Origin of the sequence: Pandoraea horticolens, from assembly GCF_902459555.1 — a bacterium.
GTDB lineage: Bacteria > Pseudomonadota > Gammaproteobacteria > Burkholderiales > Burkholderiaceae > Pandoraea > Pandoraea horticolens.
Genome location: NZ_CABPSM010000010.1, coordinates 56,751 through 114,083, shown reverse-complemented (window position 1 = coordinate 114,083; position 57,333 = coordinate 56,751). Strand labels below are relative to the sequence as shown.

The following is a 57,333-nucleotide window of genomic DNA, read 5'->3' as shown; positions in this document are numbered from 1 at the left end:
GCGCCGATTTCCTGGTGGGCCATCTCACGACCGCGGAAACGCAGCGTGATCTTGGTCTTGTCACCGTCTTCGAGGAACCGCTTCAGATTGCGCAACTTGACGTTGTAGTCGCCGTCGTCGGTGCCAGGCCGGAATTTGACTTCCTTGATCTGAACAACCTTCTGCTTGAGCTTGTTCTCGTGCGCTTTCTTTTGTTCCTGATACTTGAACTTGCCATAGTCCATCAGGCGGCACACCGGTGGCTGCGCTTGCGGCGCGATTTCCACCAGATCAACGTCGGCCTCTTCGGACAAACGGAAAGCATCGGCAAGTTTCATGATGCCAAGCTGCTCACCGTCGACTCCGGTGAGACGCACTTCAGGCGCTGTAATTTCGCCGTTAATGCGATGCGACTTATCGGTAGCGATGTTGCATATCCTCGAAAAAAGTCAAAAATTTAGCCGCGCTGTCCGACAGGCGTTATTGGAACGTCGCGCAATCCTGCGCAAGGCGTTCGATGAGCGTGTCAACGGGCATCACACCCAGATCCACGCCGCCACGGGCACGCACGGCTACCGTATTCGCCTCCTGCTCCTTGTCCCCCACTACGACGAGATAGGGAACTTTCTGCATGGAGTGCTCGCGTATTTTATAGCTAATTTTCTCGTTGCGCAAATCGCTACGAGCCCTAAGCCCTTGTTCTTGCAACTTTTTCGTCACTTCTTGAGCGTAATCGGCCGTTTTTTCGGACACATTCATCACAATCACCTGCTCCGGCGCGAGCCAGACCGGCATTGCACCAGCATGGTGCTCGATCAGAATGCCGATGAAACGCTCGAGCGAACCCAGGATCGCGCGGTGAAGCATGACCGGGCGGCGGCGGCTATTATCTTCGGCCACATACTCGGCGTCCAGGCGCTCGGGCATCGAGAAATCGACCTGCATCGTGCCGCACTGCCACTGGCGGCCGAGCGCGTCCTTGAGCGTGTATTCGATCTTCGGACCGTAGAACGCCCCGTCGCCCTCGGCGATGACGAATTCGCAGTTCGAACGGCGCAGCGATTCCATCAGCGCAAATTCGGCCTTATCCCAATTCTCGTCCGACCCGACACGGTGCTCAGGACGCGTAGCGACCTTGTAAATCATGTCCGTGAAGCCAAAATCCTTGTACACGGCATGCAACAGTGCCGTGTAGTTCACGCACTCGTCGAGAATCTGGTCTTCCGTACAGAAAATATGACCGTCGTCCTGCGTGAAGCCGCGCACGCGCATCAAGCCGTGCAAACCGCCCGACGGCTCGTTGCGATGGCATTGACCGAATTCGCCGTAGCGAAGCGGCAGATCACGATAGCTATGCAGCGCCGAGTTGAAGATCAGCACATGCCCCGGACAGTTCATCGGCTTGAGCGCGTAGGCGCGGCTCTCCGATTCCGTCGTGAACATGTTGTCCTTGTAGTTATCCCAGTGCCCCGACTTCTCCCAGAGCGTGCGGTCGAGAATCTGGGGGGCCTTCACTTCCTGATAGCCGTTGTTACGATAGACGCGGCGCATGTACTGCTCTACCTGCTGCCAGAGCGTCCAGCCCTTCGGGTGCCAGAAGACGAGACCCGGCGCCTCTTCCTGCATATGGAAAAAGTCCAGCGCGCGGCCGAGCTTGCGGTGATCTCGCTTCTCCGCCTCTTCAAGCATGTGTAGATACGCGTCCTGATCTTCCTTCTTCGTCCAGGCCGTGCCGTAGATGCGCTGAAGTTGCTCGTTCTTGGCGTCGCCGCGCCAGTACGCACCGGCGACCTTCATCAGCTTGAAAACCTTGAGCTTGCCCGTCGACGGCACGTGGGGGCCACGGCAGAGGTCAACGAACTTGCCTTCGCGGTAGAGACCGATTTCGTCCGTTGCCGGAATCGACTCGATGATCTCGGCCTTGTACTTTTCGCCCATCGACATGAACAGACGCACGGCGTCGTCGCGCGAAAGCACTTCGCGCGTTACCGGCTCGTCCTTCTTGGCCAGTTCGTGCATCTTCTTCTCAATGGCGTCGAGGTCTTCCGGCGTGAAGGCACGGTTGAACGAGAAGTCGTAGTAAAAGCCATTCTCGATCACCGGGCCGATCGTGACCTGAGCCTCGGGGAACAGCTCCTTGACGGCGTACGCCAGCAAGTGGGCCGTCGAGTGGCGGATGATGTCCAGGCCGTCGGCGTCCTTGTCCGTCACGATAGCGAGACTCACGTCGTGATCGATCAGATAAGACGTATCGACGAGCTTGCCGTCAACACGGCCCGCCAGGGCAGCCTTGGCCAGACCCGTGCCGATCGAACCCGCGACTTGCGCCACCGTCAGAGGGGCTTCGTACTGGCGTTGCGAACCGTCAGGCAAACGTACCGAAATCATGTCGCACTCCCATGCGCAAAAACGTCACGCGCGGCAAACGCCACGCGGCAAACCACGAAAAAAAACGGCCTCGACTATCGTCGAGGCCGTCTCTTCATTCCTTACATCCAGACGAAAAACACCCTCGACTTAACGTCGCACCTTCACCACTGTGAAAGTTCGGGCGATCATGAACATGAGTGTTTTTTCCAGCGTCTGTGTCTGCGGGGTCTCGCGGACTGTCATGCATCAAATTCGTTGGTAGGCTCGATTGGACTCGAACCAACGACCCCCACCATGTCAAGGTGGTGCTCTAACCAGCTGAGCTACGAGCCTACTGCAAGAGAACGAGATTCTAGCAAGGTTTCCGAAGACCGCCAAGCGATTATTGTGCCTGCCGAAGAAAAAACGCATCAGGCAAGGCGTTTGCGCATATTCCCTCGCACAATCCCCTTCCCTCACCCACTCGTTCTTTCGCCTGGCTGACCAGGTATTGGCCCGCCGTCAATCCTGCCAAAATCCGTTTACCGTCGACGCGACGACACCACGCCCGCCACTCCGGCGAGTTGCGCAAGCGCCCGCTGCAACTGTCCGCCATCACGCACTTCCACGGTGAACTGCATGAACGCCTGAGCCCCTCGCGACTGCGTACTGACGCCAGTGACGTTGAGTTTCTCGCGTGAGAACACTTCCGAGATATCACGCAGCAGCCCTTGACGGTCCGATGCCTCGATCTGGATGTCCACCGGATACGCCGCCACGCCGCGCCCTTCGAGCACATCGGCCGACCAGGCGGTCTGAATCACTCGCTCGGGCGCGCGCGCCTTCATGGACTGAAAACTCGCGCAATCCTGACGGTGGATCGATACGCCCTTGCCTCGCGTGACGAACCCCACGATCGGGTCGGGTGGTGCCGGCCGGCAGCATTTGGCCAATTGCGTGAGCAACGCGCCGACGCCGACCACCAGCACCCCGCTCTTGGCGCCCTGGGTGACGCTCGTATCGAGACTCTTCTTCGCGACGAGCGTGTCCTCATCACGAGGCTCCGGCCCCGGCAGATTGCCCGAAAGCGCCTGCTCGACGTGCCTCAGGCTGAATTCATCCTTGGCGATGGACGCATAGAGATCGTCCGGCGTCCGGAATCCCAGGCGAGTCGCCAACTCCTCCAGATTGACCGACGTCTTGCCTTCGCGCTGCAACGTCTTGTCGATGAGCGCCCGCCCCTGAGCAATCGTCTCCTCGAGGTCGATGGTATTGAACCACTGGCGCACCTTCTGACGTGCCCGATGGCTCTGCAAATACCCCAACTGCGAATTGAGCCAGTCGCGCGACGGACCACCTTGTTTAACGGTCACGATCTCGACCGTCTGCCCGTTCTGCAGCGGCGTATTGAGCGGCACCATCGCACCGTCGACACGTGCGCCACGGCAGCGATGCCCCAGCTCCGAGTGCAGGTGATAGGCGAAATCGATCGGCGTCGAACCTTGCGGCAGCGAGATCACGCGCGCCTGCGGTGTCAGCACGTAGATGTGGTCGTCGATCGTCGCACGCTTGAGTTGCTCCCAAGGCTGTACGGCACCTTCCGCGCCGACCGTATCGGCCACGTCGTCCTTCCATGCCAGCAACTGGCGCAGCCACGCGATCTTCTCGTCGTAGGCCTCGTTCGCCGAAAATGCACCGCCGTAACCACGCTGCCCCGCTTCCTTGTAACGCCAATGGGCCGCAATGCCGTACTCGGCAAAGTGGTGCATTTCGTGCGTGCGGATCTGCACTTCGAATGCCCGCCCGTCGTCACCGATCACCACGGTATGCAGCGACTTGTAACCGTTAGGCTTCGGACGCGAGATGTAGTCGTCGAACTCTTTCGGAATCGGCTGCCACAGGTTATGGACGATGCCCAACACCGTGTAGCAATCCTTGATGTCATCGACGATCACGCGAAACGCTCTCACGTCGTACAGCTCGGCAAAATCGACCGCTTTGCCGCGCATCTTCTTCCAGATGCTGTAGATATGCTTCGGGCGACCGGACACCTCGGCCTTCACGCCCGCGCGCGCCAATTCGTCCTGAAGACGCTGGATTGCCCCTTCAATGAACGTCTGGCGCTCGACCCGCTTTTCTTCGAGCAGTTTGGCGATCTGCTTGTATGTGACCGGCTCGAGAAAGCGGAACGCGAGATCTTCGAGTTCCCACTTCAGTTGCCAGATACCCAGGCGGTTCGCGAGCGGCGCGTAGATCTCGAGCACCTCGTGCGGCATGTCCTCGGGCGGCGCCTTCTTCTGCGCCGCATACCAGCGCAGCGATTGCAGACGCGACGCTAGGCGGATCATCACAACGCGGATGTCCTGCGCGAACGCGAGCAACATCTTGCGCAACCCTTCGACCTGCGACTTGCGCTCGGCCGAGGCGTCGCGATCACGCCCGTCGGAGGGCATGGCCTGTGCAGCGCGCGAACCCGCGCCGGAGAGCCGTTGCAGCTTGCGTACGTCGATCACGAGCGCGGTGACTTCTGCACCGAAGGTCTGGGTCAACGTGATTTGCGCATCCCGCAGAAACTCGGCGGCCGAGAACAATGCCGCCGCCTGATGTGTCGCCTCGTCCACGCGAAGCGTGTCGAGAATCGCGAGCATGCCGCGCGCATGCGCCATGATCGGCTCTCCCGACGAGAGGACGTGCGCCGCGCATAGCTTCTCGGCAAACGCGAGCGCATCGGCCAGCGTGGCGGGCAGTTGTGCCTCGCCCCCACCCGTTACCGGACTCGTAGCACCGGGCGCCGTTGTCGAATGAGTGCCTGCGGATGTCGGTGCTTGATGTTGGTTCATGTCGGAGCACGGGGCGACAAGCGCCCCTGATGATGCGGGCCGAGCACTCAGCTTTCGCGCTGAGCCGCCACGACCACGATTTCAACGAGCATGGCAGGGTCGGCGAGCAACGCCTGCACCGTGGCACGCGGAGGTGCATTGCCGGCCGGCACCCACTCATCCCACACCTGATTCATTTCACCAAAGTACTTCATGTCCGAAATGAAGATCTGGCAGGAGAGAATCAATGACTTGTCGCTGCTCGCTTCCGCAAGCAGACGATCGATATGCGTGAGCACCTGACGCGTCTGACCCGCCATGTCCTGCGAACGGTCATCGGGCGTCTGCCCGGCCAGATAAACGGTGCCGTTATGCACGGCCATGTCCGACCAGCGCTTTTCGACGTAGAAACGTTGTACTGCCATGATGTAAAACTCCTCGTATTCTTCTAACTTCGGACCGCTCCTGCACCGCACCATCGGCGCGAGCGTCAGTCCGCGTATCCGTCAAAAAATCGGCGTGCGATCTGGATCTGATCCGCATGCACAAACGTCGGCGCGTGTCCCACACCGGCGATTTCCACGGCGCGCGCGTGTTGCGCGTGCGCCAGCATTTGTTCGAGCGTTGTGCGGGAGAGCAAATCCGACTGCTCGCCGCGCACGACCAGCGTACGCCCCGAAAACGCCGCAAGCGACGCCCAGAGGATCGCTTCGCCCGCCGCGATGGCGTCCGGCGGAACCCCCGAAAATGCGGCCCCGATCGACGGATCGTAGCGCAATACATAGCCGTTACCCTCGGCCTTGAGCAGCGGCTCGCACAGCGCAAGCCACTCTTCGCGCGTGTGCGGCCCGAATGCCGAAGAGATCGACCAGAGGTAATCCGCGCCCTCGTCCAACGAAGCGAATCGCTTCGGTATCCCGACATACTGACCGATGCGGGCTAGCGCAGGGGCGTCGATATGCGGCCCCACATCGTTGAGCAACAAACTGCGAATCGGCGTATCCGGCATGCCCGCAAGCCCCAAGCCGATCAAGCCGCCCATCGACGTGCCGAACCAGTCCACCGAAGACACACCGAGCCGCGCAATCAACGTCACCATGTCGGAGACATACTGCGGCACGACGTAACCGGCCGGATTCACCAGCCACGACGACTGCCCGCGCCCGACCACATCCGGACATACGACACGGTAGTCGCTCGCGAATGCCTTCGCCAGCGTGTCAAAATCGCGACCGCATCGCGTGAGTCCGTGCACGCACACGAGCACGCGTGAATTTTCAGGGTCACCCCATTCCGTGTAGGCCATCCGATGCAATCCAGACGGACTCAGACACTGAACGTTCGACAGACGCGGCACGTGGCTCGACATGGCAGACTCATCGGATAGGTTTCCAGACCTGAATTCTACCGCGCCTGCCAGGAAGCGTGAGCTAGAATGAGGCGACTCATGAGACGCATCCAACCGCAGTCTGCGGACACGCTCATCGACATCGGATAAATCCCTCACCCTTCATCCGCACGGAGACGATGCAATGCTGAAAGGAAAAATCGCCCTCGTAACCGGCTCGACCAGTGGCATCGGTCTGGGCATGGCTCAGGCGCTCGCGGCACAGGGAGCCAACGTCATCACGAACGGTTTCGGCGACGCCGACGCCGCGCGCAGAGCCATTGCCGACGCGGCGGCGAGGGCTGGCCACACCGGCACCCAGGTCGGGTATCACGGTGCCGACATGAGCCGTGCCGGCGAGATCGAAACGATGATGCAATATGCCGAGTCGGATTTCGGCGGCGTCGACATTCTGGTCAACAACGCGGGGATTCAGCACGTTGCGGAGATTCAGGATTTTCCGACGGACAAATGGGACGCGATCATCGCGATCAACCTCACGTCGGCATTTCACACCACTCGACTTGCCCTGCCCGGCATGCGACAGCGCAACTGGGGACGGATCATCAACATCGCCTCGGTACACGGACTCGTGGGTTCGGCTGGAAAATCGGCGTACGTCGCGGCCAAACACGGCATCGTCGGGCTGACGAAAGTCACCGCACTGGAAAACGCGCAGTCGGGTGTGACGGCCAACGCCATCTGCCCAGGCTTCGTGCTCACACCGCTTGTGCAAAAGCAAATCGACGATCGCGCAGCGCGCGAGCGTCTTTCCGGCGACGAAGCGAAACGCTCGCTGTTGGGCGAAAAACAGCCTTCCGGAGAGTTCGTGACGCCCGAACAACTTGGCGCGTTGGCCGTTTTTCTGTGCAGCGACGCCGGCTCGCAAGTGCGAGGCGTGGCATGGAACATGGATGGCGGCTGGGTCGCACAGTAATCACGGCAAGTGCCTGCGACCCGCGGCAAGAGCCGGGGCGCAGGCACTTCAGCAGGCTTGCTGACGACATAAAAACAAAACGGGCGGGAAATTTCCCCGCCCGTTTTGCCTCCCACTGATCACCGGGCTCAACGGCTACGGTAACCCTCAGCAAAGCTGCGTGTCAAAAGCGCCACGCCCGAATGCGACGGGCACAACCGGCACATCGCCAAAGCATCAGACAGCGCTCGTGTCGAGCGGCGCCCCGGTCTTCTGCGAAATTTCTTCCTTCGTCACGCCAGGCGCCAGTTCGACAATTTTCAGGCCATCCGGCGTCACGTCGATCACACCGAGGTCGGTGATGATGCGGTTGACCACGCCAACGCCGGTGAGTGGCAGATCGCAGGCCTTGAGGATCTTGTGGGCGTCGCCTTTGGCGACATGCTCCATGAGCACGACCACACGACCGACACCGGCAACGAGATCCATCGCGCCGCCCATGCCCTTGATCATCTTGCCCGGAATCATCCAGTTTGCAAGATCGCCCTTTTCGCTGACCTGCATTGCGCCGAGGATCGCAAGATTGATGTGGCCGCCGCGGATCATCGCGAACGAGTCTGCCGACGAGAAAATCGACGAACCCGGCAGCGTCGTAACCGTCTGCTTGCCCGCGTTGATCATATCGGCGTCGACTTCGTCTTCCGTCGGGAACGGTCCGATACCGAGCAGGCCATTCTCCGATTGCAGCCAGACCTCCATGCCTTCGGGTACATGGTTCGCCACCAGTGTGGGCAAACCGATTCCGAGGTTCACGTAAAAGCCGTCTTCCAGCTCGCGCGCCGCACGCGCAGCCATTTCTTCACGATTCCATGCCATGGTTATCTCCTTGATCTCGGCGCTTACTTGGCACGTACCGTGCGTTGTTCGATACGTTTTTCCGGGTGTGCATTCAGCACGATGCGCTGAACGAAGATACCGGGCAGGTGCACGTCGTCCGGGTCGATCGAACCGGTATCGACCAGTTCTTCGACTTCAACGATCGTGATCTTGCCTGCCATGGCGGCCATCGGATTGAAGTTGCGGGCGGTGCGATTGAACACGAGGTTACCGGCGCGATCGGCCTTGGCAGCCTTCACGAGCGCGACATCGGCACGCAGCGAGCGCTCCATGACGTATGTCTCGCCGTCGAATTCGCGCGTTTCCTTGCCTTCGGCAACCACGGTACCCACACCGGTCTTCGTGAAGAATGCCGGAATACCTGCGCCGCCCGCGCGCAGCTTTTCAGCCAGCGTGCCCTGCGGCGTGAATTCGAGTTCGAGTTCTCCGGCCAGATACTGGCGCTCGAACTCCTTGTTCTCTCCAACGTATGAGGAAATCATTTTCTTGATCTGACGCGTTTCGAGCAGCAGGCCCAGACCAAAACCGTCCACCCCAGCGTTGTTGCTGATGCAGGTGAGCCCCTTCACACCCGAGTCGCGCAGCGCGGCGATCAGGGCCTCGGGAATGCCACACAGGCCGAAGCCACCGACGGCGAGCGTTTGCCCGTCCGCGACGACACCGGCAAGCGCCTCCTTGGCGCTGGCGTATACCTTGTTCATCGTTTGTCCCTTTCCCTCGGTTGAGAATTGAAATTATGTCGCGCTCTTACGCGTTGCGAGGCTTGCGCCACCTCGCGAATCGCCGGGGCAACGCACCTCATGCAACCATAGAGCTTACGGTGGCGTGCAAATGGGGCACAATACGTGAAATTACATATCTTTCCGCGTACCGAGCCGCAGCCGTACTCGTGTTGCACCGGCACGCGGGCCGACCGGACTTGCACCGCCCCCATGCCGACGTTCGACTATCAGACAGCTTTTCACATCGCGCCAGTCGGCTTGGTCATTTCTCGCCAGCGCATCATCGAGGACTGCAATCGCCAACTCGGCAAGATCTTCGGCTACGATCACGAAACCCTCATCGGTCAGTCGTTCCAGGTGCTTTATCCGTCACCGAAGGAATTCGAGCGCATTGGCGAGCGTATTCCACCGATCATGAGCACGCAAGGCGTCTACGCCGACGAGCGCATCATGCGTCGCGCCAACGGCGAGCTGTTCTGGTGCCACGTGACGGGCCGATCGCTCGACGTGCAAGATCCCCACGCCGCCGGCCTCTGGACCTTCGAAGACATGTCAGCCACACGCCGCGTCGCCGTAGCGCTGACGGCCCGCGAGCGCGAAATCGCGGCGCAACTCGTACAAGGCAAGACCAGCAAACAAATCGGCAAGATTCTCGACATCAGCCCACGTACCGTCGACATCTATCGTGCGCGTCTGATGCAGAAATACGGTGCCGGCACGGCGACGGAACTCGTTCAGCGTCTGCTTGGAAACTGACCTGAGTGAGAGCGTGCGAGGTGACGTATACCGCACCTCGTCACGCCCTCCCGGAACGATCTCACGTCATCAGCCCCCGCACCGCTTCCGGCAGCGGCACCGATTTCTCCTCCTTGTAGTTCACCCAGACGATCTTCGCACCGCCCTCGGCAACCACCACGTCAGGCGTATCGGCGCGGCGCAACTCGAAACGCGTGTCGACACTGCTTCGCCCCGGAGCGCCCACAAACATGCGGCAATCGATATCGCCCGGATAACGCAACTGGCGCAAGAACGTCATATTCGCATTGATGATGACCGGCCCTTCCCCCGTCGAACTTTCTTCAGACGCGATATTCAGGGTTTCCAGCCACGAGATACGTACCTGCTCCATGTACCGGAAGTACACGGTATTGTTGACGTGCCCGAAGGCATCCATATCGCCCCAGCGAATGGGCATGCGCATACGAAAGACTTCTTTGTATTCTGATGACACTGCAAATTCCCCATATTGAAAATCAACGCCCTGCCGTGCGATGACAGGGCGTCATGAGGATAAAGTGTAGCGCTTCGGATGGATGGGCGTGCAGCACGACGCCGCGATTTGCCGGAAACGGCGGTCATTTCGGAATGACGTGAGAGCGCTGCCTCGGAGGTTTTCGAAGCAACGCACAACTACTTGCGCACGCCAATATCGTGCGGCTTGTTGACTGTCGAATCGTCTTTGACCGCAGCCTCCGCCTTCTCGACCAAATCACGCCCGACAAGCGCCTTCCATTTCGTATAGACGGCGCGCGTCGCATCGACGAAGCGCTGACGCTGATCCGGCGTGAGTCGCGTGACCTTCACGCCACGCGCCTCCAGGTCTTCCCATGTGCCGCGCCCGGTGCTCAGAAGGTCTTCTCGTGCCAACGTCACCTCGAAGCGTGCGGCCTCCATTGCCGCATCGCGAACGATGTCGCGATCCTGCGGCGACCAGCTATCCCAGACCTGCCGATTGACCACAAATACGATGGGATCAGCCACGTAATCCCATACCGTGATGTAGCGTTGTCCCAACGTATCGAGTCGCACATTGTTGTAGATCGTCAGCGGGTTTTCCTGACCATCGATCTTGCGCGCGCGTATCGCTCGAATGGCCTCGCTCCACGTCATCTGGGTCGGCACCGCCCCCAACGCCGTGAAAATGTCGTTGAACAGCAATGACCCGACCACGCGGAAGCGCAAACCGCGCATGTCTTCGGGCGCGCGGATCGGGCGGCGCGAATTGCTCAGTTGCCGGAAACCGTTCTCCCCCCATGCCAGCGGCACGACACCCTGCTCCTCCACACGACGGAACAGTTCACGCCCTACGTCACCCTGAGTAAGGGCATCGAGCGACCGGTAGCCACGCAAGAGGAATGGCAGCGAAAAGACGTTGAATTCGGGGATGGCCGAAGACCAGTTGATCGTCGAGCCGACCGCCATGTCGATGACGCCCTGGCGCAACGCCGTGAACTCGCGTGTCTGATCGCCACCGACGAGCATAGCGCCCGGGTGTAGCCGTATGTTGATGCGTCCGCGAGTCCGCTCGCGCACCATGTCTGCCCATAGTTGCGTGCCCTTGCCCCAAGGGGTGCCGGCATCGGGCACGATCGACAGCGAGTATTCGGCTTTATAAGGTTGCGCAGCCACAGGCAGCGCGATGACGGCGAGGGCAAGCGCGACTCCGGCAAGCCCCCGCCGGCCTTGATTACGCATGGTGTCCTCAAGATGATCGGGGTACGACGTCAGTGCGACGCCCTTCTCGACCCCGTGAACATCGGCAAATTATGCGCTCGTGCTCACGAGGCTGACTGCCTCGGACAATCCCGGATTGCCGCATTGCACCCGGCCTGCGCAATTCCCCGAATCGTCACGGCACTCGACCTGACAAGGTTCAGCCAATCGCCAGGCCATCGTCGATGGTCATGATCGAGCCGTTGATAAATCTGGAATCGTCCGAGGCCAGAAGCAGAATCAACCCATCAAGATCGCCCGGCTCGCCCACGCGCTGACGCGGCAACATCTGAATCAGCTTGCGACCGGCCTCGGTCTGCCAATGCTCGTGATTGATCTCCGTGTCGATATAACCCGGACATAGCGCGTTCACATTGATATTGAAGCGCCCCCACTCCAGCGCCATCGCGCGCGTCATATGGATGACCGCCGCTTTGCTGATGCAGTACACGCCGAGCATGGAAATCGCCCGCTGTCCCGCCACCGACGCCACGTTGATGATCCGGTGCTGACGCTGCGGATCGCCCTTGGCGCGCCGGATCATGCGCTTGGCGACTTCCTGCGCCACAAAGAAGGCCCCTCGGGCGTTCGTGCCGAGGACGTAGTCGTATTCCTGAGGCGTGACGTCGACCAGCCGTTGTTGAGCCGAAACCCCGGAGTTGTTGATGAGAATATCGATAGCGCCCGCCTCGGTCTCGGCATGCGCGACGCCAGCGCGAATGCTGTCGTAGTCAGTCACGTCCAGCGGAACGACGTGCGCAGCACCGCCCTGTGACTCGATCTCAGCGCGCAATTCCTTGAGCCGCTCCACACGGCGGCTGGCAAGCACGACCTTGGCCCCGGCCTGAGCTAGCACCTTGGCAAACTGCATGCCGAGTCCGCTCGATGCCCCCGTCACCATCGCCACTTTGCCTTCCAGATTCAGCGAACGCCCCATCGTCGTCTCCCCACGAGCCCGCACACCTATTGAAAAACGGCACCGCCGCAAGGCCCGCCGCTAGAGCTTCCCACCTACCAAACCGAACGATCGTGCTATTAATATGCGGTTGCGAGGTGTCCTCCATTCCCGGAAAATGGCCGCACCCACGAATTCTAACGTTTATAACAGGAGCATCAATGGATCCCAAGCTGCTTGAGCAGTACGGCCCGAGGGAGTCGATGGAATATGACGTCGTCGTCGTTGGCGGCGGTCCGGCCGGCCTGTCCACGGCTATCCGTTTGAAGCAACGTGCGCAGGAAGCAGGTAAGGAAGTTTCCGTTTGTGTGCTGGAAAAAGGCTCGGAAATCGGTGCCCATATTCTGTCGGGCGCAGTCATGGACCCGCGCGCACTGACCGAACTGGTTCCGAACTGGAAGGAACTCGGCGCACCGCTCGACACCCCCGTCGTCGAAGATCGCTTCCTGTTCCTGAACGAGACGGGCGCAACCCCCACCCCGTCGTGGCTGCTGCCGGCCTGCTTCCAAAATCACGGTAATTACGTCATCAGTCTGGGCAATGTCGTGCGCTGGCTTGGTCAGCAGGCAGAGGCGCTGGGCGTCGAGATCTTCCCGGGCTTTCCCGCCGCCGAGATTCTGTACGATGAAAATGGCGCAGTCATGGGCGTGGCGACCGGCAACATGGGCGTTGGCAAGGACGGCGAACCGACCGAAAATTTCCAGCTCGGCATGGAGCTGCATGCGAAGTACACGATCTTTTCGGAAGGTGCGCGCGGCAGCCTCGGCCGCCAGTTGATGCGCAAGTTCAACCTCGACGATGGTCGCGATCCGCAGGCTTACGGTCTGGGCATCAAGGAACTGTGGGAAATCGATCCGGCCAAGCACAAGGAAGGCCTCGTGATCCACACGGCCGGCTGGCCGCTCAATTCCCAAACCTACGGCGGCTCGTTCCTCTATCACTTGCCGAACCATCAGGTCGCGGTAGGTTTCATCGTCGGTCTCGACTACAGCAATCCGTATCTGTCGCCGTTCGAGGAGTTTCAGCGCTACAAGACGCATCCGTCGATTCGCCACTTCCTCGAAGGTGGCAAGCGCCTCTCTTATGGTGCACGCGCCATCACGGCGGGCGGGCTGCTGGCGCTGCCGAAACTCGTCTTCAAGGGCGGCGCGCTGGTCGGCTGCGAGGCGGGTTTCCTCAACGTGAGCCGCATCAAGGGCAGTCACGCCGCCATCAAGAGCGGCATGATGGCCGCCGATGCCGCCTTCGACGCGCTGGCCGCTGAGCGCCAGCGTGACGAGCTTGTCGCTTACCCGGCGGCATTCGAGCAATCGTGGCTGCGCGAAGAACTGAACAAGGCGCGCAACTTCAAGCAATGGTTCAAGAAGGGCCTGACCGTTGCCACGCTCATGACCGGTATCGAACAGAAGCTGCTCGGCGGCAAGATGCCGTGGACGATCCACCGCAAGAAGGCCGATCACGAATGCCTGCTGCCGGCGGCGCAATGCCAGCCGATCGTCTATCCGAAGCCGGATGGCAAGCTCACGTTCGACCGTCTGTCGTCGGTCTTCATCTCGAACACCAACCACGAAGAGAACCAGCCGGCACACCTGACGCTCAAGGATCCCAGCGTGCCGGTGGGCATCAATCTGGCCGAATACGCGGGCCCGGAGCAACGTTATTGCCCGGCGGGTGTGTATGAGTTCGTGAAGAACGACGACGACTCCGAACGTCTGCAAATCAACGCGCAGAACTGTGTGCACTGCAAGACGTGCGACATCAAGGACCCGACGCAGAATATTGTGTGGGTGACACCGGAAGGCGGTGGCGGGCCGAACTACCCGAATATGTGATGTCGATTGCCGCCGGTTTGTCCGGCGGTTTTTGTTTGCAGACGGACCATGACACGCTGTTGCGCAACCTGCTCGCTGAATCGCGCTCACGTCGAACTCGGATCAACGTCATTGGCAAGGAGGCACGATGTCGAGAACTTCCGTATGGCTAGCGGGTGTCGCGCTGACGGGCACCCTCGCGCTCGCCTGCGGCACGGTGCAAGCCAAGTCAGTGGCCTATCTGTGCGATAACACGCACGTCGCGCTGGTCGTCTATGACGATCACAACCTCGGCGGCAACGTTACGCTGTACTGGATGGGCAAGCGCGAGATCCTCAGGCCGACACGGGCCGCAAGCGGGGAAAAACACGTCGGCCCCACCCTTATCTGGTGGAGCAAGAGCCCGGAAGGTACGCTCTACACAGCCAGGGGTGAGCATCCGATCACGCAATGCAAGGCATAGGACGTAAAAAAACGCCAGACAACTCGTCTGGCGTTTTGCTTTCCTGCGACTGACTGCGCCCGGCGGGAGCCTCGCTTACCGCCAGTCCAGCGTCTTCACTCAGGCACATGTGCCGCGATGACGGGTGTATTCACCTGCACGTCGCCGCACTGGGCGCGGTGGCGCAGTGCATGATCGATCAGCACAAGCGCCAGCAACGCTTCGGCAATCGGCGTTGCGCGAATACCCACGCACGGGTCATGACGACCGAAAGTCTCCACCGTCGACGGTTGCCCCGTGACATCGATCGAACGACGCGGCGTACGAATACTCGACGTGGGTTTGATCGCGATCGAGACGTCGATATCCTGCCCCGTGGAAATGCCGCCCAGAATGCCGCCAGCATTGTTCCCGACGAACCCTTCCAGGGTCAGTTCATCGCCGTGCTCAGACCCCTTCTGGGTAACGCTGCGGAAACCTGCTCCGATCTCTACGCCTTTGACCGCATTCAACCCCATCATCGCGTGGGCAATATCCGCGTCCAGGCGGTCGAACAGCGGCTCGCCCAGCCCGACCGGAACGCCCGTCGCCACGACGCGCAGCTTGGCCCCAACGGAATCTCCGGCCTTGCGAAGATCGTCCATATAGGTTTCAAGTTGCGGAACCACTTCCGCGTTAGCCGCAAAAAACGGGTTTTGCGACACCTGCGACCAATCGGTCTGCGGGATCTCGACGTCGCCGAGCTGCGTCATACAGCCGTGCACCTGTACGCCATACCGTTCAGCCAGCCACTTCTTGGCGACCGCGCCGGCAGCCACGACCGGTGCCGTCAGGCGTGCCGACGAGCGGCCACCTCCGCGATAATCGCGAACGCCGTACTTTTGCAGATAAGTGTAATCGGCATGTCCGGGACGGAACGTCTGGACAATGTTGCCGTAGTCTTTGCTGCGCTGATCGGTATTACGGATGAGCAGCGCGATCGGCGTGCCCGTCGTGACACCTTCGAACACCCCCGAGAGGATCTCGACGGCGTCCGGTTCATTGCGCTGCGTGACATGGCGCGACGTGCCAGGACGGCGGCGATCCAGCTCCACCTGAATGTCGGCTTCCGTGAGCGCCATTCCCGGCGGGCAGCCATCGATGACGCAGCCAATGGCCGGGCCATGCGACTCGCCGAAAGTGGTGACGGTAAACAGGGTTCCAAGCGTATTGCCAGACATACGGGGCTCAGGTTCGGGTGAGACGGGAAGATCCTATTATGCCAGCGATCCTGCCGTACCGCCGCGCGCCGGGCGGCATGCCGTGACGTCAAACGTCCGAATGGCGGCATTTTGAGCACTATTCCGAGGCAGACTCAGCGCCGTCCGAACGGCGCCGGGCATATTTCCGAGCGTTATTCAGACCGGCCACGGGCCGCGAAGCTTGAGCACCTTTTCGCGCAGCGCCTCCGGCGTGGCTTGGGCCGGCGCCACCGGCGCCCCAATGACAAGCTCAAGTCGATTCATGATGCCGCGCTTGAACGGACGCGTCATCGCCGCACCGCCGTGCCGCGAGAAGAAGCTGCCCCACAGCCCGCGAAGCGCCATCGGCACGACCGGTACCGGGCTGCGTTCGATAATGCGCTGCACGCCCTGACGGAACGCCTGCACGTCACCGGACGCCGTGAGTTTCCCCTCGGGGAAGATACAAACGACCTCGCCCGCCGCCAATGCCTTTGCGATCTGCTCGTAGGCCTTATTGAGTCCCCCTGCGTCCTCGTGCGCCGGCGCAATCGGAATTGCCCTTACGGTTCGGAAGAACCAGGACAACACCGGGATATGGAAAATCCGATGGTCCATCACAAAACGAACCGGTCGCCGAATCGACGCACCGATGACCACGGCGTCGGCGAAGCTCACGTGATTGCAGACTAGTACGCACGGGCCCTCATCCGGAATCTGGTCGGCCCCTTTGACATCGATACGGTAGATGGTGTGCAACAGCATCCACATCACGAAGCGAATCAGGAATTCCGGGAGCAATGTGTAGAGATAAACCGCGACCAGCGCATTGAGAATGCCGGTAACGAGATACAACTGATCGATAGTGAATCCGGCTTTCGTGAGCGCCATCGCCATGAGCGCGGACACGATCATGAACAACGCGTTGAGAATATTGTTCGCGGCAATGATGCGCGCGCGATGCGACGGTTTGCTGCGGCTCTGGATCAACGCGTACAGCGGCACGCTATAGAAACCACCGAACATCGCCAGCAGGAACAGATCGGCCAGAATTCGCCAATGCGCCGGCTGCGACACGAACTGCCCGACCGTCTGGAGTGCCGCCCCGCTGGCGCCTCCCCGGCTGGCAAAGTACAGGTCGACCGCAAATACGGTCATGCCGATCGAGCCGAACGGCACCAGTCCGATCTCCACCTTGCCGGACGAGAGCCGCTCGCAGAGCAGCGAGCCAACGCCGATCCCGACGGAGAACATGGCGAGCAGCAGCGTGACGACATCCGGGTCGGCACCCAGCACGTCACGCGCGAAGTTGAAAAACGATGCGAGAAAGGTCGCCCCGAGGAACCAAAGCCAAGAGATGCCGAGCAGGCTCTGGAACACTGCACGGTCAGTGCGCGCGATGCGCAAATTCCTCCACGTCTCGGTAAACGGGTTCCAGTTGATGCGCAGGTCCGGCTGGGCAGCAGGCGTTTGCGGCACCCATGTCGACACCAACCGCCCCAACAACGCCAACCCAAGGCAGACACCACCGAGCCACGGCAGCGAACCTGCCCCACCTCCCGCAATCTCGCCACCGATGATCGTGCCGATCAGAATCGCCACGAACGTGCCCATTTCAACGAGGCCGTTACCGCCGACCAATTCGTGATTGGCGAGATGCTGCGGCAGATACGCATACTTCACCGGCCCGAAGAGTGTGGAGTGCAGCCCCATCAGGAACGTGCAGACGAACAGCAATGGCGCGCTCGCCCAGATGAAACCGGCTGCGCCGACAGCCATGATGACGATCTCGAGCGACTTGACGAAGCGGATCAGGCGCGCTTTGTCCCACTTGTCGGCAATCTGGCCACTGGTCGCAGAAAACAGGAGAAATGGCGCGATGAAGATGGCCGAAATCAGGAACGCCGCAGTCTTGCCGTCGACGTTATCAAAGAGGGAGGCGTGGTAGGTGACAAGCGATGTGAACGCGATCTTGAACACGTTGTCGTTCATCGCGCCCAGAAACTGCGTCCAGAAGAACGGCGCAAAGCGTCGTTCTTTCAGCAGACGTGATTCGTGACCCTCGCCGCGTGCCCCGCGTTGACCGGCCTCACTCACTTCGCGTTTTCCGCTTCCTCGGCCGGCCAGTCGCGAATGTAGGCTTTGAGCATGCGGTTTTCGAAGGATTGCTCCTCGACGACTGCGCGTGCCACATCGTAGAAGGAAATCACCCCCATGAGCGTGCGGTTGTCCATGACCGGCAGATAGCGTGCATGACGCTCGAGCATCATGCGCCGCACTTCGTTCACATCCGTCTCCGGGGTGCAGGTGAGCGGATGATCGTCCATGACCTTGCGAATCGTGGAGCCACCCACGGTACCGCCCTTCTTGCTGATCGTATTGATGATCTCGCGGAACGTGAGCATGCCCGCGAGATCGCCATACTCCATCACGACGAGCGAGCCGATGTCGTGTTCCGCCATCGTGTCGACGGCATCGGCCAGCGACGTCTCCGGGGTCACGGTGAAAAGGGTGTTGCCCTTTACTTTCAGGATGTCAGACACACGCATGGCACACACTCCTCGTTGTGATACTCGGGCAATCTTGGCGGAACGCTGCCGCCGGGTGTATTGCCAGACTTCGGCTTGCGAGACGGAACGCTGGCGCGCACGCCGTTTTGTCTCCGCGTAAATAGTTATTAGAACATGTTCAAAGGATGCTATCGGAAAGCGCCTGAAAAGGAAAGGCACAAAACGCGCACATGTCCGTGTGACGCGGGTTTTCGGCCGATTCCTTGCCAGCGCTCAGACATTGCCGTACCTCGCGCATCGGACAACACCGTCATTTGCACGACGAGGGTTGCAAAGCCTGTCAGTGCGCACGAAGGTGGTGCTAGCATTGCCGTATACGTAAAGTCCGCGTCACGAGTCAGCGCCAAGTCAACGTCAAGCCAACTGCGAGGCCTTCTCCGACATGTCAGCACCGCACTTCGATACACTCGCCCTGCACGCCGGGGCTGCCCCCGACCCGGTCACCGGGGCACGGGCCACCCCGATCTATCAGACCACGTCGTTCGTCTTCTCCGATACCGATCAGGCGGCCGCCCTCTTCAATATGGAACGTGCCGGGCATGTCTATTCGCGCATTTCCAATCCGACGAATGCCGTTTTCGAAGAGCGCATGGCCGCGTTGGAAAATGGCGCCGGCGCCATCTCGACGGCGAGCGGTCAGGCCGCGCTGCACCTTGCCATTGCCACGCTGATGGGGGCAGGCTCGCACATCGTGGCATCAGGCGCGCTGTACGGTGGCTCGCACAATCTGCTGCATTACACGCTGCGCCGTTTCGGCATCGAGACCACGTTTGTCCGTCCTGGCGATCTGGATGGCTGGCGCGCCGCCGTGCGCCCCGAAACCCGGCTGTTCTTCGGTGAGACGCTCGGCAATCCGGGGCTCGACGTCCTCGACATTCCCCAAGTCGCCCAGATCGCTCATGATGCCGGTGTGCCCCTGCTGGTCGATAGCACGTTCACAACGCCTTGGCTGATCCGGCCATTCGATCACGGCGCCGATCTCGTGTATCACTCTGCCACCAAGTTTCTTGGCGGCCACGGCACGACCATCGGCGGCATTCTGATCGACGGCGGCACGTTCGATTTCGAGAGAAGCGGCAAATTCCCCGAGTTGACCGAGCCGTACGACGGATTCCACGGCATGGTTTTCGCGGAAGAGAACTCCGTCGCGCCGTTCCTGCTGCGCGCGCGGCGCGAGGGCTTGCGAGACTTCGGCGCGTGCCTGCATCCGCAGGCGGCCTGGCAACTGCTGCAAGGCATCGAAACGCTGCCGCTACGCATGGCTCGGCATGTGGACAATGCGCGTCGTGTGGTGGGCTTCCTCGCGGAGCATGAGGCCGTGGCGAGCGTGGCCTACCCCGAACTGCCATCGCACCCCGATTACGCATTGGCCAAACGTCTGCTGCCGCGCGGTGCGGGCGCCGTATTCAGCTTCAATCTGAACGGAGACCGTGCGGCGGGACGCCGCTTCATCGAGTCTCTGAAACTCTTCTCCCATTTGGCCAACGTCGGCGACGCACGCTCGCTCGTCATTCACCCCGCTTCCACCACGCATTTCCGCATGGACGCGGCAGCACTCGCCGCGGCCGGTATCGGGGAAGGCACCGTGCGCCTTTCGATCGGCCTGGAAGACCCCGACGACCTGATTCAGGACCTTAAGCGTGGCCTGAAAGCGGCCGTCAAATCCTCATCCAAGGGGCGAGCCCGATGAACCTCGACATCGCAGGCAAGAACGTCTATGCCTACACCGCCGGGAAGTCGATCGATCCTGAGCAACCAACGGTCGTTTTTCTGCATGGCGCACAGCACGATCACAGTGTGTGGGGGTTACAGAGTCGATACCTTGCGCATCACGGCATGAACGTACTCGCGCTGGATCTGCCCGGCCATCAGCGCAGCACGGGCGCCCCCTTGAAGACGATTGGCGAAATGGCCGATTGGGTGGTTGCCGTGCTCGACGCCACCGGCGTCGGTAGCGCCACATGGGTCGGGCACAGCATGGGATCGCTGATTGCGCTAGACGCCGCCGCACGTCATGCCAAGCGCGTGTCGCGCATTGTCCTGGTGGGCACCGCTTATCCGATGAAGGTCTCCGACGCCCTGCTCGAGGCGGCTGCGGAGCGTGAGCCCGAGGCCATTGCCCTTGTCAACGCGTGGTCGCACAGCACACTCGCCGCCAAGCCCTCCGCGCCCGGCCCAGGCTTCTGGACGTGGGGTGGCAATCAGCGGTTGATGGAGCGGGTGTCGCAGCGCAATCCCGCCAAAGTGTTTCTCACCGACTTCGAAGCGTGCAACCGCTACGTTAAGGGGACGGAGGCGGCCGCACGGGTCACGTGTCCTGTACTCGCAGTGCTTGGACAACACGATCAGATGACGCCGCCGCGCGCGGCACAAGCATTGCTGGACGCCCTGCGCGAATCGGGGGCGCCGGTCACAGTGGAGGTCGTCAATGCGGGGCACGCGATCATGACGGAGCAGCCGGACGCCCTGCTCGATGCCCTCATGCGATTCATGCGACACTGAGCGCGTCACCTTCGCTAACGAGGAGGCTTGTCATGCGGGATACGCACAATGCCGCGCCGCAGTTTCACCGGTTTGCGGATTTTTATCCGTTCTATCTCGGAGAGCACCGGAACCCGATTTGCCGCCGCCTGCATTTTGTCGGCTCATGGGGAGTGATTGGCTTTCTGGTGACGTTCGCCGTGACAGGCAACCCGTGGTGGCTACTCGCTGCGGTGGTGTGCGGCTACGCGTTCGCGTGGGTGGGCCACTTTTTCTTCGAGAAGAACCGGCCCGCCACGTTTCGCCATCCGCTCTATAGTTTGATGGGCGACTGGGTCATGTTTCGGGATATCTGTCTGGGTCGCATCAAGCTCTAGCGCTCTGGTGCCCCTCTCGGCCCTCATGGCCGTCATACCCCTCCGGCCCCGCTTGGTCCTCCTGACGGCCCAACTCCCTTTCGACCGGCGGATCGATGCCGTCGTCGTCGGTCGTGACGGCACGCGGCAAGGCATCGGCAAGCGGTACGTCCCATTTGCCTTCGCGCAGTATCTCAGCGACATGGGCGCCGTCGAGTGCATGGCGCTCCATTTGCCGGGCCAACTCGTCGACGTTGAGCGCGAGTTGCGCGACCAGCGGCGCCAATGTCGTCGTGCGCGGGTTCGCGAGCAGCAGCCAACGTTCAGTCGACGGCTGCATCGTCAGCCGGCCCACCCACCCCATGCGTTCGAGCCGGGTGAGCAAATCGCTGGCGTGATCGAGGCTTGTTCGCATGGTGTTCGCCAGTTGCGCCATCGTGCGGCCGCCACCGCCATTTTCTCGATCAAGATTGAGCAGATGGATGAGCGTCAGGCCGTCGAGCAGATCGCTGCCCGGAAACCGGGGATATTGAAAATGGCCAAGACGTAATGCGGGCAGTACCGAAGTGATCGTTGCACCCAGCAACGCCACCAGCCATGACAGATAAATCCAGAGCAGGAAGATCGGCACTGCCGCAAATGCGCCATACACCGCCGTATAAGTCGGGAACTGCCGGATGTACATGCCGAAGCCGCGCTTGGTCAGATCGAACGCCAGCGCCGCCACAACCCCGCCGACCAACGCATCGCGCCAGTCCACCTTGCAATTTGGCATGTAGAGATACATCAGCATGAAGGCCAGGCTGGTCAGCGCAAGCGGAATCAAGCTGAGCAGCGACGCCACGGCCGGCGGCAGTGTACTAACCAACGACATCGACTGCGTGAATACGTAGGAACTGATCGACAAACTCACCCCGAACAGCAACGGACCGAGCGTGAGCAGACTCCAGTAAATGAGCAGACGCTGTGCGAGCGCTCGCGGACGCGGCACGCGCCAGATCACATTGAATGCCGATTCCACAGTCATCAACGTAAGCACAGCCGTCACCAGCAAACCAATCAGACCGAACGCCGTCAGGCTTTTCGCCTTCGATGCAAATTGGTTCAGGTAGTTGAATATCTGCGCGTTGACGCTCTCGGGCATCAGATGCTCGAGCAGGAACCCCTGCAGGGCATCGCGAAACGAATTGAAAATCGGGAAGGCCGTAAACAGCGCGAACGTCACGGCGAACAGCGGCACGATCGACAGGATCGAGGTGAACGTCAGACTACCCGCAACTTGCGGAATCCGGTCGTCCTGAGCCCGCGCAAGCGCGTATCTCAGCAGTTGGCGAACGTTATTCCAGTTGATGCGGGACAGTTTGAACAAATCGGGCTCCTGAATGAGAAGGTGGGCACGGCAGGCGCTCCCCCGAACCGTGACGCCAATAGGAACGCCCTATAATACCCGCACTTTTCGCCTGCTTTTCACCCAAGACCCGAAGCTCGGGCGGGTTTACCTCCTTGCCTCAGCCAATTCGACTTCATGACTGAAATCCTCGTCCTGTACTACAGCCGCCACGGCACCACCGCACAGCTCGCACAGTGCATCGCAGCCGGCATCGACAGCGTGCCCGGCGCGCAGGCACGAGTGCGAACCGTCCCCGCCGTGTCGACCGTGTGCGAAGCCAGCGCTCCGGATATTCCGGACAGTGGTCCGCCTTACGTCGAATTGCGCGACCTCGAAGAGTGCAAAGGACTCGCCCTCGGGTCGCCCACGCGCTTCGGCAACATGGCCGCCGCGCTGAAGTACTTCCTCGACGGCACTACGCCGCAATGGCTCTCGGGGGCCCTTGCCGGGAAACCCGCGTGCGTTTTCACGTCCAGCGCCAGCCTTCACGGCGGCCAGGAGAGTACGCTGTTGTCGATGATGATTCCGCTGCTGCACCACGGCATGTTGCTGATGGGTCTGCCCTACACGGAGCCCGCGCTATCGAGCACACGCACTGGCGGCTCGCCTTACGGTGCCACGCATTTCGCCCATGACGGCAACCCGCTCTCCGCCGACGAGCGCCAATTAGCGTCGGCACTCGGCGCGCGACTCGCACGCGCGGCCGCCATGCTGGCAGAATAAGCGCTTACGCCGCGCCATCCGCATCGAGTATGCGTCTTCGCAGTAGTTCCAGCCCACCAGATAAGCCCATGACTGCCACCCCGCCCGACCTGCCCCCAGGCGCCAACGCCCGCGACACGAGCGCGCTGCCCCAGACGCTCGCCAGGCCTGCCGCGCCACACACCGCGCAGGGACTGCGTCGACTGAGCATTGCAAGTCTGCTGGCGTTGATCGCACTGTCGGTTGCGTGGGAATTGTGGCTCGCGCCGCTGCGTCCTGGCGGCTCCTGGCTGGTCCTTAAAGCGCTGCTGCTGCTGTTGCCGCTACGCGGCGTATTGCGCGGCAACCTGTATACGCTGCAGTGGTCGAGCATGTTCATCCTGCTGTTTCTCGCGGAAGGCGTGGTGCGCGGCATGACGGATACGGGTCCGTCGGCCTCGCTCGCATGGATCGAGACGGCACTGTCCGCCGTATTTTTCTTCTCGACGATCTTTTATCTGCGGCCCTTCAAACGGGCGGCGAAAGCCCGTGCCGCAGCAGCACGATAGCCCTGTGCCTCACCGGCGCCACGTGGTGCAATATCGCAAACCGCGTGATTGGTGCGAAGCCCCTCAGCCATGATCAACGCCCCCTTCCTCACCGCATGCCGCGACCTGCTGGGCCGCGACCACGTTCTGCTTGAGAGCATCGACACCGACGCCTACCTCGTCGATCAACGCAAGCGCTATAGGGGGCATGCACTGGCTGTACTGCGCCCTGCCAATGCCGCACAGGTCGCCGCACTCGTGCGTCTGTGCGTTGCGCACGGCGTGCCGATGGTGCCGCAAGGCGGCAATACAGGCCTCGCCGGCGGCGCCACCCCCGACGCGAGCGGACGCCAGGTCGTCATCAGTCTGCGCCGTCTCGACCGCATCCGGCAGGTGGACGCCAACAACATGACGTTGACCGCCGAAGCGGGCTGCCTCCTCGCCAACGTGCAGGCGGCAGCAGCGGAGGCGCAGCGGCTGTTCCCGCTGAGCCTCGCAGCAGAAGGCAGTTGCACTATCGGTGGCAATCTCGCGACAAACGCAGGCGGCACCGCCGTCCTGCGCTATGGCAACGCACGCGAACTGTGCCTCGGCCTGGAAGTGGTCACACCACAAGGTGAGCTTTGGGACGGTCTGCGCGGGCTGCGAAAAGACAACACCGGGTACGACCTTCGCGACCTGTTCATCGGCGCGGAGGGCACACTCGGGCTGATTACGGCGGCGACGCTCAAGCTCTTCGCGCAACCTGCCGCCCGTATGACGGCGCTCGCCGCGCTGGACAGCCCCGCGCATGCCCTGGCGCTGCTCAATCTGGCGCAACGCATGGCAGGCCCATTGCTCACGGGCTTCGAGTTGATGTCGGACTTTTGCCTCCGGCTCGTGGCCCAAGTCTTCCCGCAGCAACGCTACCCGTTCGCGCATCGCTATGCACAAGCCGTGCTGCTCGAACTCTCCGACAACGAGAGCGAGGCCCATGCCCGCGATTTGCTGGAGCGCTTGCTCAGCGCCGCCGTCGACCAGAGCATCGTTCGAGACGCCATCGTCGCGAACAGCCTCGCTCAATCGAACGCGCTCTGGCATCTGCGAGAGAGCATTCCGCTCGCCCAGTCCGCGACCGGGCTCAACATCAAGCACGACATCGCTGTGCCCGTGTCTCAGGTGCCCGCATTTCTCGATGCCACCGATCCACTCGTTCAACGCATTGCACCCGGCGCGCGCATGGTCACCTTCGGCCATCTGGGTGACGGAAATCTGCATTACAACGTGATGGCGCCCGAAGACATCGATCCCGACTCGTTCCTTGGTCGGTATCAGTCGGCCGTGACTGCCGCCGTTCACGACAGCGTGCATGCTCATCACGGCAGCATCAGCGCCGAGCACGGTCTCGGACAACTCAAGCGCAACGCCTCGGCAAAGTACAAGTCGCCCGTCGAACTGGCACTGATGCGTACGCTGAAAACCGCCTTCGATCCGCTCGGACTGATGAATCCGGACAAGGTGCTGCCCGACTGAATACCGTCGGTTGCCATCCTCGCTCACTGCAGCGAAGCGAGAATTACCGAAAAATCACAAAAAAATATCAAAATTGGAAGAAATGTCGTCAATTTCGCGACAAAACGCCGCGAAATCCCGTCACTTTCTTTACAGATGCGCTTCAAATCACTAAACTGTCATCTTTCCAATTACGATGGAGTTTTCCGTGGGCAGTTGCTCTAGTAGCACGCAAGCGTCGGCAATGTCCGGCGAGGCGTTAGCCCGGTAACCCGCAGTCGTCACCGACTGCCGCTGCCGGTCTTTATGCCGCAGCGGTAGTGCATTGATCGCATCGATCCCGTTTTCCGCACCCCTGACCGCAGTTCAGCGATTGATGGACGTGTTCGCACATCCTGAACATGGCACGTTTGGCACATCTGTTAGGCCTCGATTCATCGGCAGCCAACAGTGTGCAAAGCCTGCCAACGCTTGCGTCGAATTCATGCATGGTCGCGCGCGCCGCGCACTTCGTGCGTCCTCACGGACCGCGAGGTTTGCGCGCATTGCAATGCATCGCCAAGCCCCGGCATCCACCGTCTCAGGCCCCTGATTCAGGAGGACACCATGACGCTGCACATGCTCATCCCTACGCTGTTCGATCTCGCCCGCGCCCGGCTAACGCCCGCCTCGAGCGCATCGAACTCCCTCGTCACGCCGGCTGACAGACTTGCATCGCCGCAATACCGGCTTGTCGTGCTCACGCTCGCGTCGAAGGCAGACGCCATCGACGCCAAGGTACGCCACGCCCTCCGCGCCCAGAAAATCACGCCGGAGACGGCGTCTCGCCTCGAACGCTCGGGAGGCTACCTGCTGGAACTCGACTATGTGCTGCGTTGCGAGCGCAGCCGTCGCGCGGCGCTCGTCCACCTTGTCTCGACGCTCGGCGATACGCCGGGGGTGCGCGCCATTCGCTGGGAGACCGCGCCGAATATGGCGGCACGCTAACGCCCCTCAGCCCCGTCGCACAACCACCGAGAACCGCTACCGCTTTCGGCCCGGCCGGCACAGACGTTCACGCGTCAGCGCCGGCCGGGCCGATGCATTTCCGTCCCCCCAACAAGCCATTTCGTGGCACCACAGACTCAAACCTATACGTTCACGTATATGTTGTGCTAACATTCCGTTCATCTTCCGATCGGAGGCAAGCACATGCCCACAGATCTCGCGCCCCAATCGTCGATGGAAACACCGTCAGACGGCACTCATCTGCTGACCGTCGGCCAGGCCGCCGCCGCGCTTGGCGTGACGGCGCGCACGCTGAAATATTACGAGGAACTCAATCTCGTTGTGCCGGCACGCAGCGGCGGACGCTACCGCATGTACACCCAGGCAGATCTCGCGACGTTCGGCCGAATTCTGCGCATGCGCTCGCTCGGCTTCTCGATTGCCGCGATCACGGAGATGCTCAAGCGCCCGATGCGTCTGGTCGAATCGGGCAAATCGCGCATGAACGAGGAAGATCTGCAAGTCGTTCGCGACGCCCTTCACTCGCAACTCGACACATTGCGCGAACGCACGGCGCAAGTGCGCCGCGAATTGCGCGAAGCGGAAAAACTCGAAACGCAGATCGCGCACGACCTGCAATACATCGAGCAGCGCCTTCGCGGCGTGTCAGCGGACGAACTGCTGGCGGAGCGCGCCGCGCGAATCCGCAAGCATTCGTCCCCCTGACACCTCGCCCGCCGACGCACATCACGCCTGTCGCTCGTCATGACATCTGCCGCCCCGTCGACCGGTTCCGCCGCCTCGCCGCCGTCCAACCCGTTGCGGCCGATACGCATTGAGGCGTACCGCTACGCCCTCGGCCTGATCCCGGGGCTGGAGTTCTTCGAGAACGCACTGCTGGTGTATTTTGCCGTCTACGTTGCGGGCGGCGTTGACGCCTCACCCAAAGAGTTCGTATGGATGACGACCGCCTATGGCATTGCATCGGTGCTCGCCATCCTCAAACAGCAGTGGTTCGTCGAGCGCATCGGCTATCGCCGGTATCTGACGGCGTCGTTGCTGCTCTATGCTTTCGGCGCCATCCTCGCGGGAACGAGCGAAAGCGTGACGCAGCTTGTGATCGCCCGGGCTTGCCAGGGCTTTTGTGCGGGAAGCTGGATGAGTTCTTGCCGCATTCTCGCGCAAGTGAGCATGCCGGCAGAGCATCGCGGCAAGACTGTGCAGACGTTCGCCCTGCTGCTGTTCACCGGTTCGGCCGCCGCGCCGCTCATCGGCGGACTGCTCGTCTCCGACTACACCTGGCGCACGCTGTTCCTATGCACCGCACCGCCCGCCGGGCTGCTCGCGGGGCTTGCCTGGTTCTCCGTACCCGACGTGGGCCGCCTGCGCGATCGCGTCACTGGGGGCAATTACCCGTTCGCACCGTTCATGGCCTTCGCGCTCGCCATGGGTGCGTTTCAAGTCGTGCTTCAGGAGATGCGTTACTCGCAGTGGCTGCAAACACCTTGGCTGCCACTATTGACGGTGGCAGGCGTGGGCGCCCTCGTGTGGTTCGGCTATCACCAGTGGCAACATCCGGAGCCGTTCATCCGCCTGCAATCGCTGCGCCGGCGTGAGTTTCAGGTCGGACTGGTGTTGTACGTGGCCTATTACTATCTGGCAAACACGCAAAGCTATCTGATGCCGCACATGCTCGAGCAAGGGCTCGGCTTCACGGTCGAGCGCGCCGGCCAATTGCTCGGTTACTCCGCGCTGCTCACCGTATTCCTACTGCTGGCGTACTTCCGCGTCGCCAAATTCATCACGCACAAGAAGTTGCTGATTGTGAGCGGTTTCGCGATGACGATCGCCACTAACCTATGGCTCGGCGCCATGCCGTCCGACGCCGGCCAGTCGCAACTCTATGGCGTGCTCGCCCTCAAGGCCGTGTTTGGCATCTTTACCGTACTGCCGGTTGCCAACCTGACTTTTCGCACCTTCGATCACGAGAGCTTCGTGCACGGCTATCGATTGAAGAACATTCTGCGCCAGCTTTCCGGCTCGTTCGCCGTGTCGACCATCGTGGCGTTCGACCAACATCGGGAAGCGCTGCATCGCACTCGCCTGACGGAAGTGGCCAATCCGTTCAATCCGGCATTCACTCAGACGCTCGACTCGCTTGCCAATGCACTCACCCACGCCGGCGTTGCCGCCTCGCAGGCACATGGAGTCGCACTCGTCCAAATCGCTCAAATGATTCAGCGGCAAGCGTCGTTCCTGTCGTTTATCGACGGCTTTCACTTCATCGCCATCGTTGCACTGTGCGGCGCAATCTTTGCGGCAATTCAAAAGCAGCTAAATTAGAATCGATGGCCATTGGCACACGAATGCACCGCGCGATCCGTCGCTGCGGCGTCAAATTTCCGGCCACTTTCGTCATGCTCAAGACCCTGCTTGCCCGCCTCCGGCGTTCTCCCGCGCGTACGGCCATCGACGACGCCCTCTGGCTCGAGGTCGTGAATGCACTGCCGTTCCTAGCTCGGCGCAGCCCTGCCGAACTGGGCAAGCTCCGCGAACTCGCAACCGACTTTCTGGCTAGCAAACACTTTTCGACCGCGCATGATTTGCCGCTGACCGAAGCGATGTGCGTATCGGTGGCGGCGCAAGCGTGCCTGCCGATTCTCAATCTCCCGAGCGCGTTGTATCGCGGGTGGACCGGCATCGTGCTGTATCCGGGCGAATTCCTCATTCGCAAGACCGTGCAGGACGAAGCAGGTGTCGTGCACGACGTCGAACAGGAAGCGAGCGGCGAAGCATGGGAGGGCGGCCCCGTGGTCCTGTCGTGGCAAGATGTTCAGGCGCGCGACGTACTGGCGTACAACGTCGTGATCCATGAATTCGTTCACAAGATCGATATGGAAGCCGGCGATGCAGACGGCGTTCCGCCGATGCTGCGGCGTCTGCATGGCGACCTGACACCGGAAGCCTGGTGCAATGTCTTCGACCCTGCCTACGAGGAGTTCTGTCACCATGTGGCCAACGTCCCCGATGACCGCTGGGACGCCTTCGCCTCGACCTCGCTGCTCGACCCCTACGCCACCGAGCACGAATCGGAATTCTTCGCGGTTTGCGCCGAGGCGTTCTTCGTCGCCCCAGAGGCTTTCCGAGACGAGTATCCGGCCCTGTACGCGCTGTTTTCGCGTTATTTCCTGCAAGATCCTGCGGCGGCGCCCGGTAGCGGCGGCGAAGCCATTGCCGGCACGCCTCCCACGTCAGCCGCAACCCCATGAAAACTTTGCGAAAGTCGCTGTTTTCATGGCATAATGCGCGTTTTACTCACCCGGAAAGTGGTTGGCGCCTTCCCAGTCGCATGACAGTGACGGCGTTAGCGGGCTCAACGGGGCGCCTCCTGGGGCAATCAACCCAGGCGAACGTCCTCCCGCGCAGACTGGCTACCGACTTAACCCAAGGTACATCATGAAAGAAGGCATCCACCCGGATTACCGCGAAGTCCTGTTCCGCGACATGACGCCCGGCGTCGACTTCGAATTCATCACCCGCTCGACGATCCACACCAAGGAAACCGCCGAGAAGGATGGCAAGACCTACCCGCTCGTGAAGATCGAAACGTCGTCGGCTTCGCACAACTTCTACACCGGCGAACAGCGCATCATGGACACGGCCGGCCGTGTCGACAAGTTCCGCCAGAAGTTCGGCAACCGCGCCGGCGGCAAGATCGCCTAAGTTTCATCGGCGACGCGCCAGACGACGCGATGCGGGGCCCGGCAAACACTGGCGGGCCAGCACATCAGGGGCAACACCCCGGCGTTTGTGAAAAGCATCGGAAAAGGGCAGCTCAGGCTGCCCTTTTTTGTTGGATCTGGCCTGCGCCACGGCACCGGTTACTGTCATACTGTCGGCTTTTGCGGTGTCCCCAAGTGTTCCTGTAGCGTTACCCCGAGTTTCACCCCATATTTCATCCCCGAGCCAGTTCCGGCTCGCCCCCTGAGTCTTCCCGATCCGGCCGCCGTGCCGGCTCTGTCGTCCGGCCTATGAAACGAGTTCGCATTACCGCCTCCGCCACCAGCGCGCTACCGCGTTCGCTGCTGATCGCCATTTGTGTCATCTATGTGCTGGCGGGGTTGTTCGGTCGCGACCCGTGGAAGAACGAAGACGCCGCCGGTTTCGGCGTCATGTGGACGATGGCGCACGGTCAGTTGTCCGACTGGTTGCTGCCGAATATCGCGGGGAAACCCATCTACGATAGCGGCCCGCTCGTCTCGTGGCTCGGTGCGCTCGCCATTCGCGCTTTCTCATGGCTTGACGCGCCCGATGCCGCACGCATCGTCACCGGTCTTTGCTTCTACATGACCTGCACGTTCATCTGGTACGGCACCTACCTGCTCGGTCGCCGCCCGGAAGTGCAACCCTTCAAATACGCGTTCGGCGGCGAACCCGAGCCGCGCGACTACGGCCGCACACTCGCCGATGGCGCACTGCTGATTCTGCTCGCCTGCTTCGGGCTGACTGAGCGCGGGCACGAAACAACATCGGCGGTGGGTCAGCTCACGCTCATCTCGATGGCCATCTACGGCCTCGTACGCAGCCTCGACAAGCCGCGCCAGGGTGCCGTGTGGTTCGGTCTCGCGCTGGGCGGCATGGCGCTCGCGTCGTCGCCGCTGATGACGCTCTCACTCTGGATCGCCGGCGTTGCCACCGCCGTGGTGTGTCGTGCACTGCCCCTGCGCATGCTGCTGCTGATCTCTACGCCGATAACGCTACTCGTCGCGTGCACGTGGCCGCTCGCCGCACTCAAATTTGCCGACGGCGCCCGTCTCTGGCTCGGCGAGTGGGCGGATATCGGCGTAGACGCGTTCAGTGGCCCGACACTCCACTCGCTCAGCTATATCGCCAAGAACCTCGCGTTGTTCGCCTGGCCGGCATGGCCGCTCGCCGCGTGGTCGCTGTACTCATGGCGCGGCATGCGGCGCGCACCGCACATCGCGATCGCACTGGCCTTTACGATCGCGATTCTCGTGCTGATCGTGCTCCAGGCCCATCAGGGCAACCAGCTCTTCATGCTCGCCTTGCCCCCGCTGTCGATCATCGCCGCGTTCGGCCTGCCCACACTCAAGCGGGGGACGGTCAACGCCATCGACTGGTTCGCCGTGCTGTCGTTTACCGTGCTGGCTGGCTTCGTCTGGATCGTCTGGCTGGCAGGTATCACGGGGTTCCCGGCATCCACGGCGCGCAACCTGCGACGTCTCGTTCCCGGCTTCCAACCCGAATTCAGTTGGATCACGTTGTTCAGTGCTCTGCTCGTGACGGGTGCCTGGGTTGGGCTGGTGGCATGGCGCGTATCGCGCAGCCCGAAGGTGTTGTGGCGCAGTGTGGTGCTTTCGTCGGGGGGCACCACGCTCATGTGGGTGCTGCTCATGACGCTGTGGCTGCCCGTCGTGAACTACGGCAGAACGTACCGCGACGTGGCAGCACAAATCGCCGCGCATCTGCCGGCGGATTACACCTGCATTCGCACCGCGCGCGTGGGAGACGCTCAACTCGCCTCGTTCGCCTACTTCGGCAAGATGCACTTCGGTTCGGCCAACGACGATTGCGACGTGCTGCTGCGCCAGGACTCTCAGGATTACAGCGAACCGCTGTCGCTTGCGCCGTATGAATGGCGTCAGCTCTGGGAAGGCCGCCGCGCGGCCGACCGCGACGAGCGCTTCCGCCTCTACGTTTTGCAAGAGCGTCCGTGGCGTCGCGCCACACGTCCGCGCTAATCACATAGCGCCATGTGGCACGACATCAAGCGTATTGCCGGGCTGGCCTGGCCGGTTCTGATCGGCCAGTTGGCCGTCATCGCCTTCGGGGTGATGGACACGGCCATGGTCGGTCGCGCATCGGCGTTCGATCTCGCATCGCTCGCGCTCGGCGGGTCGATCTACATCACCGTGTATGTCGGCCTGATGGGCATTCTCGTCGCACTGTCTCCAATTGCCGCGCAACGCTTCGGCGCAGGCGAGCGTGAAGCCATTGGCGAGGAAGTCCGGCAGGCGTTTTGGCTCGCCCTGTTCCTCGCGGCACCGGGCTTTCTGTTGCTGTCGCATCCGCAGTTCATTCTGCAACTCTCCGAAGCGACACCCGAACTCGAAGCTCGCGCGAGCGCTTATCTCCAGATTCTCGCGTTCGGGCTGCCCGCCGCCTTGCTCTTTCGCGTGTATTCCTCGCTGTCCACGGCCGTGGCAGAGCCTCGCATCGTCATGATTATTCAGGTGACGGGGCTGGTGCTGAAAGTGCCGCTGAATCTTGCGCTGATTTACGGTGTCGAGCGACTCGGTATTCCAGCCCTGGGCAGCACCGGCTGCGCCATCGCCACGACCGCCATCAACTGGGTCTCTTGCGCACTGGGACTCACGCTGATGGCACGTCACGCGAAGCTGCGCGAGTTCGGTATCTTCTCCCGCTTCTGCTGGCCGCACTGGCAGGCCATTCGCGCACTGCTCAAGCTGGGTGTGCCGATGGGGTTGAGCTATCTGATCGAAGTGACGGCGTACTCGTTCATGGCGATCTTCATTGCCCGACTGGGCGACGTGACGCTGGCCGGCCATCAGATCGCCGCAAACCTCGGCGCCCTCATGTACATGCTGCCCATGTCGATTGCCATTGCGACGACGACACTCACCGCGCAGGCCATCGGTTCGCGCGACTTCCCGCTGGCACGTCTGATCGGACGCCGGGGTGTCGAGTTTGCCGGCACGTTGGGCTTGATGCTGGCTGCCCTCATGTGGTTCTGCCGCCCGCCGATTCTCGCGGCCTATACGTCCGATCCGCAGGTCGCGGCGGTCGCCACGCCCTTGCTGGCCATCGTCGCGCTCTACCACGTGTTCGACGCCCTGCAAGTGAACGCCGTCTTCGTGCTGCGCGCGTGGAAGGTAGCGGTCATCCCAACCCTCATCTACGCCGTGTCGCTCTGGGGCGTTGGCCTGGGGGGCGGATATGCGCTGGGCTTCGACGTCGGCGGTCTTACGCCCGCGTGGCTGCATGGCGCGGCAGGCTTCTGGTTCGCCAACACCGCAAGCATCGCCATCGCCGCCGTCGGCTTGCTGCTCTATCTGCGCTGGGTGGTGCGGATGAAGTGCAACGACGCCGCCGCATAGCATTACGCAGAATTGCCGCGAGACGGATGGCCCGCCTCGTCTCGCAACGTTCATCGACTGGCTGCAACATAGCGTCGATCCGCAAGACCGCCCTCGACCTGCGGTGTGACGCGCATGCGCTGCAAGCGGTGGCATGCAGGCTAACGCCATCCGGCTTAGACTCGAAGGCCTCTCCACCTTAGGGGCGCCTTCGCACGATGCTGCAAGCGCGCTCTCACATCCATGTCCGAACATACCTTCCTCGTTACCGGTGCGACACGCGGCATCGGGCTGGCCATCAGCACATTGCTTGCCCATCAAGGGCACCGGGTCGTGGGCATCGCCCGCCATATCGACGGCGTCGAATTCCCCGGAGCACTGGTGCAATGCGATCTCGCCGACGTCGACAATACACGCGAGGTACTACGCGGCATCGGGACACGATTCACCATCGACGGTGTGGTCAACAACGCCGGCATCGCCTCGCCGCAGCCCTTCGATCAGCTCGATCTGGCAACCCTTCAGCAGGTCTTCGATCTGAACGTGCGCGTCGCCATTCAAGTCACTCAGCCCTTTATCGACGGCATGAAATCGCGCGGCTTCGGACGCATCGTCAACATCTCCAGCCGAGCCATATACGGCAGCCGCGACCGCACCGCCTATGCCGCCGCCAAGAGCGCACTCGTCGGATGCACCAAGACATGGGCGCTGGAATTCGCAACGTTCGGCATTACGTCCAATGCGGTGGCACCCGGCCCTGTCGAGACCGAACTCTTCCGCAAATCACGCCCTGTGGGCAGCGATGCCGAACGCAAAGTGCTCGCCACGATCCCGATGGGACGGCTCGGTGCCCCGGACGAAATCGCTGCGGCCGTCGCCTTTCTGCTCTCGGACTCAGCCAGCTTCATCACCGGTCAGGTACTCAACGTCGATGGCGGCGGCAGCTTGGGCGGTCCCAACTGAACACACCTTGTACGACAACCAGATCGCAAGCATTACGAACAGCATGTGCAACCGGAATTTATCGACCTGATCAGTAAATTTCGGTTCTTTCCGCAAAAACGGGTAAACCCGCAAAGGCATTCGGAAGCACTTTCCATAGAATGTTGTCTGACGACATACAACAGAAATCGTGTGTCATGACACTCCACTCCTTTGGGTCTGATCTACGTCCACCTGCCATGAGCCGAACCCCCATCGTCACCGATCTGCGCGTTGTCCCCATCGCCGGCCGCGACAGTATGCTGCTGAACCTGAGCGGTGCGCATAGCCCCTTCTTCACGCGCAACCTGATCATCCTTCGAGATAACGCCGGCCACACCGGAGTTGGCGAGGTGCCCGGCGGCGAAACCATCCGCCAGACGCTCGAAGACGCACGTCCCTATGTGGTGGGTCAGTCGGTCGCAAACATTCAGGCAATCCTTGGCCAGACCCGTCGCGTCTTCGCTGATCGCGATTCAGGTGGACGCGGCTTGCAGACGTTCGACCTGCGCACGACGATTCACGCCGTGACGGCGCTCGAAGCGGCGCTGCTCGACCTGCTGGGCCAGCACCTCGAGGTGCCGGTGGCCGCGTTGCTGGGTGAAGGACAGCAGCGCAGCGAAGTCGCCATGCTGGGCTACCTGTTCTTCATCGGCGATCGATGCGCCACCGACCTCCCCTATGCCGATAATCACGCCGCACGCGACGACTGGGAACGCGTGCGTACGGAAGTCGCCATGACCCCCGAGGCGGTCGTACGTCTCGCAGAGGCCGCTCACGCTCGCTATGGCTTCCAGGACTTCAAACTCAAGGGCGGTGTGCTCGATGGCGACGCGGAAATCGAAGCGGTCACCGCGCTCGCCAAGCGCTTCCCGCAGGCACGTGTGACGCTCGATCCGAATGGCGCGTGGTCGCTTGCCGAGGCGGTGCGCCTATGCCGCGACAAGCACGATGTGCTTGCGTACGCCGAAGACCCATGCGGCGCCGAGAACGGCTATTCGGGCCGCGAAGTCATGGCGGAATTCCGGCGCGCAACGGGCTTGCCGACGGCGACCAACATGATTGCAACGGACTGGCGCCAGATGGGCCACGCGATTCAGTTGCAGTCTGTCGACATTCCATTGGCCGATCCGCACTTCTGGACGATGCAGGGCGCCGTGCGCGTCGCGCAGATGTGTCACGACTGGGGCCTGACATGGGGATCGCACTCGAACAATCACTTTGACGTCTCGCTCGCGATGTTCACGCATGTTGCGGCAGCCGCCCCCGGCAAGATCACCGCAATCGACACGCACTGGATCTGGCAAGACGGTCAGCACCTCACGAAGCACCCGCTGCAAATCGTTGGCGGTAACGTTCAAGTGCCGACCACGCCGGGTCTCGGGGTCACACTCGATATGGAGGCAGTGGAAGCCGCCCACGCCCTGTACCTCGAGCACGGCCTCGGTGCGCGCGACGATAGCATCGCCATGCAGTATCTCGTTCCAGACTGGAAATTCGATCCGAAGCGCCCCTGCCTCGTGCGCTGACCGAATGGCGTCAGGGTGTCGCGGACTGAAAATCCACCTCGCCCTGTCGTCGATAGACAACAATGCGCTTGAATTGCGGATTTTTTCAATACACTGCGAAAAATCCGCATGCATTGCGAAGACGACATCACCAGGGAAGATCACGCATCGGAGCAGCCCCGAATACCTCGCCGCGAGGTTTCGAAACAGGGGCGTCGAGAGATAAAAAAAGCCCAGGCATCTGCCTGGGCTTTCTTCGTTTGGCGGAGCGGACGGGGCTCGAACCCGCGACCCCCGGCGTGACAGGCCGGTATTCTAACCAACTGAACTACCGCTCCAAACTTGCTGCAGCATCGTGATGTCATTCACTTTGCTTTCCTGCCTGTTGTTCGGCATTGCCGCGTTTTCACGCGCAAATTACCGAACTTCGTAGGTTTTGGCGGAGCGGACGGGGCTCGAACCCGCGACCCCCGGCGTGACAGGCCGGTATTCTAACCAACTGAACTACCGCTCCAAAACCGACAAAAAAACCCGCCTGACTTTCAGCGGGCTTTACGCCACCAACTGCCTGGCATTTTCAAACTGATACCGACTCGCTACCGGCACCAATTCTGGCGTCCCCTAGGGGATTCGAACCCCTGTACTCACCGTGAAAGGGTGATGTCCTAGGCCTCTAGACGAAGGGGACAAAATCGTCAAAACTTTGTCTGTTTCGCTTTACTGCATTTCGCGAAGAACGCTATTCTAAACAACATTTCTTCGCTTGTGAAGCTTTATTTTCAAGTTTTTTACGGCATTTTTGCAAGAATCTTGCTCGTCCGGCGCAGCCTGAAAATTAAGCTTCTGAATCCGTGGTGGAGGTAAGCGGGATCGAACCGCTGACCTCTTGCATGCCATGCAAGCGCTCTCCCAGCTGAGCTATACCCCCGAACAGAGAAATGAGATTTTAATGACAAACCCATTTCCTGTAAATACCCTTCTCGCATTTTTTCCGCATTATTTTGCGAATCCGTGCGATAGATGAAAAACGGCGACTCTCCGGAGTCGCCGTTTTTCCTTTGCTTAGCGGCGTGCACGAGACACGCCGCCGGGCATCGTACTGATACCCGAATTACTGAGCTTCGCTTTCGCGCTTGACCAGCACCGGGCCACCCTGCTTTTCTTCGTCGGTGAGTGCCTTGTGCGACAGGCGCAGACGGCCCTTGTCGTCCTGCTGAATCACCTTCACGCGCACCAACTGACCTTCCTTCAGGTACTCGTTGATGTCCTTGATGCGCTCGTTCGCGATTTCGGAGATGTGCAGCAGACCATCCTTGCCCGGCAACACCGAAACGATCGCGCCGAACTCCAGCAGCTTCAGCACGGTACCGTCGTACACTTGGCCGACTTCGACTTCCACCGTAATCAGCTCGATGCGACGCTTCGCTTCGGCAATACCTTCAGCGCTCGGGCTGGCGATCGTCACCACGCCGTCGTCCGAGATATCGATGCTCGTGCCGGTTTCTTCCGTCAATGCACGGATCACCGAACCACCCTTACCGATCACGTCACGGATCTTTTCCGGGTTGATCTTGATGGTGACCATGCGCGGCGCGAATTCCGACAACTCCGTACGCACGCCCGACTGGGCTTCCGTCATCTTGTCGAGGATGTGCAAACGGCCTTCCTTGGCTTGCGCCAGGGCGACCTGCATGATTTCCTTCGTGATGCCCTGGATCTTGATGTCCATCTGCAGCGCGGTCACGCCATTCGACGTACCGGCCACCTTGAAGTCCATGTCGCCCAGGTGATCTTCGTCGCCGAGAATGTCGGTCAGCACGGCAAACTTGTTGCCGTCGAGGATCAGGCCCATGGCGATACCGGCGACCGGCGAGGTCAGCGGCACACCCGCGTCCATCATGGCGAGACTACCGCCGCACACCGATGCCATCGAGGACGAACCGTTCGACTCGGTGATTTCCGACACGACACGCACGGTGTAGCCGAAATCGTCTGCGCCCGGCAGGCACGCCACGAGTGCGCGCTTGGCCAGACGGCCGTGACCGATTTCGCGACGCTTGGGCGAACCCACGCGCCCCGTTTCACCCGTCGAGAACGGCGGGAAGTTGTAGTGAAGCATGAAGCGATCACGGTACTCGCCTTGCAGCGCGTCGATGATCTGCTCGTCGCTCTTGGTGCCCAACGTGGCCACCACGAGTGCCTGCGTTTCGCCGCGCGTGAACAGCGCCGAACCGTGGGCACGCGGCAGAACGCCGGTGCGAATCGAGATCGGGCGCACGGTGCGCGTGTCACGGCCGTCGATACGCGGCTCGCCCGCGAGAATCTGGCTACGCACGATCTTGGCTTCCAGATCGAACAGGATGTTGCCGACTTCGATGTCGTCCGGAGCCACTTCGCCCTTGGCGGTGGCGGCTTCGCCCAGCTTGGCGATGACGTCGCTGCTCACGGCACGCAGTTGCTGCGTACGCGCTTGCTTTTCACGCGTCTGGTAAGCGGCGCGCAGCGGGCCTTCGGCCAACTCGGTCACTTGTGCGATCAGTGCGTCGTTCTTGGCAGCCGGGGCCCAATCCCACTCGGCCTTGCCGCCGTCACGCACGAGGTCGTGAATGGCGTTGATGGCCGTTTGCATTTGCTCGTGACCGAACACCACAGCGCCCAGCATCACGTCTTCCGGCAGTTCCTGCGCTTCCGACTCAACCATCAGCACGGCTTGTTCCGTACCGGCGACAACCAGGTCGAGCTTCGACTTGGCGATCTGTTCGCGCGACGGGTTGAGCACGTACTGGCTGTCGACGTAGGCAACGCGTGCGGCGCCGACCGGGCCGTTGAACGGCAGACCCGAGATGGCCAGCGCGGCCGAAGCACCGATCAGGGCCGGGATATCGGCCGGCACTTCGGGGTTCAGCGAGACAACCTGCACCACGACCTGAACTTCGTTGTAGAAGCCTTCCGGGAAGAGCGGGCGGATCGGACGGTCGATCAGACGCGACGTCAGCGTTTCATTCTCCGACGGACGGCCTTCACGCTTGAAGAAGCCACCCGGGATCTTGCCGGCGGCATAAGTCTTTTCCAGATAATCGACGGTCAGCGGGAAGAAATCCTGACCTGCCTTAGCCTTCTTGGCGCCAACAACCGTGGCGAGCACGACGGTATCGTCCATATCGACGAGCACAGCGCCGGATGCCTGACGGGCAATCTCACCGGTCTCCATGCGAACCGTGTTTTGTCCCCATTGGAAAGACTTCACGACTTTATTGAACATTTGCACTCCTATATCGAATCGCGCGAATGCAGCAGCGGCGCGATATCGCTGCCGGGGTGATCCCGACGCCTTACAGGGGGGAGTGTTATGCCATTCCAGCGTTGCTCGGCGCGTTGCCGTGCGTGTCAGAGGCGACCCTGGAATGACACAAGCCCTGCTTGCCGACGAGGCCCCGTACTCCGGGAACCCGGCACAACGGCCAAGTTGACAGCCTGAAAGACGTCCTCATGACATCCGTCAGGCAGTGCCCAAAAACAAAATGCCTGCATCAGCACGCTGATACAGGCATCTCGTCGTAATTGTAATCGCTTACTTACGCAGGCCCAGCTTCTCGATCAGGGCGCGATAGCGGTCCGCATCCTTGCCCTTCAGGTAATCGAGCAGCTTGCGGCGACGGCTCACCATGCGCAGCAGACCGCGGCGGCTGTGGTGATCCTTCATGTGTGCCTTGAAGTGCGGCGTCAATTCGTTAATGCGCGTGGTCAGCAGCGCAACTTGCACTTCGGGCGATCCGGTGTCGTTGGCGGCGCGGGCGAATTGCGCCACGACGTCCGACTTCTTGGTGGTTTCAACAGTCATTTCATTTCCTTTGGAGACATGCGGTCACGGAAGAAAGGCCGTGCCGTGAACTTACAAAAACATGCGCAGCGTTGCCGCGCATAAACAAAACTGCAAGTGCGCGATTATACGGGAGTTGGTATCCAGATGCCACATTTTTCCACGCATCGCCGCTTCGGACGGGCCTGACCGCCGGATTCGGGCGTCGAAAACCGAGATATTCCGTGAATAATCGCGAAAATCCAGGTCGATTATCCGAAAAATTTCGACAAATCAACACCCGCGCATTCCAGCGCATTCCTTCGCCCTGTCATATCAGCGCTGGCGAGCCATCCGGCAGGTACTGGGTAGCGCCACCTTACTCGCGGGCAACTCCATCACCGTCTTGAACCCGAAGCCCGAACCTTCATTGTCGAACTTCACACCCGGCTCTCCCGCACGACGCATGACGGAGACATACAGCGGCTCGATCATCTGGTGATCGTTCGGGCGCATCCAGGCGTCCGCCGGCGCCTCGCGAACCCGGCGATTCTCGAGCGCACGCGCCACCATCGTCACGTCGGTCGTTCCCGCCTGTTCCAGGGCAGCGGCAATCATGTCGATCATCACGCTCATGCGCAGCAGCGCATAGTCGTCGCGCGCCTCGGGATAGCGCGCGCGAAATGCCTTGTAGAACGCATCCGACGCCTCGCCGCCCACGTTCGGGTGCCACTCGGCCACCGCATACACCCGTCCCACTCCCGCCTCCCCCAATGCCGCAGGAGCACCAAGCGCATTGCCGTAGAACGTGTAGAACTTAAGTTCCATCCCCTGCTCGCGCGCTGCCTTGACGAGCAGTGTCAAGTCGTTGCCCCAGCTCCCCGTCACGATCGTGTCGGCGCCTGCAGCGCGAATTCGCGCGAGATAGGGCGTGAAATCCTTCACGCGCCCGACCGCGCTGAACTGCTCGCCCACGATCTGCACGTCCGGACGTTTCGCGCCGATCATCTGACGAGCAAGCCCGGCGACCTGTCGGCCGAAGCTGTAATCCTGATTCAGCAGATAGACCTTCTGGATGCTAACGTCGTCTTTGATCGCCTCGGTGAGCGCCTGCATGCGCATGGCGGCATTGGCGTCGAACGCGAAATGCCAGAAGCTGCACTGCTCGTTGGTGAGCGCCGTATCGACGGCCGAGTAATTGAAGAACAACATGCGCTGTCCCGGTTCGCGGGCGTTTCGCTTGTTGACTGCGTCGATCAACGCCGACGCGACCGCCGAGCTATTGCCCTGCAAAACGAACGGAATGCCGAGATCGCCAGCGGCCTTGAGCTGCACCAGGCTATCTTCCACGGCCCCCTTGCTGTCGAATACCGTCAACTCCAGCGGATGCGCGCCATCGCGCAACTTCACCCCGCCGCGCGCGTTCACGCGATCGATCGCAAAGCGCAAATTGCGCTCGACCATGGCGCCAGCGTTGCCGAAGGGCCCGCTCATGCCTTCGACGAGCGCAAGGCGGATCGGCGGCGCCGCGTGTGCAAGACTGGCCGCTGCCAACAGGCCAACGGCGCACAAAACCGCGCACGAGCGCGCCAGCAAGACTTGAACTTTCATCGAGGCCCCATTGACTGTCTCGGCGCGAATCATAACGTCCCGGCCCCTATGCGGCAAGCGGAAGCGCCCCACGATGAGGCACACAGCGGTATGCTATCGGCATGCCGCCCTGCGGCCTTTTTTTCCCGCTGACGCGAGGCCATCCATGAAGCATTTGCCCCAGGCACGCGCGGGCATCGCACGCCCGAAATCATCCGCCACCATCCTCTCAGACGCCTTGCGCCCCATCGCCGCCCTGCGCTGGCTCGTGGCTGGCGCACTCACCCTGTCGCTGACCGCCTGTCTCACGCCCCCGTGGCAGCAACTGCCACCGAGCGGCGCATCGCAGGCCGAAGTCCAGGCCCAGTTGGGCAAGCCCAGGGAGGTCTACCCGCTCGCCCCTGGCGTTACCCGCTGGCTCTATCCAACCAAGCCGTTCGGCGAAGAGACCATCGCTGCGGACTTCGATGCGCAAGGCCGTCTACTCGGCACCACGCAAGTGCTCTCGACGCAGGAATTCAATAAGGTCGAAATCGACAAGTGGACGAAGACCGATATCCTGCATCACTTCGGCGAACCGGTCGAGACGTCGTACTTTCCGCTCATGAAGCGCGAAGTCTGGTCCTATCGCTTCAAGCAGGACGATGTCTGGTTCTCTCTGATGCACTTCTATTTCGACGCCGAGGGCGTTGTCAAAACCACGCAGATCAGCCCCGACCCGCTCCACGAGAAGCGCGACAACAACTTGTTCTGAGCGCACATCAGGCGCTGCCCAAAACAAAACGCCCGCATGCCGGACTTTCCGGATGCGGGCGTCTTCTCAGATACCTCGGCCATCAACGCGATGCCGCACCCCATCCCTCACGGCGTGAGTTGCGGGTTGAGCTTCTCAGCCTTCGAATACAGTTTGTTGAGCGCCGACAGATACGCCTTGGCCGACGCCGCCACGATATCCGGGTCTGTGCCGACGCCGTTCACGATGCGACCCGCCTTCGACAGGCGCACCGTCACCTCGCCTTGCGATTGGGTGCCGGTCGTAATGGCGTTGACCGAGTACAGCAGTTGTTCGGCACCGCTTTGCACCTGCGACTCGATGGCGTTGAGCACGGCATCGACCGGGCCGTTGCCGTCGGCCTCGCCGACCAGCTCCTTGCCCTGCGCAGTGAAAACCACGCGGGCGCTCGGACGCTCACCCGTCTCGGAGTGTTGTGCCATCGACACGAGATAGAAATGCTCGCCACGCTCGGCCTGTGCTTCGTTCGAGACGATGGCCAGAATGTCTTCATCGAAGATTTCGGACTTCTGGTCGGCCAATTCCTTGAAGCGTGTGAACGCGGCGTTCACATCCTGCTCCGACTCCATCTCGATGCCCAGTTCCTGCAAACGCTGCTTGAATGCATTGCGGCCAGAGAGCTTGCCGAGCACGATCTTGTTCGCGGTCCAGCCCACATCTTCCGCGCGCATGATCTCGTAGGTGTCGCGCGCCTTGAGAACGCCGTCCTGGTGAATGCCCGAGGCGTGAGCGAATGCGTTCGCCCCCACCACCGCTTTGTTCGGCTGCACATTGAAGCCGGTGATCTGCGAGACGAGTTTCGAGGCCGGCACAATCTGCGTCGTATCGATGCCGAGTTCCAGACCGAAATAATCCTTACGTGTCTTGAGCGCCATCACCACTTCTTCGAGCGACGTATTGCCTGCGCGCTCGCCAAGACCGTTGATCGTGCACTCGATCTGACGCGCACCGCCCAACTTCACTCCCGCCAGCGAATTGGCCACGGCCATGCCGAGGTCGTTGTGGCAGTGGACCGACCAGACGGCCTTGTCCGAATTCGGCACACGCTCGCGCAGCGTGCGCACGAGTTGCCCGTAGAGTTCCGGCACGCCGTAGCCGACGGTATCGGCCACGTTGATGGTCGTCGCCCCCTCATTAATGACGGCTTCGAGCACGCGGCACAGGAAATCCAGATCCGAGCGGCTTCCGTCTTCCGGCGAGAATTCGATGTTGTCCGTGAACTGACGGGCATAGCGCACGGCGAGCTTCGCCTGTTCGAACACCTGATCAGGGCTCATGCGCAGCTTCTTCTCCATGTGAAGCGGCGACGTGGCGATGAACGTGTGAATACGCGACGAATTCGCACCCTTGAGCGCTTCGGCGGCACGGGCGATATCACGATCGTTGGCGCGGGCGAGCGAGCACACCGTGCTGTCCTTGACGATGCCGGCGATGGCCTGAATGGCTTCGAAGTCACCGTTCGAACTGGCGGCGAAGCCCGCTTCGATGACATCCACGCGCAGACGCTCCAGTTGTCGGGCGATGCGAATTTTCTCATCGCGCGTCATCGACGCGCCCGGCGACTGTTCACCGTCGCGCAAGGTCGTATCGAAAATGATCAGCTTATCGGCCATGACTTTCTCCTGTGGGGATCTTGTAGGGGTTCGGTTTGTTCTTGATGTCTTTGGGTGGCGTATCCGCATGCCGAAGAACACCCTTGCGCCAGCGGCATCGCGTCATGGCACAAGCCACAAAGGCAGAGGATCGTCGTACGGGCGGGCAACTACCGGGAGGGAATCAGCGCGCGACGCGCGTGCAGGCATGGCCGGAAACTGCATAGCGGCATAGCGTTGGCGGTGCGAGAGGAAGGCCCGAAGCCGGGATGACGCCTGAAATCATGAGCGCCAATATAGTCGCAATCGGGTGATTTCGCAACGCGCAGCGCGGGCCGCGAGCCGCGTGCAGACGGGCGCGCACAGGCGCAGGCGCTGCACCGCCCCCTCATGAAACAGCCCGGCGCGAGGCCGGGCCGGGAATCACGAGACAAGCACCGAATCAGGCCGGCGGAATGCGCAACACCTGCCCCGGATAGATCTTGTCCGGGCTGGAGAGCATCGGCTTGTTAGCCTCGAAGATGGCATTGTACTTATTGGCGTCGCCGTAGACCTGTTTCGAGATGGCCGACAGCGTATCGCCCTTCTCTACGGTGTGGAACGTCGCCTCGGCCGAAGCCGTCGACACCGACATCTTGTCGTCCACCTTCTCGACGCCCTTCACGTTACCGCAGCACAGCAGTATCTTTTCCTTGGTCACCTGATCAGCGGCCACACCGAACACGGTCACCGTGCGCGACGCCCCGTCGAAGGTCACCGTCAGACCGGCGGCATCCAGATTCTGCGTCTTGATGTAGTTCTCGATGGCGTCGGCAGCCTTACGGTTGGCGTCGTCCGCATCGGGGCCCGGTGCGGGGGCCCCGGCAGCCTGCGCCTTGTTGCCCAACAGCGCTTCGCCTGCTTCTTTCACGAAGTCCAGAATGCCCATGATTTCTCCTTCGTCACGTAGAACAGTGGAAATGGCGCCGGAACCGGCCAAATTTGCCATGACACGTCCGGGCCAAGGGGTACGTCTGAGCCTGCCTCAGCAAGACTACAGCATCGCCGGGCACACGCCCCCGGCAACACTGACAGACAGATGTGACAAGGGGCGTACCGAGACGCCCCTTGTACCCGCTCACTTATTCGTCGACTTCGCCGAAAATGCGCTGCCGACGGCCCTTGAGGAAGCGGAATCCCCAGAGCACATAGCCGGAAATGCTATACAGGCAGAACAGCCCGAAGAGCACCAGCGGCGGATCGGACGACACCAGGATGAAGCCGACCATGAAGAGCAGTACCACGCCAAACGACACACGCTGGCGCACGTCGAGCGCCTTGCCGCTGTAGAACGGCGCATTCGACACCATCGACATGCCCGCATAGATCGTCAGGCCAAATGCCACCCAGGGCATCCAGAAGACGTTCACCGGCAGCTTGTTGTCGATCGTAATCCACACGAAGCCTGCGATGAGCGCCGCCGCAGCCGGGCTCGCCAGCCCCTGGAAGAAGCGCTTGTCGACCACGCCGATATTCGTATTGAAACGCGCAAGCCGTAGCGCCGCGCCCGCCACGTAGACGAACGCAGCGAGCCAGCCCCACTTGCCGATCTCGTGCAGAATCCATTCGTACATCACCAGCGCCGGCGCAACACCGAACGAGGTCATGTCGGAGAGCGAATCGTATTGCTCACCGAATGCACTCTGCGTGTTGGTCATGCGCGCCACGCGCCCGTCCATGCCATCGAGCACCATGGCGAAGAAAATGGCGATGGCGGCCTGCTCGAAGCGGTCGTTCATCGCCTGCACGATCGCGAAAAAGCCGCAGAACAGCGCGGCCGTCGTAAAAGCATTCGGCAGCAGATAGATACCGCGGTTGCGCGGGCGCACCGGCAGATCATCCTCCACACCCGGGTCGTGGTCTTCGTTCATCGATGGCTCTGCAGATGGATTCTTGTGACGGCCGAACGGCGAGAGATGCCTGACGTTATTGCGCAAGCGGCCGCGATGGTTTTCCGGCATCTATACCTCCTTGACGATGCTGAGACTGCGGGCGAACCCGCGACGGATCACCGCTATTGGAACGCGAAAAGCGAAAGCAGTTGCAAGCCGCGACACCTCGGCGCGCGACCTGAGGTCGCGCCGCCGCTCGCGGCCGAAGTTCGGGGTACGGTTCGACTTACAGCTCGGCGAGAATCGTCGAGGTGGCCGACACCTTGTCGCCGATCGCCACACGCGGGCGCGAGCCCAGCGGCAGGTACACGTCGACACGCGAGCCGAAACGGATGAAACCATAACGCTGACCGCGCGCGAGTGTATCGCCCGGCTTCACGTAGCACAGAATCCGGCGTGCGATGAGCCCTGCGACCTGCACGCTCGTCACGATCTGGCCACCTACATCGATCACCAGCGCGTTACGTTCGTTCTCGAGCGATGCTTTGTCGAGGTCGGCGTTGAAAAAGCGCCCGGGAAAATATTCCACCTTGGTCACCGTGCCGTCAACCGGGGCGCGATTCGAGTGAACATTGAAGACGTTCATGAACACGCTGATCTTCAGCGCTTCACGACCTGCGTAGGGGTCCTGCGTGGTTTCGATAGCCACGATGCGGCCGTCGGCCGGCGAGAGCACGGCACCGGCCTGCTGCGGCACCTGACGCGGCGGATCGCGGAAAAACTGCAGAACAAACAGGGCAATCACCCAGAACGGCGCGGCCCAAAACACGCCAGCCATGAAATGCACGACGAGCGCGACGGCGACGGCGATGCCCAGGAAGGGCCAGCCCTCGCGGGCAATGATCGGGTGAGGATAATTCATGCGATTGAACTCGCGTCCTTGGTAAAACGGTTAAGTAAGCGGGTCGACCTGCTTCGGGCCAAACCGTGACGTGGCGGCATTGTAGCAACGCGCGCGGCACGGCGACACATTTTCCCCAATCGACACGTTCGCGTCACAAAGGCAAAGCAGGAGACAATGCCCGGCAATTCCCCCGGCACACGGCCGATTCGATTCGGCGCCACCACGAAAAAAGCCGCCCGCCTTGCCATAGCAACGGCTACGGCAAAACGGACGGCCCAGAGCAACGGCTCACGAAGTGGCGCGCTTAGCGCATGTAACGCATGTTACGCGCTCACCCCGCGATACCGCCCGCCGACGACGCCTGTGCCCGGAAACGCTTGGGCATACGCATCGTACGGCGCGTCGTACTTAGTTCTTCGACTGGTCGACCAGCTTGTTCTTGGCAATCCACGGCATCATCGCGCGCAGCTTGCCGCCAACTTGCTCGATCTGGTGTTCGGCCGTGATACGACGACGCGAGATCAGGGTCGGGGCGCCAGCCTTGTTTTCCAGGATGAACGACTTGGCATACTCGCCGGTCTGGATGTCGGTCAGGCACTGCTTCATCGCCTTCTTCGTCTCTTCCGTCACGACGCGCGGGCCGGTAACGTACTCACCATACTCGGCGTTGTTCGAGATCGAGTAGTTCATGTTGGCGATGCCGCCTTCGTAGATCAGGTCGACAATCAGCTTGAGTTCGTGCAGGCACTCGAAGTAGGCCATTTCCGGCGCGTAGCCGGCTTCGACCAGCGTTTCGAAACCGGCCTTGATCAGTTCGACGGTACCGCCGCACAGCACGGCCTGTTCGCCGAACAGGTCGGTTTCGGTTTCTTCGCGGAAGTTCGTTTCGATGATGCCGGCACGGCCGCCGCCGTTAGCCGCAGCATACGACAGCGCGATATCGCGAGCCGCGCCCGACTTGTCTTGCGCCACAGCGATCAGGTGGGGCACGCCGCCGCCTTGCGAGTACGTCGAGCGCACCGTGTGGCCCGGGGCCTTCGGGGCAATCATGATGACGTCGAGGTCGGCACGCGGGATCACGCAGCCGTAGTGCACGTTGAAGCCGTGAGCGAAAGCCAGTGCAGCGCCTTCCTTGATATTGGCGTGCACTTCGTTCTTGTACACGTCGGCGATCTGCTCGTCCGGCAGCAGCATCATGACGATGTCGGCCGACTTCACGGCTTCTGCCACTTCCTTGGTGTTCAGGCCGGCATTGACCGCCTTGTTCCACGAAGCGCCATTCTTGCGCAGACCAACCGTCACGTTCACACCGCTGTCCTTCAGGTTCAGCGCGTGGGCGTGGCCTTGCGAGCCGTAACCGATGATCGTGACTTGCTTACCCTTGATGAGGGAGAGGTCGGCGTCTTTGTCGTAGAAAACTTTCATTTGGAATTGTCCCGTAATACCAAAAAATAACTGAAATCAGAATGGATCGAAATCCGCTTACCGCGTTGCCGCTGCCGATCAGACCTTCAGGATGCGCTCACCGCGCCCGATGCCCGAGCCACCGGTACGAACCGTCTCGAGAATCGCCGTGCGATCGAGCCCTTCGATGAATGCGTCGAGCTTCGACGAATTCCCAGTGAGTTCGATCGTATAGGTCTTTTCAGTAACGTCAATGATGCGGCCGCGGAAAATATCCGACATCCGCTTCATCTCTTCGCGCTCCTTGCCCACAGCGCGAACCTTGATGAGCATTAGCTCGCGCTCGATGTGCGCCCCTTCGGTCAGATCGACCACCTTCACCACTTCGATGAGCCGGTTCAGGTGCTTGGTGATCTGCTCGATGATGTCGTCGGAGCCTGTCGTGACCACCGTCATGCGCGAGAGCGACCGATCTTCGGTCGGCGCGACGGTGAGCGTCTCGATATTGTAGCCACGTGCCGAGAAGAGCCCGACCACACGCGACAGCGCGCCCGGCTCGTTCTCGAGCAAAACAGAAATAATGTGCCTCATGGTGTATCCCGGATTGTCCTAGTGTGGGGACGTCGCACCCGCGCCGGCCATACCGGCGGCGACTGACGGCGCGCGCGCCTCTGTTTACAGATCTTCCGAACCGAGCAGCATCTCGCTGATGCCCTTGCCCGCCTGGACCATCGGCCAGACGTTTTCGGTGGGATCCGTTTGGAAATCCATGAATACCGTACGATCCTTCAGGCGCAACGCCTCGCGCAGTGCCGGCTCGACGTCCGACGACTTCTCGATGCGCATGCCCACATGACCGTAGGCCTCGGCGAGCTTCACGAAGTCAGGCAGCGCATCCATGTACGAACTGGAGTAACGCTTGCTGTATTCGATCTGCTGCCACTGGCGAACCATGCCCAGATAGCGGTTGTTGAGCGACAGAATCTTGATCGGCGTGCGGTATTGCAGGCACGTCGAGAGTTCCTGAATGCACATCTGGATCGAGCCTTCGCCGGTAATACACGCGACTTCGGCATCCGGGTGCGCCATCTTCACGCCCATGGCGGCCGGCAGGCCGAAGCCCATCGTGCCCAGACCGCCCGAGTTGATCCAGCGGCGCGGCTTGTTGAAGCGATAGTATTGCGCGGCCCACATCTGGTGCTGACCGACGTCCGAGCACACGAAGGCATCGCCATCGGTGAGCTTCCAGTACGTCTCGACCACATGCTGCGGCTTGATGATTTCGCTTTGACGATCGAACGCGAGGCAATCGCGCGAGCGCCATTCCTCGATCTGCTTCCACCAGCCGGCCAGTGCCTCGGTGTCCGGGCCATGTTCGGCCGTTTGCAGATTCTCGATCATTTCGCGCAGCACTTCCTTCACGTCGCCGACGATCGGAATATCGACCTTCACACGCTTGGAAATCGACGACGGGTCGATATCGACGTGAATGATCTTGCGCGCACGCTCGGAAAAGTGCTCCGGATTACCGATCACGCGGTCGTCGAAGCGCGCACCGATGGCGATGAGCACGTCGCAGTGCTGCATGGCCATGTTGGCTTCGTACGTGCCGTGCATGCCAAGCATGCCGAGGAACTTGGGATCGCTCGCACGATATCCGCCCAGGCCCATGAGCGTGTTGGTCACCGGATAGCCGAGCAGGTCGCAGAACTGGTTCAGTTCCTTCGATGCGTCGGCCAGAATGATGCCGCCGCCGGCGTAGATATAGGGGCGCTTGGCGGAGAGCAGCAGGCTCATCGCCTTGCGGATCTGACCCGAGTGGCCCTTCGTGACCGGGTTATACGAGCGCAGCGATACCGACTTCGGATACTCGAAGCGGCAGCGCGCCTTGGACACATCCTTCGGAATATCGACCAGCACCGGGCCCGGACGGCCCGTCTTGGCGATGTAGAAGGCTTTCTTGATGGTGGAGGCGAGATCGCGCACGTCCTTCACGAGGAAGTTGTGCTTGACGCACGGGCGCGTGATGCCAACCGTGTCGCATTCCTGGAAGGCGTCCTGGCCGATCGCGGCCGTAGGCACCTGGCCGGTAATGATGACGAGCGGGATCGAATCCATATACGCCGTGGCAATGCCGGTGACCGCATTGGTCACGCCGGGGCCAGACGTCACGAGGCACACGCCGACTTTGTCGGTGGAACGCGAATAAGCGTCTGCCGCATGCACGGCCGCCTGCTCATGGCGCACCAGAATGTGCTGGATCTTGTCCTGCTTGTAGAGTTCGTCGTAGATGTAGAGAACCGAACCGCCGGGATAACCCCACAGATGTTCGACCCCTTCTTCCTGAAGCGAGCGCACGAGAATCTCGGCGCCAATCATGTCTTCGGAAGTGTTTTGATGGCGTGTAGCTTCCGCCTCGGAGAATTCCGCGCTTGGCATGTTCATCGTCGACCTTTCAAAGTTTCGGCAAAAATTTTGATCGGGTGCTCTCCCCGCGAACTTGTGGTCCGGGCTCAAGCTGCGCGTCTTAATGATGGACACCCCGGATAGGCGTGCCGATATTGAGACAATCACAGATATTGCGAACTGGCAACCTTACCGGTTTGCAGCAAAATGGTCAAGTGGGTTTATGCATTTGCAGCATGATCGCGAAGTTGGGCGCACAGAATTTCCCGCATCGCACGCCGAGCCGCCCCACGCTGGTGCAAAATCCTTACACGGTAGGAACCTGGCGAACCCGGCGTCGTCGTAACGTGACACAACCGGAAGCAAAAGCGGTTACAGCGAAGCGCGTTTTTGGTAGCATCCGCTCCGACTACGCGAACTTTACGTGATCTTTACGCTTACACGGCATTTCACAGGCGCAGCGGCTAACGCTGCGTGTACCCCACCGGATGGCATCTGACAAGGAACTGGCGGATTTTCTCGCGGGCATTGAACGGCGCGCCTTCAAGCAGGCCGTCTATGCTGTTCGCGACGACGAGGCCGCCCTCGATATCGTTCAGGATGCGATGATCCGCTTGGCCGAGAAGTACGGCGACAAGCCGCCGGCCGACCTACCGCTGCTGTTCACGCGCATCCTCCAGAACACGATCCACGACTATTTTCGTCGGCAAAAGGTGCGCAACACCTGGGTCACACTATTTTCGAATCTCGCCGGCCCCGGCGACGACGAACGCGATGATTTCGACCCGTTGGAAACCTTGCTGGGCGAGGACGGGTCAGTGCAGACCGAGAGCAGCGAAGATTCTGTTTCGCGGGCCGAAATTCTCTCCATCATCGAGACGGAAATACAGAAACTACCGGCACGTCAACGAGAAGCCTTCCTCATGCGTTACTGGGAGGACATGGACGTTGCCGAGACTGCCGCCACGATGGGGTGTTCGGAGGGCAGCGTCAAGACGCACTGTTCGCGTGCTACACACGCGTTGGCGCAGGCGTTGAAGGTAAAAGGGATCAGGTTATGAGTCACGATCTGGAAACGAGGGAAATCCGCTTCGCAAATCGCGTGCGGCGTGCATTGGACCAAGCGTCCGACACGCCGTCGCCGAATATTGCGGCCCGGCTGGCCGCCGCTCGCCAGGAGGCGCTTACCCGTAAAAAGCCGGAACCGGTCGCCGTTGTGCAACCGGCGCTGGTGCTCGCGGGTGTGGGTGCCGTGCAGTCGCCGGAGATCGGCGGGCCGCGGCGCGCGCTCGACAAGCTGGGCCTGTTGTGGCCGCTCGCCGCGCTGGTGATCGGTTTGGCGGGTATCGCGTACTGGGAACATCAGCAGCACATTCAGGATCTCGCGGATATCGATGCTGCCGTATTGAGTGACGAACTGCCGCTGTCGGCCTATGCCGATCACGGTTTCAACGCGTATCTGAAGCGTGCCCAGTAGTTCCCTCATTCAAGACCGCCCCGTGACGCGACGCAACGTACTTCTTCTGGTCGCCGCGCTAATCGTGGCCGCGCTTGCCGGCACGGCAGCGCTGCGCCACTCGCAGACCCCGGAACCGGTGTCCGACGTGCCGCCGCTCATCTCCGGCACGTCGGCGCCCGGCGCCGCCAGCCCGGCCAGTGCACCGGTCGGCAGTCTCACGACGGGCGCCGTAGCGCCGGGCAGCGCCCCGGCCGCCGCACTCCCGTCGCCCGGCGGTCTCTGGAGCAAGCTCACACCGAGCCAGCAGGAAGCCCTCGCCCCGCTCGCGCAGGACTGGAATCGCATGAACGAGCGCCAGCGCGACAAGTGGATCGAGATCGCCAAGCGCTTTCACACGCTCTCGCCCGAAGGCCGCAAACGTCTGCATGACCGTATGGCCGACTGGGTGCGCCTGACGCCCGAGCAGCGCAAACTGGCACGCGAAAGCTATCAGAACGCCAAGACCCTGCCGCCCGAGCGCAAGGCCCAGGTATGGCAGCAGTACCAACAGCTCACGGAAGAGCAGAAGAAGCGCCTTGCTGCCGACGACAAGAAGCAGGCCAACCATCCCAACGTGGTCAGTGCGCCGCCATCGGGCCGCACCGGCGTGAAGAATCCGTATGCCGCCGTGCATCGCAAGGACAACGTCACCGCGGCCAAGAACGGCGCGTTGCCGAGCCCGGCGCCTTCTACCGCATCCGCCCCGGCGGCCGCGCAACCGATGCCCGTCTCCCCGGCACCGTCGACGACGGCATCGGCGCCAGCGGGTGCCAGCACTGGGGCCGCGAACGGCGACACGGCCTTCAACTCCGAGATCTACCACCACAACTGACGCACGCCAACTGACCCACGCCGTCAGCCAGCGTCTTGCCACCACGGCCGCCTTCGGGCGGCCGTTTGCATTCCCGACGCCGAAGGGGCAGACGCACCTGACTGGCCCCTCGGCACGTTCTTCCGCATAATGAGCGGCAGATGGCTCGACAGGCCCGCCGCATGATGTGCCGCGCGGGCACATTGACACATTGACGGCATCGGCGCGACGCCGGGCACCCGACAAAGAGATTCCAGACCACATCGCGATGACCGACTCAGCCACCCAGCCCGCCACGCCGCCGCGCTCGTCCGACGCCGCCACATCGCCGCGCACGCCCGCCGGTGCAGCGCCAGACGGCTACGCAGTGCCAACGCTGCGACGCCGCCTGCTCTCCATGGTCTACGAATCCCTGCTGCTCTTCGGCGTGCTCTTTCTCGCCGGATACCTTTTCAGCGCCCTGACCCAACAGCGCAGCGGCCTGATGTATCGCCACGCAATGCAAATCTGGTTGTTCCTTGTACTTGGCGCGTACTTCGTCTGGTTCTGGACCCACGGCGGCCAGACGCTGGCGATGAAGACCTGGAAGATACGTCTGGTCGACACACAGGGCCAACCGGTGCGCACCGGCCGCGCCGTCCTGCGATACATGCTCGCCTGGTTGTGGGTACTGCCTGCCATGGCGCTTGACTGGGCGCTCGGGTTCACGGGCTGGGGCAGTGTCGCGTTGCTCGCCGGCTGGGTCGTGCTGTGGGCGCTGGCCATGCGCGTGATGCCGGGTCACCAGTTCGTTCACGACCGGCTCGCCGGCACGCGTCTCGTCAGCGTGCTCGGCAAATGAATACGCCGACACCGGCCAACCTCCCTGTGCAGCGCGCGTCACGCCCTCATCTGATCTACGGCGGCATCGAGGTCGCGCTGTCCATCGTCGTCGCCATCGCGACCTGGGTCACGTGGCACAGTCCCTGGACAACCGTGCTGTGGACCATCCTGTGGCTGCCGGTCTCGCACGCTATCGGCCTGGCCGCCGGCTTCATCATGGCCGCGCACGGCGACCCGACGCCCGAACGGCGCACACCGGCCGGCACGAATACCGCCGTGTGGGCATACGAATGTGCGGCGTCGATTCTGCTGCTCGACCTCTACCAACCTTGGTGCAGCGCCGCCCCATTGCCTTCTCCCAACGGCCCGGCACGCCCTGTCGCGGTACTGTTGTTGCACGGCTATGGCTGCAATCGCGCGTTCTGGCTGCGTTTTTCGCGCCATCTGGCGGATGCCGGCTATCACTGCGACGCCGTCAATCTCGGCCCGATGTTCGGCAGCATCGACGACTACGCCGCCAGCATCGCAAACGCCGCGCAAGCGCTTGCCGAACGCACTCGGCTGCCCGTCGTCATCGTGGGTCACAGCATGGGAGGAATCGCGGCGCGCGCCTGCCTGCAACACTATCCGACCTTGCCCGTCGCGCACACCATCACGCTCGGCTCCCCGCATTTCGGCACCTTGCACGCGCGCCGCGGCATTGGCCAGAACGTTCGCCAGATGAGCATCGGCAGCGAGTGGCTCGTGGCGCTCGCGAACCGCGAGACAGACGCGGCACGCGCTCGCATCACGTCGATCTACACGCTCCACGACAACGTTGTTTATCCCACTCGCACCTCGGTGCTGCCCGGCGCCCGCAACATCGCGCTGGACCGGCTCGGACATGTATCGCTAGGCACGCACCCGCGTTCGCGCGCGCTCGTGCTCGAAACACTCGAGCGCGTAGCGCAAGGACTGCGGCGCAACGTCTGAATCGGGCGTCGTCAGCGCGCGAGGCTGGCCGGCGGTGTCGCATCGCCGCGACGTCTCAAGACACTTTCGCGACACGAGCGTGACTGTCATCGTCCCTTCACGAAGTCATGGCGCAATGCACGCATGTTCAACGCGACGTGCGAGCCGCTATGACGACGACACCCACCTTCGAGTTGCCGATCTCAACACCTGCGGCTCGCGCCGGTCACTTTGCAGACACCCCGCCGGGCCGCCCCACCGCCCCGCCCGCCCCCCCTCCCGCCACGCCGCCCGGCACGATCGATCTGCCGCCCGATACCCCCGATCCGCTCGACCCGCCACCCGAAGGCATCACCCGCTACCGCACGATCTGGCTCTCGGACATTCACCTCGGCACGCAAGGCTGCCAGGCGGAATACCTGCTCGACTTCCTGCGCCACCACGAGTCCGACTACCTGTATCTGGTCGGCGACATCATCGACGGTTGGCATCTGCGTAAAGGCTGGCACTGGCCGCAGGCACACAACGATGTCGTGCAGAAGATGCTGCGGCGCGCGCGCAAGGGCACGCAGGTGATCTACGTCCCCGGCAATCACGACGAGGCGGCACGCCAGTTCTGCGGGCTGGCGTTCGGTGACATTGCGGTGCGCGACGAGGCGTTTCACACCACGCTCTCGGGCAAACGCCTGTGGATCACACACGGCGATCTGTTCGACGGCGTCATTCAGCACGCCAAGTGGCTCGCGTATCTGGGCGACTCGCTCTACACGCTCACGCTGCTGCTCAATCGCTGGTTCAATCGCGTGCGCACGCGCTTCGGCTTCCCGTACTGGTCGCTGTCGCAGTACCTGAAGCATCAAGTGAAAAACGCCGTGAACTTCATCTCCGCCTTCGAAAATGTCATGGCCGACGAGGCACGGCGGCGCGGTTGCGACGGCGTCGTGTGCGGTCACATCCACAAACCCGAGATTCGCGAGATCGACGGCCTGCTCTACTGTAACGACGGCGACTGGGTCGAGAGTCTTTCCGCACTCGTCGAGACGACCGAAGGCGAACTTCGCATCGTCCACTGGACGCAAAAGCGCCGTGTGCGAGCCGGCGTGAAAGCCACGCCGGTCAGCGCCTGACCGGACTATACGGGCATTGTCTGCTCCCCCCACCCCGTGATCGCGGCAATTCAAGCGAGACCGGGTCGATAACCCTGTTCGCACACACGGCACAGCATTGCCGCGCGTGCGCCCCCCGCACGCGCGGCTGCGCGTGTGTCACCGATGCGCACCATGTGCGCGAAGGAGCGCCCGATGAAAATCATGATCATCACCGACGCCTGGGATCCGCAAATCAACGGCGTGGTTCGCACGTTGAAGAACACGCGCGCTCAGTTGGAAGCCGCCGGCCATCGCGTCGAGCTGCTCACGCCTCAGGAATTCCGCACGATACCGTGCCCGACCTATCCGGAAATCCGCCTTGCGTTCTTCGCCGGCGGCCGTGTGTCGCGCCGCATCGAGGAATTCGGCCCGGACGCCCTTCACATCGCCACCGAAGGCCCGCTCGGCATGGCCGCACGCAAATGGGCAATACGGAACGACTTCCCGTTCACCACGGCGTACCACACGCGCTTTCCCGAGTATGTGCAGGCGCGTTTCGGCTTTCCGCTGAACACGACCTATCGCTTTTTGCGCTGGTTTCACAAGCCGTCGCGTGCCGTGATGGCGCCGACGCCAGTGGTCAAGCGCGATCTCGAAGCAAACGGCTTCCGGAATGTGGTGCTGTGGACGCGCGGCGTCGACCTCGACATCTTCCGTGTGCAGGACGCACATGTGCTAAATTCAGCACATCCGATTTTCCTCTACGTGGGACGCGTTGCCGTGGAGAAGAACATCGAAGCCTTCCTGAAGCTGGATCTGCCGGGCTCGAAGTGGGTCGCGGGCGAAGGGCCGCAACTGGCCGAACTCCGTTCGCGCTACCCTGACGTGAATTACCTCGGCATGCTCTCCCAGCCCGAGCTGGCAAAGGTCTATGCGTCGGCCGACGTATTTGTCTTCCCGAGCCGCACCGATACTTTTGGTCTCGTGCTGCTCGAAGCGATGGCCTGCGGCCTGCCGGTGGCGGCCTACCCGGTGACCGGCCCGATCGACGTGCTCGACGGCTGCCCCGAAGGCAACGCCGGCGCACTGCGGGAGGATTTGCGCGAGGCTTGCCTCGACGCGCTGAAAGTCTCGCGCACAAGCGCACGGGCCTGGGCCGAGCGGTTCTCGTGGCAGGCAGCTTCCGAAGAGTTCGTCTCGCATCTGCATCCGCGCAAGCCCGAGCCGTCGCTCGCGCCCGCGATCTGACCCACCTCCAGAGCCCGTTGCGGCGAGGAACCTGACGCTTGTTCATCGACCACCCGCCGCCACGCGACAAACAGCCGAATCCGTACAAGGGCAACCGGGGCGTCATGCGCGCCTGGCGCGCCCTGAAGTACTCCTTGTCCGGCTTCAAGTTCGCCGTGTTCGAAGAGAGCGCTTTCCGGCAGGAACTGGCGCTCGCCGCCATCCTCCTGCCAGCGGCGATCTTCCTGCATGTCACCGCCGTCGAGCGCGTACTGCTCATCGGTTCGGTTCTGCTCGTGCTCATCATCGAACTGGTCAATTCCAGCATCGAGGCCGCCATCGACCGCATTTCGCTCGAACGGCACGAACTCTCCAAGCGCGCGAAGGATTTCGGAAGTGCGGCGGTCCTCGTCGCACTTGGATTTTGCCTGCTCACCTGGGTCTCGCTCGCCGGGCCCGTCATCGTCGATCTGGTA

Annotated in this window: 52 protein-coding genes and 5 tRNA genes (2 of these 57 running past the window's edge); 28 read left to right on the top strand and 29 right to left on the bottom strand. The window is 61.7% G+C overall.

Annotated elements, in window-relative coordinates; genetic code table 11:
* From infC to PHO31112_RS16895, 6 genes are all read right to left on the bottom strand, one after another.
* A protein-coding gene (infC, locus tag PHO31112_RS16920) for a translation initiation factor IF-3 (protein WP_174995768.1) crosses the window boundary here: on the bottom strand, positions 1-407 show its 5' portion. Its footprint begins 112 nt before the window's first position; only the first 407 of its 519 coding nucleotides appear in the window; the start codon lies at positions 405-407; the stop codon falls past the left edge of the window.
* Positions 408-459: 52 nt separating this feature from the next.
* Complete coding sequence (gene thrS / locus PHO31112_RS16915) at positions 460-2,367, bottom strand: threonine--tRNA ligase (RefSeq protein ID WP_150621539.1); 1,908 nt, start codon at positions 2,365-2,367, stop codon at positions 460-462.
* A 238-nt stretch (positions 2,368-2,605) separates the two neighbouring features.
* A tRNA-Val gene (locus PHO31112_RS16910) sits at positions 2,606-2,682 on the bottom strand.
* 188 nt (positions 2,683-2,870) lie between these two features.
* The gene (locus tag PHO31112_RS16905; RefSeq protein ID WP_281355104.1) at positions 2,871-5,168 is read right to left on the bottom strand and encodes a RelA/SpoT family protein; all 2,298 of its coding nucleotides are present in this window, start codon (positions 5,166-5,168) and stop codon (positions 2,871-2,873) included.
* Positions 5,169-5,215: 47 nt separating this feature from the next.
* Positions 5,216-5,572, bottom strand: a complete 357-nt coding sequence (locus tag PHO31112_RS16900) for a RidA family protein (protein ID WP_150621538.1) — start codon at positions 5,570-5,572, stop codon at positions 5,216-5,218.
* Positions 5,573-5,637: 65 nt separating this feature from the next.
* Entirely contained in the window at positions 5,638-6,516 is an 879-nt protein-coding gene (locus PHO31112_RS16895; RefSeq protein WP_150621537.1) for an alpha/beta fold hydrolase, read from the bottom strand.
* A 163-nt stretch (positions 6,517-6,679) separates the two neighbouring features.
* Here PHO31112_RS16895 and PHO31112_RS16890 point away from each other — a divergent pair, with 163 nt between their 5' ends.
* A complete protein-coding gene (locus tag PHO31112_RS16890) occupies positions 6,680-7,471 on the top strand; it encodes a 3-hydroxybutyrate dehydrogenase (RefSeq protein ID WP_150621536.1) in 792 nt (263 codons plus the stop codon).
* Between the two features lie 216 nt (positions 7,472-7,687).
* Here PHO31112_RS16890 and PHO31112_RS16885 read toward each other — a convergent pair whose 3' ends face one another.
* Positions 7,688-8,326: a CoA transferase subunit B gene (locus PHO31112_RS16885; RefSeq protein ID WP_150621535.1), complete on the bottom strand. Its 639-nt coding sequence runs from the start codon at positions 8,324-8,326 to the stop codon at positions 7,688-7,690.
* 23 nt (positions 8,327-8,349) lie between these two features.
* Positions 8,350-9,048, bottom strand: a complete 699-nt coding sequence (locus tag PHO31112_RS16880) for a CoA transferase subunit A (RefSeq protein WP_010806057.1) — start codon at positions 9,046-9,048, stop codon at positions 8,350-8,352.
* A 231-nt stretch (positions 9,049-9,279) separates the two neighbouring features.
* Here PHO31112_RS16880 and PHO31112_RS16875 point away from each other — a divergent pair, with 231 nt between their 5' ends.
* Positions 9,280-9,825 carry a PAS and helix-turn-helix domain-containing protein gene (locus PHO31112_RS16875; protein ID WP_150583889.1) on the top strand — a complete coding sequence of 182 codons (546 nt, stop codon included), beginning with the start codon at positions 9,280-9,282 and terminating at the stop codon, positions 9,823-9,825.
* Between the two features lie 61 nt (positions 9,826-9,886).
* On the opposite strand, the gene PHO31112_RS16870 is transcribed toward PHO31112_RS16875, so the two are convergent.
* The 3 genes from PHO31112_RS16870 to PHO31112_RS16860 all read right to left on the bottom strand — a co-directional run bounded on the left by PHO31112_RS16870 (position 9,887) and on the right by PHO31112_RS16860 (position 12,499).
* Positions 9,887-10,300, bottom strand: a complete 414-nt coding sequence (locus PHO31112_RS16870; RefSeq protein ID WP_281355103.1) for an acyl-CoA thioesterase — start codon at positions 10,298-10,300, stop codon at positions 9,887-9,889.
* A gap of 179 nt (positions 10,301-10,479) precedes the next feature.
* The gene (locus PHO31112_RS16865; RefSeq protein ID WP_150621533.1) at positions 10,480-11,544 is read right to left on the bottom strand and encodes a DctP family TRAP transporter solute-binding subunit; all 1,065 of its coding nucleotides are present in this window, start codon (positions 11,542-11,544) and stop codon (positions 10,480-10,482) included.
* Between the two features lie 178 nt (positions 11,545-11,722).
* Positions 11,723-12,499, bottom strand: coding sequence for an SDR family oxidoreductase (locus PHO31112_RS16860; RefSeq protein WP_150621532.1), 777 nt, complete (start codon positions 12,497-12,499; stop codon positions 11,723-11,725).
* Positions 12,500-12,678: 179 nt separating this feature from the next.
* On the opposite strand from PHO31112_RS16860, the gene PHO31112_RS16855 reads away from it, so the two are divergent.
* Positions 12,679-14,349, top strand: a complete 1,671-nt coding sequence (locus tag PHO31112_RS16855) for an electron transfer flavoprotein-ubiquinone oxidoreductase (RefSeq protein WP_150621531.1) — start codon at positions 12,679-12,681, stop codon at positions 14,347-14,349.
* A gap of 127 nt (positions 14,350-14,476) precedes the next feature.
* On the top strand, positions 14,477-14,791 hold the full coding sequence (locus PHO31112_RS16850) for an MliC family protein (protein WP_150621530.1): 315 nt from the start codon (positions 14,477-14,479) through the stop codon (positions 14,789-14,791).
* A gap of 95 nt (positions 14,792-14,886) precedes the next feature.
* Here PHO31112_RS16850 and aroC read toward each other — a convergent pair whose 3' ends face one another.
* The 3 genes from aroC to PHO31112_RS16835 form a co-directional block, all read right to left on the bottom strand.
* Positions 14,887-15,990, bottom strand: coding sequence for a chorismate synthase (aroC, locus tag PHO31112_RS16845; protein WP_150621529.1), 1,104 nt, complete (start codon positions 15,988-15,990; stop codon positions 14,887-14,889).
* A gap of 177 nt (positions 15,991-16,167) precedes the next feature.
* Complete coding sequence (locus PHO31112_RS16840; RefSeq protein WP_150621528.1) at positions 16,168-18,087, bottom strand: MFS transporter; 1,920 nt, start codon at positions 18,085-18,087, stop codon at positions 16,168-16,170.
* Positions 18,084-18,539, bottom strand: coding sequence for a CBS domain-containing protein (locus PHO31112_RS16835; RefSeq protein WP_150621527.1), 456 nt, complete (start codon positions 18,537-18,539; stop codon positions 18,084-18,086). Before PHO31112_RS16835 ends, PHO31112_RS16840 begins: the two co-directional genes overlap by 4 nt.
* Before the next feature lie 403 nt (positions 18,540-18,942).
* Here PHO31112_RS16835 and PHO31112_RS16830 point away from each other — a divergent pair, with 403 nt between their 5' ends.
* Genes PHO31112_RS16830 through PHO31112_RS16820 form a run of 3 tightly spaced genes read left to right on the top strand, consistent with a single transcriptional unit; the run spans position 18,943 to position 21,418 of the window.
* Positions 18,943-20,250, top strand: coding sequence for an O-acetylhomoserine aminocarboxypropyltransferase (locus PHO31112_RS16830; RefSeq protein WP_150621526.1), 1,308 nt, complete (start codon positions 18,943-18,945; stop codon positions 20,248-20,250).
* Positions 20,247-21,062 (top strand): alpha/beta fold hydrolase, encoded by an 816-nt coding sequence (locus PHO31112_RS16825; RefSeq protein WP_150621525.1) that lies wholly within the window; start codon positions 20,247-20,249, stop codon positions 21,060-21,062. The genes PHO31112_RS16830 and PHO31112_RS16825 overlap by 4 nt, the downstream gene beginning before the upstream one ends.
* Positions 21,063-21,094: 32 nt before the next feature.
* Complete coding sequence (locus PHO31112_RS16820; protein WP_150621524.1) at positions 21,095-21,418, top strand: Mpo1-like protein; 324 nt, start codon at positions 21,095-21,097, stop codon at positions 21,416-21,418.
* On the opposite strand, the gene PHO31112_RS16815 is transcribed toward PHO31112_RS16820, so the two are convergent.
* A complete protein-coding gene (locus PHO31112_RS16815) occupies positions 21,408-22,766 on the bottom strand; it encodes a YihY family inner membrane protein (protein ID WP_246178308.1) in 1,359 nt (452 codons plus the stop codon). The genes PHO31112_RS16820 and PHO31112_RS16815 overlap by 11 nt on opposite strands.
* Positions 22,767-22,922: 156 nt before the next feature.
* Between PHO31112_RS16815 and wrbA the strand changes: the two genes are divergently transcribed.
* From wrbA to gudD, 12 genes are all read left to right on the top strand, one after another.
* Positions 22,923-23,510: an NAD(P)H:quinone oxidoreductase gene (gene wrbA, locus PHO31112_RS16810; protein ID WP_150621523.1), complete on the top strand. Its 588-nt coding sequence runs from the start codon at positions 22,923-22,925 to the stop codon at positions 23,508-23,510.
* A 68-nt stretch (positions 23,511-23,578) separates the two neighbouring features.
* Entirely contained in the window at positions 23,579-24,037 is a 459-nt protein-coding gene (locus PHO31112_RS16805) for a DUF2069 domain-containing protein (RefSeq protein WP_150621522.1), read from the top strand.
* 69 nt (positions 24,038-24,106) lie between these two features.
* Positions 24,107-25,528, top strand: a complete 1,422-nt coding sequence (locus PHO31112_RS16800) for an FAD-binding oxidoreductase (protein ID WP_150621521.1) — start codon at positions 24,107-24,109, stop codon at positions 25,526-25,528.
* 585 nt (positions 25,529-26,113) lie between these two features.
* Positions 26,114-26,494 (top strand): hypothetical protein, encoded by a 381-nt coding sequence (locus PHO31112_RS16795; RefSeq protein ID WP_150621520.1) that lies wholly within the window; start codon positions 26,114-26,116, stop codon positions 26,492-26,494.
* A 204-nt stretch (positions 26,495-26,698) separates the two neighbouring features.
* On the top strand, positions 26,699-27,220 hold the full coding sequence (locus tag PHO31112_RS16790) for a MerR family transcriptional regulator (protein WP_246178307.1): 522 nt from the start codon (positions 26,699-26,701) through the stop codon (positions 27,218-27,220).
* A gap of 39 nt (positions 27,221-27,259) precedes the next feature.
* Positions 27,260-28,837, top strand: a complete 1,578-nt coding sequence (locus tag PHO31112_RS16785) for an MFS transporter (RefSeq protein ID WP_150621519.1) — start codon at positions 27,260-27,262, stop codon at positions 28,835-28,837.
* Between the two features lie 74 nt (positions 28,838-28,911).
* A complete protein-coding gene (locus PHO31112_RS16780; RefSeq protein WP_150621518.1) occupies positions 28,912-29,763 on the top strand; it encodes a M90 family metallopeptidase in 852 nt (283 codons plus the stop codon).
* Positions 29,764-29,950: 187 nt separating this feature from the next.
* Positions 29,951-30,217 carry a type B 50S ribosomal protein L31 gene (locus tag PHO31112_RS16775; RefSeq protein ID WP_010806078.1) on the top strand — a complete coding sequence of 89 codons (267 nt, stop codon included), beginning with the start codon at positions 29,951-29,953 and terminating at the stop codon, positions 30,215-30,217.
* A 308-nt stretch (positions 30,218-30,525) separates the two neighbouring features.
* A complete protein-coding gene (locus PHO31112_RS16770) occupies positions 30,526-32,256 on the top strand; it encodes an ArnT family glycosyltransferase (RefSeq protein WP_150621517.1) in 1,731 nt (576 codons plus the stop codon).
* 12 nt (positions 32,257-32,268) lie between these two features.
* Entirely contained in the window at positions 32,269-33,633 is a 1,365-nt protein-coding gene (locus PHO31112_RS16765; protein ID WP_150621516.1) for an MATE family efflux transporter, read from the top strand.
* 222 nt (positions 33,634-33,855) lie between these two features.
* Positions 33,856-34,575, top strand: a complete 720-nt coding sequence (locus tag PHO31112_RS16760; protein ID WP_150621515.1) for an SDR family oxidoreductase — start codon at positions 33,856-33,858, stop codon at positions 34,573-34,575.
* Positions 34,576-34,793: 218 nt separating this feature from the next.
* Positions 34,794-36,122: a glucarate dehydratase gene (gudD, locus tag PHO31112_RS16755; RefSeq protein WP_150621514.1), complete on the top strand. Its 1,329-nt coding sequence runs from the start codon at positions 34,794-34,796 to the stop codon at positions 36,120-36,122.
* Between the two features lie 240 nt (positions 36,123-36,362).
* On the opposite strand, the gene PHO31112_RS16750 is transcribed toward gudD, so the two are convergent.
* The 7 genes from PHO31112_RS16750 to PHO31112_RS16720 all read right to left on the bottom strand — a co-directional run bounded on the left by PHO31112_RS16750 (position 36,363) and on the right by PHO31112_RS16720 (position 41,511).
* Positions 36,363-36,439: transfer RNA gene (locus PHO31112_RS16750), tRNA-Asp, on the bottom strand.
* A 99-nt stretch (positions 36,440-36,538) separates the two neighbouring features.
* Positions 36,539-36,615: transfer RNA gene (locus PHO31112_RS16745), tRNA-Asp, on the bottom strand.
* A gap of 98 nt (positions 36,616-36,713) precedes the next feature.
* Positions 36,714-36,789, bottom strand: a tRNA-Glu gene (locus PHO31112_RS16740).
* 164 nt (positions 36,790-36,953) lie between these two features.
* Positions 36,954-37,029: transfer RNA gene (locus PHO31112_RS16735), tRNA-Ala, on the bottom strand.
* 183 nt (positions 37,030-37,212) lie between these two features.
* A complete protein-coding gene (gene pnp, locus PHO31112_RS16730; RefSeq protein WP_150621513.1) occupies positions 37,213-39,369 on the bottom strand; it encodes a polyribonucleotide nucleotidyltransferase in 2,157 nt (718 codons plus the stop codon).
* A 303-nt stretch (positions 39,370-39,672) separates the two neighbouring features.
* Entirely contained in the window at positions 39,673-39,942 is a 270-nt protein-coding gene (rpsO, locus tag PHO31112_RS16725; RefSeq protein WP_010806083.1) for a 30S ribosomal protein S15, read from the bottom strand.
* A gap of 294 nt (positions 39,943-40,236) precedes the next feature.
* Positions 40,237-41,511: a branched-chain amino acid ABC transporter substrate-binding protein gene (locus PHO31112_RS16720; protein ID WP_150621512.1), complete on the bottom strand. Its 1,275-nt coding sequence runs from the start codon at positions 41,509-41,511 to the stop codon at positions 40,237-40,239.
* A 226-nt stretch (positions 41,512-41,737) separates the two neighbouring features.
* Between PHO31112_RS16720 and PHO31112_RS16715 the strand changes: the two genes are divergently transcribed.
* Entirely contained in the window at positions 41,738-42,244 is a 507-nt protein-coding gene (locus tag PHO31112_RS16715; RefSeq protein WP_425495214.1) for a hypothetical protein, read from the top strand.
* 107 nt (positions 42,245-42,351) lie between these two features.
* Here PHO31112_RS16715 and PHO31112_RS16710 read toward each other — a convergent pair whose 3' ends face one another.
* From PHO31112_RS16710 to PHO31112_RS16680, 7 genes are all read right to left on the bottom strand, one after another.
* The gene (locus PHO31112_RS16710; protein ID WP_010806086.1) at positions 42,352-43,896 is read right to left on the bottom strand and encodes a 2-isopropylmalate synthase; all 1,545 of its coding nucleotides are present in this window, start codon (positions 43,894-43,896) and stop codon (positions 42,352-42,354) included.
* Positions 43,897-44,317: 421 nt separating this feature from the next.
* Positions 44,318-44,803 (bottom strand): peptidoglycan-binding protein LysM, encoded by a 486-nt coding sequence (gene lysM / locus PHO31112_RS16705; protein ID WP_150621510.1) that lies wholly within the window; start codon positions 44,801-44,803, stop codon positions 44,318-44,320.
* A gap of 193 nt (positions 44,804-44,996) precedes the next feature.
* Positions 44,997-45,875 carry a CDP-alcohol phosphatidyltransferase family protein gene (locus tag PHO31112_RS16700; RefSeq protein ID WP_010806088.1) on the bottom strand — a complete coding sequence of 293 codons (879 nt, stop codon included), beginning with the start codon at positions 45,873-45,875 and terminating at the stop codon, positions 44,997-44,999.
* Between the two features lie 157 nt (positions 45,876-46,032).
* A complete protein-coding gene (locus PHO31112_RS16695) occupies positions 46,033-46,668 on the bottom strand; it encodes a phosphatidylserine decarboxylase (RefSeq protein WP_150621509.1) in 636 nt (211 codons plus the stop codon).
* Between the two features lie 390 nt (positions 46,669-47,058).
* The gene (gene ilvC, locus PHO31112_RS16690) at positions 47,059-48,075 is read right to left on the bottom strand and encodes a ketol-acid reductoisomerase (RefSeq protein ID WP_010806090.1); all 1,017 of its coding nucleotides are present in this window, start codon (positions 48,073-48,075) and stop codon (positions 47,059-47,061) included.
* A gap of 78 nt (positions 48,076-48,153) precedes the next feature.
* Positions 48,154-48,645 (bottom strand): acetolactate synthase small subunit, encoded by a 492-nt coding sequence (gene ilvN / locus PHO31112_RS16685; protein WP_010806091.1) that lies wholly within the window; start codon positions 48,643-48,645, stop codon positions 48,154-48,156.
* An 84-nt stretch (positions 48,646-48,729) separates the two neighbouring features.
* Entirely contained in the window at positions 48,730-50,499 is a 1,770-nt protein-coding gene (locus tag PHO31112_RS16680) for an acetolactate synthase 3 catalytic subunit (protein WP_150621508.1), read from the bottom strand.
* A 449-nt stretch (positions 50,500-50,948) separates the two neighbouring features.
* Here PHO31112_RS16680 and PHO31112_RS16675 point away from each other — a divergent pair, with 449 nt between their 5' ends.
* The 8 genes from PHO31112_RS16675 to PHO31112_RS16640 all read left to right on the top strand — a co-directional run.
* The gene (locus PHO31112_RS16675; RefSeq protein ID WP_150621507.1) at positions 50,949-51,521 is read left to right on the top strand and encodes an RNA polymerase sigma factor; all 573 of its coding nucleotides are present in this window, start codon (positions 50,949-50,951) and stop codon (positions 51,519-51,521) included.
* Entirely contained in the window at positions 51,518-51,937 is a 420-nt protein-coding gene (locus PHO31112_RS16670) for a DUF3619 family protein (protein WP_150621506.1), read from the top strand. Before PHO31112_RS16675 ends, PHO31112_RS16670 begins: the two co-directional genes overlap by 4 nt.
* A gap of 22 nt (positions 51,938-51,959) precedes the next feature.
* Positions 51,960-52,790: a DUF3106 domain-containing protein gene (locus tag PHO31112_RS16665; protein ID WP_174995756.1), complete on the top strand. Its 831-nt coding sequence runs from the start codon at positions 51,960-51,962 to the stop codon at positions 52,788-52,790.
* Positions 52,791-53,037: 247 nt separating this feature from the next.
* Complete coding sequence (locus tag PHO31112_RS16660) at positions 53,038-53,610, top strand: RDD family protein (protein WP_150621504.1); 573 nt, start codon at positions 53,038-53,040, stop codon at positions 53,608-53,610.
* On the top strand, positions 53,607-54,563 hold the full coding sequence (locus tag PHO31112_RS16655) for an esterase/lipase family protein (RefSeq protein ID WP_150621503.1): 957 nt from the start codon (positions 53,607-53,609) through the stop codon (positions 54,561-54,563). The genes PHO31112_RS16660 and PHO31112_RS16655 overlap by 4 nt, the downstream gene beginning before the upstream one ends.
* 149 nt (positions 54,564-54,712) lie before the next feature.
* Positions 54,713-55,669, top strand: a complete 957-nt coding sequence (locus tag PHO31112_RS16650) for a UDP-2,3-diacylglucosamine diphosphatase (RefSeq protein WP_425495209.1) — start codon at positions 54,713-54,715, stop codon at positions 55,667-55,669.
* A 174-nt stretch (positions 55,670-55,843) separates the two neighbouring features.
* Complete coding sequence (locus PHO31112_RS16645; protein WP_150621502.1) at positions 55,844-56,878, top strand: glycosyltransferase family 4 protein; 1,035 nt, start codon at positions 55,844-55,846, stop codon at positions 56,876-56,878.
* 38 nt (positions 56,879-56,916) lie between these two features.
* Positions 56,917-57,333: the 5' portion of a diacylglycerol kinase gene (locus tag PHO31112_RS16640; RefSeq protein WP_150621501.1), read on the top strand. It continues 18 nt past the right edge of the window; only the first 417 of its 435 coding nucleotides appear in the window; it begins with the start codon at positions 56,917-56,919; the stop codon falls past the right edge of the window.

What these genes read in the sequence shown, in the direction of transcription:
- thrS (WP_150621539.1), bottom strand. Translation starts at nt 2,367, where the DNA reads ATGATTTCGGTACGTTTGCCTGACGGTTCGCAACGCCAGTACGAAGCC.
- PHO31112_RS16905 (WP_281355104.1), bottom strand. Translation starts at nt 5,168, where the DNA reads ATGAACCAACATCAAGCACCGACATCCGCAGGCACTCATTCGACAACG.
- PHO31112_RS16900 (WP_150621538.1), bottom strand. Translation starts at nt 5,572, where the DNA reads ATGGCAGTACAACGTTTCTACGTCGAAAAGCGCTGGTCGGACATGGCC.
- PHO31112_RS16895 (WP_150621537.1), bottom strand. Translation starts at nt 6,516, where the DNA reads ATGTCGAGCCACGTGCCGCGTCTGTCGAACGTTCAGTGTCTGAGTCCG.
- PHO31112_RS16890 (WP_150621536.1), top strand. Translation starts at nt 6,680, where the DNA reads ATGCTGAAAGGAAAAATCGCCCTCGTAACCGGCTCGACCAGTGGCATC.
- PHO31112_RS16885 (WP_150621535.1), bottom strand. Translation starts at nt 8,326, where the DNA reads ATGGCATGGAATCGTGAAGAAATGGCTGCGCGTGCGGCGCGCGAGCTG.
- PHO31112_RS16880 (WP_010806057.1), bottom strand. Translation starts at nt 9,048, where the DNA reads ATGAACAAGGTATACGCCAGCGCCAAGGAGGCGCTTGCCGGTGTCGTC.
- PHO31112_RS16875 (WP_150583889.1), top strand. Translation starts at nt 9,280, where the DNA reads ATGCCGACGTTCGACTATCAGACAGCTTTTCACATCGCGCCAGTCGGC.
- PHO31112_RS16865 (WP_150621533.1), bottom strand. Translation starts at nt 11,544, where the DNA reads ATGCGTAATCAAGGCCGGCGGGGGCTTGCCGGAGTCGCGCTTGCCCTC.
- PHO31112_RS16860 (WP_150621532.1), bottom strand. Translation starts at nt 12,499, where the DNA reads ATGGGGCGTTCGCTGAATCTGGAAGGCAAAGTGGCGATGGTGACGGGG.
- PHO31112_RS16855 (WP_150621531.1), top strand. Translation starts at nt 12,679, where the DNA reads ATGGATCCCAAGCTGCTTGAGCAGTACGGCCCGAGGGAGTCGATGGAA.
- PHO31112_RS16850 (WP_150621530.1), top strand. Translation starts at nt 14,477, where the DNA reads ATGTCGAGAACTTCCGTATGGCTAGCGGGTGTCGCGCTGACGGGCACC.
- aroC (WP_150621529.1), bottom strand. Translation starts at nt 15,990, where the DNA reads ATGTCTGGCAATACGCTTGGAACCCTGTTTACCGTCACCACTTTCGGC.
- PHO31112_RS16835 (WP_150621527.1), bottom strand. Translation starts at nt 18,539, where the DNA reads ATGCGTGTGTCTGACATCCTGAAAGTAAAGGGCAACACCCTTTTCACC.
- PHO31112_RS16830 (WP_150621526.1), top strand. Translation starts at nt 18,943, where the DNA reads ATGTCAGCACCGCACTTCGATACACTCGCCCTGCACGCCGGGGCTGCC.
- PHO31112_RS16825 (WP_150621525.1), top strand. Translation starts at nt 20,247, where the DNA reads ATGAACCTCGACATCGCAGGCAAGAACGTCTATGCCTACACCGCCGGG.
- PHO31112_RS16820 (WP_150621524.1), top strand. Translation starts at nt 21,095, where the DNA reads ATGCGGGATACGCACAATGCCGCGCCGCAGTTTCACCGGTTTGCGGAT.
- wrbA (WP_150621523.1), top strand. Translation starts at nt 22,923, where the DNA reads ATGACTGAAATCCTCGTCCTGTACTACAGCCGCCACGGCACCACCGCA.
- PHO31112_RS16805 (WP_150621522.1), top strand. Translation starts at nt 23,579, where the DNA reads ATGACTGCCACCCCGCCCGACCTGCCCCCAGGCGCCAACGCCCGCGAC.
- PHO31112_RS16800 (WP_150621521.1), top strand. Translation starts at nt 24,107, where the DNA reads ATGATCAACGCCCCCTTCCTCACCGCATGCCGCGACCTGCTGGGCCGC.
- PHO31112_RS16795 (WP_150621520.1), top strand. Translation starts at nt 26,114, where the DNA reads ATGACGCTGCACATGCTCATCCCTACGCTGTTCGATCTCGCCCGCGCC.
- PHO31112_RS16790 (WP_246178307.1), top strand. Translation starts at nt 26,699, where the DNA reads ATGCCCACAGATCTCGCGCCCCAATCGTCGATGGAAACACCGTCAGAC.
- PHO31112_RS16785 (WP_150621519.1), top strand. Translation starts at nt 27,260, where the DNA reads ATGACATCTGCCGCCCCGTCGACCGGTTCCGCCGCCTCGCCGCCGTCC.
- PHO31112_RS16780 (WP_150621518.1), top strand. Translation starts at nt 28,912, where the DNA reads ATGCTCAAGACCCTGCTTGCCCGCCTCCGGCGTTCTCCCGCGCGTACG.
- PHO31112_RS16775 (WP_010806078.1), top strand. Translation starts at nt 29,951, where the DNA reads ATGAAAGAAGGCATCCACCCGGATTACCGCGAAGTCCTGTTCCGCGAC.
- PHO31112_RS16770 (WP_150621517.1), top strand. Translation starts at nt 30,526, where the DNA reads ATGAAACGAGTTCGCATTACCGCCTCCGCCACCAGCGCGCTACCGCGT.
- PHO31112_RS16765 (WP_150621516.1), top strand. Translation starts at nt 32,269, where the DNA reads ATGTGGCACGACATCAAGCGTATTGCCGGGCTGGCCTGGCCGGTTCTG.
- PHO31112_RS16760 (WP_150621515.1), top strand. Translation starts at nt 33,856, where the DNA reads ATGTCCGAACATACCTTCCTCGTTACCGGTGCGACACGCGGCATCGGG.
- gudD (WP_150621514.1), top strand. Translation starts at nt 34,794, where the DNA reads ATGAGCCGAACCCCCATCGTCACCGATCTGCGCGTTGTCCCCATCGCC.
- rpsO (WP_010806083.1), bottom strand. Translation starts at nt 39,942, where the DNA reads ATGACTGTTGAAACCACCAAGAAGTCGGACGTCGTGGCGCAATTCGCC.
- PHO31112_RS16720 (WP_150621512.1), bottom strand. Translation starts at nt 41,511, where the DNA reads ATGAAAGTTCAAGTCTTGCTGGCGCGCTCGTGCGCGGTTTTGTGCGCC.
- PHO31112_RS16710 (WP_010806086.1), bottom strand. Translation starts at nt 43,896, where the DNA reads ATGGCCGATAAGCTGATCATTTTCGATACGACCTTGCGCGACGGTGAA.
- lysM (WP_150621510.1), bottom strand. Translation starts at nt 44,803, where the DNA reads ATGGGCATTCTGGACTTCGTGAAAGAAGCAGGCGAAGCGCTGTTGGGC.
- PHO31112_RS16700 (WP_010806088.1), bottom strand. Translation starts at nt 45,875, where the DNA reads ATGCCGGAAAACCATCGCGGCCGCTTGCGCAATAACGTCAGGCATCTC.
- PHO31112_RS16695 (WP_150621509.1), bottom strand. Translation starts at nt 46,668, where the DNA reads ATGAATTATCCTCACCCGATCATTGCCCGCGAGGGCTGGCCCTTCCTG.
- ilvC (WP_010806090.1), bottom strand. Translation starts at nt 48,075, where the DNA reads ATGAAAGTTTTCTACGACAAAGACGCCGACCTCTCCCTCATCAAGGGT.
- ilvN (WP_010806091.1), bottom strand. Translation starts at nt 48,645, where the DNA reads ATGAGGCACATTATTTCTGTTTTGCTCGAGAACGAGCCGGGCGCGCTG.
- PHO31112_RS16680 (WP_150621508.1), bottom strand. Translation starts at nt 50,499, where the DNA reads ATGAACATGCCAAGCGCGGAATTCTCCGAGGCGGAAGCTACACGCCAT.
- PHO31112_RS16675 (WP_150621507.1), top strand. Translation starts at nt 50,949, where the DNA reads ATGGCATCTGACAAGGAACTGGCGGATTTTCTCGCGGGCATTGAACGG.
- PHO31112_RS16670 (WP_150621506.1), top strand. Translation starts at nt 51,518, where the DNA reads ATGAGTCACGATCTGGAAACGAGGGAAATCCGCTTCGCAAATCGCGTG.
- PHO31112_RS16660 (WP_150621504.1), top strand. Translation starts at nt 53,038, where the DNA reads ATGACCGACTCAGCCACCCAGCCCGCCACGCCGCCGCGCTCGTCCGAC.
- PHO31112_RS16655 (WP_150621503.1), top strand. Translation starts at nt 53,607, where the DNA reads ATGAATACGCCGACACCGGCCAACCTCCCTGTGCAGCGCGCGTCACGC.
- PHO31112_RS16650 (WP_425495209.1), top strand. Translation starts at nt 54,713, where the DNA reads ATGACGACGACACCCACCTTCGAGTTGCCGATCTCAACACCTGCGGCT.
- PHO31112_RS16645 (WP_150621502.1), top strand. Translation starts at nt 55,844, where the DNA reads ATGAAAATCATGATCATCACCGACGCCTGGGATCCGCAAATCAACGGC.